Below are 57,470 nucleotides of genomic sequence, written 5' to 3'. Positions count from 1 at the left end.
TAGAGCCTGATAGACAGGCGGAAAGCAGGGCCATGCAACAGGCCCAGCAGCAACCTGCTCAGCCTCAGGCTGAGCAGGTTGGGCATGCACAAAATTAAGAGTCCTGCGCGTCTTTAGCATCTTGTTCAACATTACGTTTGTGGATGCGCTTAAGTTGCTCATCGGTCAGGTTCAGCGGTTTTGCAGTGTCGCGCAACATCAGCAGACCGCCAACAATCGAACCCAAAACTACGATAATCAACAACCAGATATACCAAGGCATGCTCGGCTCCCAAGCAGGGTGTGAACCCTTAGCTTACTCTGGGATTTGCAGGCTGTCATTGTGCGTAACAGTCTGATGCTTAGGCGGTAGTAGAGCGGTTGCCTGGCCAAAGGTGATGCTCAGATTTTCAGCAGGTTACTGTCATCCTTCAAGGTCACGCCGGAAAGCTGCAGGCGCAGGGACTCACGGGCCAGGTAGTTGAGTTTTATGGCCGCCTGAACATAGCTCAACCCTTCCGGGCGGATATTGGATACGCAATTGCGTTGGCTATCCATGGTGTCGAGCTTGGGTTGGTAGGTTAAGTACAGTCCTAAGCTGTCGGGAGCGCTTAAACCCGGTCGCTCGCCAATCATCAGTATCACCATCCGCGCGCGTAGCGCCACCGCGATGCCGTCACCAATCGCCACGCGACCCTGTTCAGCAATCACCACCGGGGTGTTGGCCCAGTCCGTCTCGAATTGCTCGCGAAACGCCTGCAATACGGGCAGGGCGTGGCGTTGTGCAGCGATTGATGACAAACCATCCGCAATCACGATCACCAGTTCCGGTGCGGCCAATTCGTGTTCCAGATAAACCCGGCTGTCGTTGTGCAGATGGCGGCCGTAGTCCGGGCGCAGCAGGTAGGTTTGTCGGTCTTCAGCATTGCTATGGACGTGCAGGGTGCGAAAGCCTTGGACCTTCAACTGATGCTTGAGGTCGTTAATATCCAGCGGTCGATGCACTGCGTCCCTGGCTTGGGCATGAGCCATACCGAACTTCAGCACTTCACGGGTTGGCAGACTTGAGCCGACCCGGCCTAGCGCGATACGAGCGCTGGTGTGGGCACGCAACTCGTCCCAAGGATTATGCTGGATCAGATCATCAGTCATGGGTCAGCTCCTCAGGCTACGCCAGAGATATGTTGCAGTTGTTGCAGCAGGTGATGGCCACGCCCGACGTCGCGCAGCTTGCCACTGGTGTCGGTGATCGCCATGCGAGCCAGCCATGCGTCAAACTCGGGTGCGCGCTTCAACCCCATTACGCTGCGTAGATACAGGGCGTCATGAAACGAGGTGCTCTGGTAGTTGAGCATGATGTCATCGGCCCCAGGGATGCCCATGATGAAGTTAATGCCCGCGGCGCCAAACAGTGTCAGCAGGGTGTCCATGTCATCCTGATCGGCCTCGGCGTGGTTGGTGTAGCACACATCACAACCCATCGGCAGACCGAGCAATTTGCCACAGAAGTGGTCCTCAAGCCCCGCCCGAATAATCTGTTTACCGTCGTACAGGTATTCTGGCCCGATAAAGCCGACAACCGTGTTGACCAGCAGAGGCTTGAACGCACGCGCGACTGCATAGGCGCGAGCCTCACAGGTTTGCTGATCGACTTGATGATGCCCCGCCGCCGATAAGGCGCTGCCCTGGCCTGTTTCGAAGTACATCAGGTTGTCGCCAACCGTGCCTCGTTTAAGCGACAGTGCGGCGTCATGGGCTTCAGCAAGGATCGACAGGTTAACGCCGAAACTGCTGTTGGTTTTCTCAGTACCGGCGACTGACTGAAACACGAGATCCACTGGCGCGCCGGCTTCAATCGCTTGAATCTGGGTGGTGACATGGGTCAGCACGCAACTCTGCATAGGGATTTCAAAGTGCTGGCGGATTTCATCCATCATTTGCCACAGGCGCATTAATGTCGACAGTGAGTCACTCGCCGGGTTGATGCCAACGGTGGCATCACCTGATCCGTACAACAGGCCATCAAGCATGCTGGCGGCGATGCCACGAACATCATCAGTCGGGTGATTGGGCTGCAAACGAACCGATAGATGGCCGGGCAGGCCGATGGTGTTGCGGAACGCGGTAACCACGCGGCATTTCTTCGCCACCAGAATCAGATCCTGATTGCGCATCAGTTTACTGACGGCGGCAGCCATCTCAGGCGTAATGCCTGAGGCCACTGCCGCCAATACACTGCTGTCTGTGCTGTCGAGCAGCAGCCAGTCGCGCAGATCGCCAACGGTCAGGTGACTAATAGATGCAAACGCCTTTGGATTATGGCTATCGATGATCAGCCGGGTGACTTCATCGTGCTCATAGGGAATCAGCGCTTCATTGAGAAACTGTTTGAGCGGCACGTCGGCCAAAGCGATTTTCGCGGCCATGCGTTCTTCATAGGTGGCAGCGGCCACGCCCGCCAGATAGTCACCGGAGCGCGCCGGGCTGGCTTTGGCGAGCAAGTTTTTGAGGTCGTCAAAGCGGTAGTGCAGGGCACCCACTGAAGTTTGGTAAGGCACTTAGTGCACTCCACGGTTGTGCAATCATCCAAATTGCGCGAGTACAGCATACGCGCTGCTGTCAATGGCGTCTGCCAGCGCCAGCAACAAGCACGGCGTTGTGTAGAGCTTGCTATTGCAGCCTGCATGCCAGCGCATGCGCGGGTGTCCCGGCCCGTCAAATGAGCCTTGCGCGACATTGATGGCAGGCATGACTGAGCCATGCTGGTGCGCGGAGCTCGCTGATGCACGGTTCTGACCGCCTGATGACAGAAGCATTGCAGTCTGCGCAGCTGAGACCGGTGTCACATGATGGCAACTTGATGCTGCTTAAATGGCAAGCCTCTTTCCCAAGGAGTTGCCAGATGCCCACCGCCAGCGCGTTAACGCAGTTGCTCAGAGCTGTTGAGCCACTCGCGCCGGATATGAGTATTGCTGATGTTGCTGACAGGCTATTAACGCCCGAGCATAAAGCCTTTCTATCGCTGCCGATTGTTGATGCCGCTGGCAAACCCGTGGGGCTGGTTAGCCGCACGACTCTGCAGGATATCTTTATGCAGCGCTTCGGCCGTGATTTGCGCGGCCGTCATCCCGTTGCTGAGGTGATGAATCCGCAACCTTTGGTGGTCAGCATTGCTACCAGCCTGGAAGAGGCGTCCAGGCAGATCACCGGGCAACTGCAATATCCGATTACCGAAGATTTCGTATTAGTGGATGAGGCTGGCAATTATCAGGGCTTGGGTACTGTGCTTGATTTGCTCAAAGCCATGGAGTCACGCATCGCCCAACGCAACACTGTGCTGCACAAGGCGCTTTATGATCTTAAAGAGTCGCAGGCGCAGCTGATTCAGTCGGAGAAAATGGCCTCGCTCGGGCAAATGGTGGCGGGGGTCGCCCACGAACTCAATACCCCGCTGGGCTATGTCAAAAACAATGTTCAGTTGATGCATGAACTGGCCGCGCCGCTGTTTGAGTTAGCGCAGTCGCAAGCCGATCTGGCGGACTGCATGGCCAATCCAACTACTACTGAGGAGCAGCTCGCGACCGCGTTCTGCACCGCTGCCAGTGCGCGCGAGGCGGCGGCGCCTGAGTTGCTCAGCGCCGATATGCAGCAATTGTTCGCCGATACTCTGTATGGCCTTGAGCAAATCGCCGAGTTGGTTGTCGGGCTCAAGGATTTTGCCCGGCTCGACCGGGCGATGAGTGAAGAGGTCGATATCAATGACTGCATTCGCAGCGCTTTGCTGATTGCCCGTAATAACACCAAGGACAAAGCCGAGATCAGCTTGCAGCTCGGTGAGTTGCCACTCATTCCCTGCGCGCCCTCACAAATCAATCAGGTGCTGCTCAATCTGCTCAATAACGCGGTGCAGGCGATTGAAGGGTTTGGCCAGGTGGTGATCAAGAGCTGGGCAGATGAGGGCGCGGTGTTTATTTCGTTGCAGGATAACGGCAAGGGCATGGAACCGCAGGTGATAGCACGGATATTCGACCCCTTCTTTACCACCAAGCCTGTGGGTCAAGGCACCGGTTTGGGGTTGTCTATCTGCTTCAAGATTGTTCAGGACCATGGCGGCTTGATCCGCGTGGCTTCAGAGCCTGGGCGCGGCACGCGCTTTTTGATTCGCTTGCCGCGCCCCCTGGCGGCTCAACTTCAACGGAGCGCCTGATTATGAGTAATTTGCCACGCATCATGTTTGTCGACGACGAAGAGCGCATTTTGCGCAGCCTTGCGGTGCAGTTCCGGCGTCAGTACGAAGTATTGACCGAGAGTGACCCCCATCGTGCGCTGCAACGGTTAGAGACTGAGCCGGTTCATATTTTGGTCAGCGATCAACGTATGCCGCAGATGACAGGCGCCGAGTTGCTGGCCCAGGCCCGAGACCTCGCGCCCAATACCCTGCGTATCTTGCTGACCGGTTATTCGGATCTGGATGCAGCAGTTGATGCGCTGAATAACGGTGGCATTTTCCGCTATCTGACCAAGCCCTGGGACCAGCAGGAAATGGCGTTTACTCTGCGCCAAGCAGCTGAAATCGCCATGCGCAAATCGCTTGTTAGCCAACCGGCTGAATTGTCGACCATTAGCGCCTTGAGTGCCCCGTTGAATGTCTTGCTACTGGATAATGACACTGAAACCTTGGCCGTGGTTGATGGTTTCTGTCAGCAAGGAGCGCATCGTCTGCTACGCGTGCGCAACATTGCCGAAGCAATGCACCTGCTTAATAACGAGGCAGTTGATCTGTTGGTGAGTGATTTGAAACTGGCGGGAGATGACACTGCGCCTTTGCTGAAAAGCCTGGCGCAAGCGCATCCGCGCTTATTAAGCATCGTCGTGACACCCTTTTGCGACACTCAGGCGTTGCTCAAATTGATTAATGAGGCGCAAATATTTCGCTATTTGCCCAAGCCAATACGCCGGGGGCTGTTTGAAAAAGGCTTGGGCGCCGCTGTGGAACAAGCAATTATTTGGCGAGCTGAGCCTGAGCAAGTGGTGATGCGTCTGGCGCAGGTGCCGAGCAACGAGCCTGAGCGCGAGCGCGTCGGCAGCTTGTTTGGCATGTTGGGACGCTTGCGTGAGCGGCTTAGTGCTTAGTCAAGTGATGGCTAGGTACGACAACGCGAGGCTTTTTGCCTGATGCATCCAGCCTCCCAAACATTCACGGTTCGATAACCCGCCAGGCATCGCTTTGCCAGATGGCGGATGACAACAGAGCATCCGCCATCTGGCTTGCCTAGCGGCGAACCTGCTTCAGGGTTTCGGCAATCAGAAATGCCAATTCCAATGACTGATCAGCATTCATCCGCGGGTCGCAATGGGTGTGGTAACGATCAGACAAACCGTCTTCTGTAATAGGGCGGGAGCCACCGATGCACTCGGTGACATTCTGCCCGGTCATCTCGATGTGAATGCCACCTGCATAGGTGCCTTCGGCCTGATGCACAGCAAAGAACTGCTTAACTTCGGCCAGAATCTGGGCAAAATCGCGCGTCTTGTAGCCGCTTGAGGCTTTGATGGTGTTGCCATGCATCGGGTCTGAACTCCAGAGCACGTTACGGCCTTCGCGCTGCACGGTTTGAATCAGGCGCGGCAGACCCGCTTCAACTTTGTCAGCGCCCATGCGCACGATCAAATTGAGGCGACCCGGATCATTCTCAGGGTTGAGGATGTCGATCAAGCGAATCAGGTCTTCGCTGTCCATGCTTGGGCCGACTTTAACGCCGATTGGGTTCTCCACACCGCGCAGGAACTCAACGTGCGCGCCGTCGAGTTGGCGGGTGCGATCGCCAATCCAGAGCATATGAGCGGAGCAATCGTAAAAGCGCCCAGTGAGGCTGTCCTTGCGTACGAAGGCTTGCTCGTAACCCAGTAACAGGGCTTCGTGGGCGGTGAAAAAACTGGTCTCACGCACTTGTGCTGAAGTATCCATGCCGCAGGCGCGCATAAAGGCCAGGGTTTCATCAATACGGTCGGCAAGGGCGCTGTATTTTTCAGCCAGATCCGAGTTGGCAATAAAGTCGAGGTTCCATTGATGCACTTGATGCAGGTCGGCAAATCCACCTTGGGCAAAAGCCCGCAACAAATTCAGCGATGCAGTCGACTGATGGTAAGCCTGCAGCAGGCGCTCCGGATCCGGCACGCGGCTAATCGTATCAAAGCCAATGCCGTTGACGATGTCGCCACGGTAAGCGGGCAGGGTAGTGCCGTCGATGGTTTCATCATTGGCTGAGCGTGGCTTGGCGAACTGGCCAGCCATGCGTCCGACCTTAACCACCGGGCAACCGGCCGCGAAGGTCATGACAATCGCCATTTGCAACAACACCTTGAAGGTGTCACGAATCTTACCGGCGCTGAACTCTGCAAAACTCTCGGCGCAATCGCCGCCTTGCAGCAAAAAAGCACGACCTTGAGTCACTTCCGCAAACTGACGACGCAACTCTCGGGCTTCGCCTGCAAATACCAGCGGCGGATAACCGGCCAGAGTTTGCTCGACCTTAGCCAAGTGGGCTGCGTCTGGGTATTGTGGCTGTTGCTGGATTGAACGGGTTCTCCAGCTATCGGGACTCCAGGGTTGTGACATCGCGGTTCTCAATTCCATAGGTTAGGCAGAGCTCCATGGTAACCGATTGGCTTTGCGCTTGATAAATATTGCTGTGATAGACCGCCTATATCGATGGCTAACCTCTGTTAACTGAACAACCCGGGCGAGTTGCTGTTTAGGCCCAGAACACTTGGAAAGCACTTTGTAGCAATCAGAAATCAATTGCTGCGCCAGCCTGGCCGCAAGCGCTTGCTCAATAATCCAAGGCTATGCTCGAATGCAGTCCACTTAACGCTTTGGCTGGTTTGCGCCTTGCGCAGATTTTCCTGGCTCAGTCACTTTGCTTGCATGGATCAGGGTCAATGCCTGGCTGCACCTTTACCCGCAGAATGCTTCGCGCGCTAAGCCTGACCTTTTTAATGGTCTGGCTTTGGCAGACGAGCGCCTTGCTGACAGGGATCGAAGCGCCGCCAAGTGTCACCGCTGCCGGAGCGATTAAAGGACAGTCGGCCACCTCCTGCATGCTCTGTACAGCCGATAATCAATCGTCCTCAACTGCTGATCATGCACACGAGCCCCCTTCTTTGGTCACGGCAACTCTGGCACCTGCATTTCTGCGCAGCCCATTGCCAGTGAGCAATGCATTGGATCTTGAGCCATTGCGCTTTATTGAGCCCATTGAGCGCCCCCCAGAACCTTGTTGCTGATCTGATCAATAGCCGCACTGCGGCTCCATATATCTGCAATTAGGACTCAACCTATGCAACTGCTTTCTCTTTACTGGGCGAGTGCGCTGTATGCGCATCTGCGTTCTGTACTTGCGTCTTGTTTGTTAACCCTTGCCTGTCGGGGGCGATCATGAGCTCGGGTAAACCTATGGCAAGAACACTCAGTTCTTGGTACCTGCTGCTGTGCGCTTGGGCATTGGCGCTGATAGCAACCCTGAGCGCGTTGTTCATCGGCGAAGTGATGGGGCAGGCACCGTGCAATCTGTGCTGGTTTCAGCGGGTCTTTATGTTTCCGCTGGTGCTCATTCTGGGCGTTGCCTGCTATCAGTCGGATACCGGCGTATGGCGCTACGCATTGCCCGTTGCAAGTGTCGGCTGGGCAATCTCGCTCTACCACAGCCTGCTCTACCTGGGCGTCTTTGGCGAAAACATTCAACCCTGCGGGGCGGGTGGCTCTTGCAGTGGTAGCAATATGACTATTTTGGGTGGCGTCGCCCTGCCTGTGCTGTCGCTGATTGCGTTCAGCCTGATCGGCACACTGCTTTTTATTCTTTCCCGGAGAACAACTCAATGAACCGAAAAATTAGCGTGCTGGTGATTGCCGGCCTACTGGTGACCGCATTTGTTGCCTTCGCCGTCTTGTTTAAGTCGGCACAGACACCTGAACAGGTCGTGACCGCGCAACCTGCTGCCAGTCCACTGGTGCGCTTTCATTCTCCCGTGATAGGCACAGCCAATGCGCCGGTAACCATTGTCGAGTTTTTCGACCCCTCCTGTGAGGCCTGTCGGGCGTTCTTTCCATTGGTCAAGAAAATATTGGCGGACAACCCGAACGACGTGCGCTTGGTGCTGCGTTACGTGTTGTTTCATGAAGGCTCGGAGACTGCAGCGCGAATCCTTGAAACGGCGCGCAAGCAGGGTATTTATCCGCAAGTGTTAGAGGCGGTAATGGCCGCACAACCTCAGTGGCACGATGATCCACAAGTGCTGATGGCGTGGGCGGCGGCAGAGCAGGCGGGTTTGGATGTCAGCAAAGCCAAAGCCGAGATGATGAGTGCTGATATCACCTCGACCCTGGAAAAAGATGCCGCCGATGCAAAAGCCGTAGGCATCAGGCAAACGCCAACCTTTTTCGTAAACGGTAAATCGCTGCCGAGCTTTGGCTCGCAGCAACTGACTAACCTGGTTGACACTGAGGTGGCGCAGGTTAAATAGGCTTCGCGTATGCAGCTAAGCAGTGGCCGGACATTAATGCTTGGCCACTGGTTGTTGCCAGGCGTTATGCCACAACGGGTTTTAAGCCAATCAACTCTGAACTCGGCTGACGGACCCGCACATCTTTACCCTCAAGAAACTGGCCAAAGCCTTGCTGCTTACCCAGCTCTTCAGGGAACTCCAGACCACGCTGGTAGGCGACGCGGCCATTAATAAGGCAGTATTCAACCGCCTGATCATTGCGCTTGACCACCCGCTGCAAGCCCAGCACCTCCATGGGAGCTTCACAAATGGCGTCAAGCTCGTCGGTCAAGCCTTCGGGGTTGACGATCACCACGTCAGCGCGATCTCCCACGCGAATATACCCGGCGTCGATACCGACAAAATCAGCCAGCTCGCCAGTCACCCGATGCACCGCGCGGCCCGTATCCATAAAGGCTTTGCCGGCCAGCTCGGCATCGCGCACATATTTGAGCAGGCGAAGCGGGAAGTTGTATTGGGCGATAGAACGCAAGTGCGCACCGGAGTCAGCGAAACCAGGCTGAGTCCACTGGCAAGCGAGTAGTTTATGCATAACCTCGGGGCGATGGTTGCCGTAGCAGGTCTGCCACTTGAGTTGGTCGCGGTATTGGCTGGCAATGTCGAAGTAGGCATCGACCGCATCGATACCGAGTTCGCGACCCAGTTGCTCGAAGTTCTTGCCGATCATCGCGGCATCGGGGCAGTCGGTAACCCAGCAGTCTGAGAAGTCGCGGTGCCACAAGCCTATGCTGAAAATGGCTTTGACATGTTTCTTGAATAACGCACGAAACGCGGGATCGTTGACCTTGGCGTAGATCTCATCCGGCTCCTTGAGGTTGCGCAGTATCTCCCCGGCGCCGAACTCCTCAAAGGCGTTCACGTTGAGTCCTTCCAGACTCAAGAGGAAGGGGGCAGGCAGGGTTTGCCAACGGAAATTGCCGCGCAGCACTTTATTGGCCAACCAGCCAGAAAAGCGGGTGAAACGGTGCAGCATGGGCTGTGACTTGAGGTCCAGCGCGGTGAGCATGGTGCTTTTCAGTGGGCGACGAAACCAGCCATGGGCTTGCCACAAAAAGGCGAACACATTGATCTTGGTCACGGCATCCGGTGCGCCTTGCATCACCGCGTTGCGCCGCCGCAGAATGGCGAACAAGCGCGAAAACTCATGCCAGTTGGCAAAGGTTGATGGCAGTGGGCTCGACCACGCCCGGTCACCGTCCATCTTGTCGAGGCGGGTGGTCATAACCGACAGGCCGAGGCAACCTGCATCCAGTGCTTCTTCAAGCAGCTGCTCCATACGCTGCAGTTCAGCCTCCGTCGGCTTGAGCTTGCTTGTCGCACGCTCAAGCCCCATCACCGCCACGCGCAACTCGGAATGACCGAGAAAGGAGCACAGGTTCGGACCCAGTGCCTGCTGGTTGTAAAAATCGCGGTAACCGGCAGCGTCACGCCAGGTTTTCTTCTGCTGCAGAATCGGCAGCACATAGTCACGCGGCACAGCCTCAACGCGGGTGAACAGGTCGGAGCAGTCTTCGGCATCGGCCAGCACCATGCTGATGGAGCAGGAGCCGACCGTCACAGTTGTCACGCCATGGCGCACCGATTCCTTCAGCGCCGGGGCGGCGATGACTTCAGCATCGTAGTGCGAGTGAATTTCGATAAAACCCGGGGTCACCCATTTTCCCGAGGCGTCGATGACCTGATCGCAGCCGCTTTCGTCTAACGGGCTGAGGCTGATGGCATCGATACGATTGTCTCGAATACCCACGTGGCGAGGTTGCCCGGGTTGATTGCTGCCGTCGAAATACAGGCCGTTTTTTATAATTATGTCGTAGTTCATCAGAGGCTCCAGGCGCTTAGCGCGGGATCAGCAGCAAACAACCGGTTATCAGTAACAGGCTGTAAATGGCAATGCGGAAGTACTGCTCGTTGAAGTGGCGGTGCAGGCGCTCGCCAAGCCAGACGCCGACCACCAGAAGTGGCGCGTAAAACAGGACTTGGGGTAGTGTCGGATAGATTCTGCCGTCGACAATGAAGGCCAGAGTCAACAACGCGTTGAGGCTGAACCAGACGCACACCAATGTGGCGCGGAAGCGGCTCTTATCCAAGGTGTTGCCTGCCAATGCATGAACCAGCAATGGCCCGCCGGAGGCAAACAGGCCATGACAGATACCCGCTGCCACAGTGATCAGCCGGTTTTGCCAGAGCGGACGAGCGCTGCTGATAGCGGCCGTGCGCAGGCGCCACAACTCGCGCCCGGCAAATAGCAGAATCAGGATGCCGAGTCCGCGCTTGGCCAGTTGTGCGTCAATGATCGGTAGCACGGCATAGCCAATCACGGTGCCGACAGCCATGCCGGGAAGGATCATGCCGAACAGTAACTGACGATCAACCAGTTTGCGGTATTTCCAACTGAGGTAGCCGGTCATGCAGATATTGAGCGGCACCAGAATGGGCAGCAGCAGTTCAATTGGCAGCAGTAAGGCGCCCAGCGACAAGGCAATGACAATACTGCCAAAGCCGGTAATTGCTTCAAGCGTGTAGGCAAGCAATATGAATACCCCGAGGGCAATCCAAGCCAGTTCCATAAGTGTTCTCTGTTTTGAAAAGGGAGCGGAGCGCTGTTGTTAAGCCATTTCGCCGGCGAAGCGCTGGCTCATTTTTTTGTAGTAAAAGCCCGGTGCAACGCGCCAGAGCACGCTGGCAAGCCAACTGCCGCGATCCGGAAACAGGCGTTCGCGGCGTTGCTCCAGGGCTTGAAATATTTGCTCGGCCATCCAGTCTGCGCCCTGGATCTGGCCGATGGTTGAGCGTGCATGCCCTGCGGGATTGCCATCAGCTCCCAGGGCGTTACGGTCAATAGGGGTATCGAGAAAGCTCGGATAGACCATCAGCATGCCGATGCCGTCTTTCGCGATTTCTGCGCGTAGCACTTCAAAGCTTTGGCTCAATGCACTCTTCGCTGCGCAGTAGCCGGCCCGGCCTAGCACTGGCATCCAGCCTGCCATGGAGCCAATTGCCGCGACCTGTCCCGCACTTTCGCGCAGAAGTGGCAAGGCGCTCAGCGTCAGCTCAAGGGGTGCGTGATAGTCGACCGCCATGACCTTGCGGAACACCGCAGGTTGCGTATTGATGGTAGGCGAGCGGTGGGTAATGCCTGCATTGTTGATCAACAGATCGAGGCGGCCGAATTTAGCTCTGCAAGCTTGCAGCAGTTGCCTGTGGGTCTCGGGGTCAGTGATATCACCGGCAATGCCCAGCAGATTTTCACCGCCCAGTTGCTTAACACGCTGTGCCAGGCCTGTGGCGTCGATATCGGTTAGCAACAATGCATGACCACGACCATGACTGGCGCGAGCAAGCTCCCAGCCGAGGCCGCTGGCGGCCCCAGTGATAAGAACGACTTTCATGACTGTTTTTCTCCGACTGGCGTCAGTTTATTCAGTGCCGTGGTGTCAGCCGTGAGTGGTCTGCGTGACCAGAAATAAGCCAGGCTCAGCCCTGTGACCAAATGCCAGCAGCCCCAGAACGCAGCAATCAGCAACATGCCGCTGGCTTGGGGGAAGAAGGTGAAAATGATGACCAGACCCAAGGCCGAATTTTGTATCCCGACCTCCAGGGTGATCGCACGGCGATCAGCCGCAGGCAAACCACTCAAGCGGGCGCTGATGTAGCCGGTGCCAAGGGCCAAGGCGTTATGGGCAACCACCAGCCAGAAGAACAGATGAAAGTTGGTCAGGAACTGCTCGAAGTTCTTGCTAAAAGCGATGCCCACAAAGGCCAGCATGACCAACAGCGCAAATATACGCAGGGGCTTTTCGACGCGTTTTGACAGGCTGGGAAAGTGCTTGCCAGCCCACATGCCAAGCACCAGCGGCAGCCCCAAAACCAGCAGCACCATCAGCAGTAAGCTCAGTGGGTCGATCGAAATCTCGGTCAGCAGTGGGCGGGTGTAGGGGTTAAGCCAGGCGTAGAGGGCGAAGTTAAGCGGGGTGAGTACACTGGCGGCGACGCTGGAAACCGCTGTCATACTTACTGAGACAGCGACATTGCCGCGCGCCATCCACGTCATGACATTGGAGAAACTCCCGCCCGGGCAGGCGGCAACAAGCGCCATGCCCATCGCCAGCATCGGTTGTATCTTCAGCGCCCAGCAGGCGAGGCAGGTGAGAGCTGGCAGCAGGATAAACTGCGCAACCAAGCCGATGGCTGGCGCTTTGGGTTCCCGGGCGATGCGTTTGAAGTCATCGGCTTTAAGGTCCAGAGAGACGCCGAACATCATGACCGACAAGATAATGTTGATCAGGATCAAACTTGAGGGGTCGAATTCAATCGCTACGCTTTCCACAAGACGTCCTTAGAGTGCACTGTTGGTCATAAGCGAATCCGGCTGGCTTGCCCGTTCACTGCGCAGGTCATTGCTGTGTTTGGCAATGCTTTGACGGTATGTGTCTTTATGCACGTAGTAGGCCATGCGCTCTAATTCAAGGTAGTGGTACCCGCCATCGAGCCGCGTGCGGGCACGTTCGCGCTTGATTGCCTGAAATGCTTTGGCAGCAGCGCTACCGAGTTGCAATTGATGGATATAAAGCGCGACCAGTTCCGCCTGTTCATCACGGCCTTGCCAGCCGAGGCCGGAGGCTTCAACCATGCCCATCATAAACAGGTCATCGTATTCAGGATGGAAGACATTCAAATACAGCTGCGGCGCGCCGACGTTGGCGGGCCAGTTAAGGTGTTCGCGCGCAATGAAGGGGTAGTCAAGCTTGTAGCCGGTGCCTTGCACAATCAAATCGTACTCAGCCGTCTCACCGTCGGTGAAAGTCACCTGTTGGCCATCAATGGCGGCGATATCACGGCGTGCCTTGATGTCGCCATGGCCGAGATAATGCAGGACCAGCGAGTTCATCACCGGGTGCGACTCATACAGCTTGTAGTCGGGGTCTGGCAGGCCGTAATTGGAGGGCTTGCCAATTAATGCGCGGACCATCAGGCCATCGAGAAACTGCTTGATGGGCCGTGGTAGCTTGATTGCGCCGCCAAAGGTATCGGTTGGTCGACCCAGAATAAACTTGGGCAGAAAGTAGTAACCACGCCGCACTGAAAGGTCGACAGAGGCTGCGTGATGCACCGCATCGACAGCAATATCACAAGCTGAGTTACCACAGCCAACAATCAGCACCCGCTTACCGTTAAATGCGGCAGGGCTTGAGTAATTGCTGGAGTGCATCAATTCGCCGCTGAACTCCCCCGGCATTTTGGGCACATTCGGTGTGTGCAGGGTGCCGTTGGCGATCAGTACGCCATCGAACTGCCAGGTGCGTTGCTCGCCGTTGTGTTCGCTGATCAGTTTCCAACCTTTGTCCAAGCGTTGGATTTCGATCACACGGGTGTTGAACTGATAATGCGGGCGCAACTCGAAGTGCTCCGCGTAGTCACGGAAATAGCGGCGCATCTCGCTGTGGTGAGGGTAGGGCGCCACATCATCGCGCATCGGGAAGTCGGTGAATTGCGTGGTGCCTTTTGATGAGATCAGGTGAGCCGACTGGTACATGGTGCTATGCGGGTTGTCTATGTCCCACAAGCCGCCTACATCGCTATTAAGTTCGAAGCCAATAAAGTCGATGCCGTATTTTTTCAGCTGGCGTGCGCTGCACAAACCCATAGGACCTGCGCCGATGATGCCGTACATACTTAACCTCTGGCGTTCTTATTGTTGTAAAGCCTGTGGGTGTTAATTATTGCGTGACCGCAGGGGGCTTATTCAATGACAATCGGCGCCTTTCCCTGACGATTCCTGGTCAGGGATGTCACGGTAGAGAGCGGGTGATGCCTGGATTACCTCCTGAAGATGAGCTGCAAGGCGAACGCTTGCTGGCTGAAGTCCACGATGCGTTCGGCGTGATTCGAGTGGTCGAGATCGGCGAATACCGCTTCCTCGAGTTTGGCGATGCGATCGAGCAGAGCTGTGTGTTTAGTGGCGATCCCAGCTGGCTCGAATATGACTACACGCGGGCAATGTTTTTGGGTGCGCTGGCCCATGATGCTCCCGAAACGGCGCTGTTTCTCGGTTTGGGTGCGGGCAATCTGACTCAGGCATGCTTGAAGTTTTTGCCGCTTGATGACGTTGAAACCATCGAGCTTCGGCCAGATGTACCGCGCCTGGCCATGGAGTTTCTGGGTCTTGATGATGATCCGCGATTGACTGTGCGGATTGGCGACGCCATGGACCTGTTGCCCAGTGCAGAAACTGCAGACTTGATCTTCGTTGACCTCTATACCGATCACGGTCCGGGTGTAGCGCATCTGGCGTGGCGTTTTCTTGAGGATTGCCAGCGTAAACTCAATCCGGGTGGCTGGTTGATCATAAACCAATGGGCCGCCAATGATGGCAAGCCACTGGGCGCGGCATTACTGCGTGGGTTGTTTAGCCGTCACTATTGGGAGTGCCCGGTAAAAGAGGGCAATGTCATGTTGCTGGTTCCGGCGGACCTTGAGCAACCGTTGGATATGCCGGGTATGCAGGCACGCGCTGAGGCGCTAGCGCCGGCGCTGGGGTACTCGCTGCAGCCACTGATCAATGCGCTACGGCCTGCAAGCTGAGGCACTGCAGGGCTAAGGGCGCGTCAATCTGACGGAGTTACGGCCACCATGGCGTTGCAAATTCTCGACTGTTTGCGGCGGCCAACGGTGGCTGATAAAGGCGTGCACTATTCTACAAGAGCGGTCCGGGCCTTTGCTTTAACGGCCTTTAAAGTCGCCGGGGCGGCGTTCGAGCATGGCTTTAACGCCTTCCTTGGCATCTTCGGTTTTCATTAAGCGCAACAGATTCGGGTGCAGGTCGGCGGCCGCCGCCGCTTCGCCTTCGCGCACGGCTTTGCGGGCCGAGGCCAATGTTGCGCGAACGCCCAAGGGGGCTTGGGCGGCGATGCGTCCTGCCAGCCACAGGGCTTGGGGCATCAATTCTTCGCTGGCGACTACTTCCTGAACAAGGCTCAAGCGGCAGGCCTCGTGTGCATCAAACTCATCGCCAGTCAGCAACCAGCGCATGGCATTGCCCCAGCCGGTGACATGGGGCATGCGCAAGGTCGCGCCGCCAAATGGAAAGATGCCGCGTTGTACTTCCATCTGCGCAAAGCGGGTATTGCTGGCACAGAGGTTGATGTCCGAGGCCAGCATCAGTTCGATGCCAATGGTGTAGCAGTAGCCTTTTGCAGCAACTATGACCGGTTTGCTCACCCGGGGCCCGCCAAATACACCCCAGGGATCACAGCCTCCTGCTGGAACTTGCCAGCCGGCAGCGAAATGCGGACCAATGTTGGCCAGATCAAGGCCGGCAGTGAAGTGGTCGCCATGGGCAAATACCAAGGCAACACGCGTATCGTCGTCTCGTTCAAACTCCCCGTACGCCATGCACATGTCGTTGAGCATCTCGAGGTCGAAGGCGTTACGTTTAGCCGCCCGATCAAGGCCAATCAACATGATGTGGCCACGCTTTTCGCGACTGACCTTGCCCGCGTTGCTTTCGCTCATCGTATGAAAACCTTCTATAAATAGCGGTTACTGGGGTATAGCTGGCAAGTACGGGCTTGTCCAAGCCCAGAGGCGGCGCCCTAATCAGGACTCAAGAATGTGACCGTTTGGCAGTGTTTGAGTTTAATTAACGGAAAACCGTCACATTTGTCAGCTTTTCCGGTATAGTGCGCGCCGGTCAATTCATGGCCGCGTTCAGGTTGTGCAACTCGCTGGGGGATTTACTCCGGCAGCCGGTCCGTATAACGGGCTATCCTTAACGATCCAATCATCATTACGTTTTCGCAAATCCCCGCCGACACGGCTGCCAGGGTGACTTTAGAGTCTTACACGGCATGCGCAGCTTTGGAGCATGGGTCTTTGCGGATGCACTTAGAGGCAGACCCATGACCCAGGAAATCGGCGGCTTCGCCGCGCTCGGACTTACCCAAAATATTCTCGCAGCCCTGACTTCAGTTGGCTACGAAGAACCATCTCCGATCCAGCAGCAAGCCATTCCAGTAATTCTCGCCGGCCACGACATGATCGGCCAGGCACAAACCGGTACCGGTAAAACTGCAGCTTTCGCGCTGCCGTTATTGAGCCGCATCGACTCGAACAAACGTGAGCCACAAGCGCTGATCCTCGCGCCAACCCGTGAGCTGGCGTTGCAGGTTGCTACCGCGTTTGAAACCTATGCCAAGCAAATGCCTGGCCTCAACGTGGTTGCCGTTTACGGTGGCGCGCCAATGGGTCCTCAGCTTAAAGCTATCCGTCAGGGTGCTCAGGTTATCGTGGCTACGCCGGGTCGTCTGGTTGACCACCTGCGCCGCGACGAAAAAGTACTTTCGACCATCCAGCATCTGGTACTCGACGAAGCTGATGAAATGCTCAAGCTGGGCTTCATGGATGATCTGGAAGTCATCTTCCAGGCCATGCCGGAAAGCCGTCAGACTGTGTTGTTCTCGGCCACCTTGCCGCATTCGATCCGCGCCATTGCTGAAAAGCACCTGAAGACCCCGCAGCACATCAAAATTGCTGCCAAGACTCAGACCGTTGCTCGTATCGAACAGGCTCACCTGTTGATTCACGCCGACCAGAAAGTCAACGCAGTGCTGCGTTTGCTTGAAGTTGAAGAGTTTGATGCGCTGATCGCATTCGTGCGTACCAAGCAAGCCACTCTGGACTTGGCCAGTGCCCTTGAAGCCAAAGGCTATAAAGCTGCTGCCTTGAACGGTGACATCGCCCAGAACCAGCGTGAGCGTGTAATCGAGTCACTCAAGGATGGCCGTCTGGACATCGTTGTCGCCACTGACGTTGCCGCCCGTGGTCTTGACGTACCGCGTATCACTCACGTGTTCAACGTTGACATGCCGTACGATCCAGAATCCTACGTGCACCGTATCGGTCGTACTGGCCGTGCCGGTCGTGAAGGTCGCGCACTGTTGCTGGTAACGCCGCGCGAGCGCCGTATGCTGCAAGTGATCGAGCGCGTAACCGGGCAGAAAGTTGGCGAAGCCAAGCTGCCAAACGCTCAGCAAGTACTGGATGCACGCATCAAGAAGCTGACTACAAGCCTGGCGCCTCTGGTTGCTGATGCTGAAGCAAGCCATGGCGAACTGCTGGATCGTCTGACTGCAGACATCGGTTGCAGTCCGCGTGCGTTGGCAGCAGCGCTGCTGCGCAAAGCAACCAACGGCCAGGCACTGACCCTTGCCGATGTTGAAAAAGAGCAGCCGTTGGTGCCAAGCAGTGGTCCACGTGACCGCAGTGACCGTGGTGATCGCCCTGATCGTGGCGAGCGTCCAGCTCGCAGTGATCGTGAGCGTCGTGCGCCGATGCCGTTGGGCGAAGGCCGTGCACGTTGCCGTACCGCGCTGGGTGCGCGTGACGGTATCGCTGCGAAAAACTTGCTGGGCGCAATCCTCAATGAGGGTGGCTTGGCACGTGAAGCAATCGGTCGTATCCAGATCCGTGAAAGCTTCAGCTTGGTTGAATTGCCAGAAGAAGGTCTTGACCGTCTGCTCGGCAAGCTCAAAGACACCCGTGTCGGTGGCAAGCCGCTCAAGCTGCGTCGTTATCGCGAGGATTAATCCTCGGTCATGAAAAAACCCGCCGAGTGCGGGTTTTTTTATGCCTGAAACTATTCCCTGAGCGATGGCCGTTCAGCACAACGGCTCAAGGCGGTATCAGGCGTTGCTGACTTGCTCAGAGGCACTGCCTGCGTATTCTTTGATCTCGCAGCCTTTGAGTACCAAGCGGGTGATGGTGTCTATGGCCGCATCGTAATCGGCATCATCCAGTTTGGCTTTGCCGGTCACGGTAGAGATTTGCCAATCAAAGTCTGCATAGGTCTGCGTCGCCGCCCAAATGCTGAAGAGCAGATGGTTAGGATCAACTTTGGCCATCAGGCCTTGATCAATCCAGCGCTGAATGCAGGAGATATTGTGCTTGGCCTGGGCGTTCAGCTGATCAGTTTGATCGCTGCTCAAGTGCGGCGCGCCATGCATGATCTCGCTGGCGAATACCTTAGACGCAAAGGCAAAGTCGCGGGAGATACGGATCTTGGAGCGAATGTAGCCGGTCAGGACTTCCGCCGGTTGGCCAGGCTGGTTAAAGGGTGCAGAGGCCGCCATCAACGGCTCGATAATGCTCTCGAGCACCTCGCGATAGAGATTCTCTTTGGATTTGAAGTAGTAATAAACGTTCGGCTTGGGCAGGCCTGCTTTGGCGGCAATGTCGCTGGTTTTGCTCGCTGCAAAGCCTTTTTCGGCGAATTCTTCACTGGCTGCTCGCAGAATCAGCTCTTTGTTGCGCTCGCGGATACTGGTCATAAGCCTCTAGGCGTCCATGTTGCGCCCGGCTTCGGGCGGCGGTCGGGCATGTTAGCACCGGCCCAATAGCGGGCTCAAGTTGGTGTCTGTGAAATGCGTTCTGACTTTAGAGTCAGGTATTTGTGTACAATACCGGCATTATCTGCTTGTATCGTCATCTCAGATTCATATTGAACGTGTCCAGCTTTCAGGGCTTTTGGAGACTTGCTGTGCAAAATGCCCAACTGGTCGACCCCTTTGGTCGGCGTATCACCTATTTGCGATTGTCCGTCACCGACCGCTGCGATTTTCGCTGCACCTATTGCATGAGCGAAGACATGGTCTTCGCCCCGCGTTCGCAAATTCTCAGCCTTGAAGAGCTTTATGCAGTGGCCGATGCCTTTATTGGCTTGGGCGTTAAGCGCATACGCATCACCGGCGGCGAACCCTTGGTGCGCAAGAACCTGGTCGGCCTGCTTGAGCGTCTAGGGCAGCGCGAAGAACTTGAGGATTTGGCGATTACCACCAATGGTTCGCAGCTAGTCGAACTCGCGCCCCAGCTTCGCGCAGCCGGGGTTAATCGGCTTAATGTCAGCCTTGATTCGCTTAGGCGTGAGCGCTTCGCTGAGTTCACCCGACGCGACCGGCTGGAGCAAGTGCTCGCCGGCATTGATGCGGCGCGAGCCCTGGGTTTCAGCAAGATTAAGCTCAACAGCGTGATTCAGGCTGGGCGCAATGATGATGAAGTGGTTGACCTGGTTGAGTTCGCGGTAGGTCGCGGTCTGGACATCAGCTTTATTGAAGAGATGCCGTTGGGCAGCATCACCAGCCATCAGCGACAACTAACCTTTTGTTCCAGTGATGAGGTGCGTGAGCGGTTGTCCAAGCGCTTTAAGCTGACTCGCAGCGCCAAGGTCACCGGTGGCCCATCGCGTTATTGGCAGGTTGAAGGCACACAGACGCAGGTCGGCTTTATTTCTCCGCACAGCCATAATTTTTGCAGCGCCTGTAACCGGGTGAGGGTGACGGCTGAAGGCAAGTTGGTGCTGTGCCTGGGCAATGAGAGCGCGCTCGACCTGAAAGCCCTGATGCGCGAGAACCCTGGCAACACCGAGCTTTTGCGCGGCACCTTGGTTGATGCGCTCAAGCTCAAGCCTGAGCGCCATTATTTTGCAACAGATGAGCAAGTCCAGGTTGTCAGGTTTATGAGTATGACCGGCGGCTGAGTCATTCTGGTGTGCCGTGTTCTGCCGCTGTATTGCGTCGCAATTTAATAACAATAATCTGGAGGGTTGCTGTGAAGCGCCGTCACGTCTGCTGTTTGTCGATCATTCTAATGTCTGCCCCTGTTGCCGCCGAAAGCTATGTGGTGGGAGTAGAAGCCTTGTCTTTTGCCCCGCACTACAGTGTTGATAAGCAGGGTCACTACCAAGGTTTTGCCCGTGAGTTGCTCGACCTATTCGCCGCCGATAGTGGCGTTGAACTGGTTTACCGGCCATTGCCGGTTAATCAACTGTTGCCGGCTTTGCTCGAGGGGCGGGTGGATTTCAAATACCCGGACAGTGACCTTTGGGCGCAAGAGCAAAAAGCTGGTACCGGCATAAGTTACAGCAAACCGGTGGTTGATTATGTAGATGGGGTATTGGTCGCACCTTCGCGAGTCGGGCAGCCAGTTTCGAGTTTGAAGCGGCTATCAATAGTCGAAGGCTGGACGCCCTGGGCTTATGAGCAGCAGGTCGAGAATCAGCAGGTCAAGCTCAGTTACAGCCCTGACCTGCGCAAGATGATTCAGCAAGCGTTGAAGAAAGACACTGACGGTGCGTATTTCAATATCGTGGTCGCTACACACTATCTCGATAACATTCGTGCGCGCCCCGGCGCCTTGGTGTTTGATCCGAAGTTGCCGCACACCCGCGGTAGTTTTCACTTATCAACGATCAAACACCCTGAGTTGATTCAGCGTTTTGATCGTTTTCTGCTTGAGCACAGCGCTGAAGTGAGCGCCTTGAAAAACAAATACCAGGTCGAGGCCAATCTCGATTCAGAGTTTATGGGCATGGAGCAGTGGAAGGTCGACTTCCTCAAGCGGCAAAAAGCCAAGGCCGCAGCCGGCGATTGATGCGCTGAGTTTTGGCCTGTGCAACCCTTGTTGCGACAGGCCTGTATGGCTATTGACGAAAGCGGGCGCAGACAGGCCAGTGGCGCATCAGCAGATAATAGCTCAACCCGGCTGGGATCAGGCTGGCGTACCAGGACACTGAAGAAAAACTCAGCGCGACTGCCGCCCCGAGGAGGGATGCAATGATCGCGGCGAAGTTTACCCCGCGATAAGGGCCTTGCTCGTCATAGAGCTTGGAGATGTCGAGCGTACGCCGACGCACAATAAAATAATCAACCACCAGCACGGCAAAAATGGGTCCGAGGAATGCTGAATAGGTTTGCACGAATATCTGCAGGCCGGCGGATGACTCGTCTTTCACCAGTTCCCATGGGAAGGTACAGAACGCCAACAAACCGACCAAGATGGTGGCCGTGCGAAAGCGCAGCTTGAATACATCCATCAGGATATAGGTCGGTGGCACCACGTTATTCAGCACGTTGGTAGTCACTTGGGCAAAGGCAATAAACAGTAGGGTAGCGACCAGTAGCGGCGTGTTGTCGACGGCGCTGGAAAACACCTGCACCGGGTCCGATACGCCAGTTGCGCCCGATACCATGAGGCCGATCAGGCCCATAAACAGCGTGCATGGCAGAATCGACATGGCGTAGATCACCGTCAGCAAACCGGGACCCGAGCCTTGCTTGAGTTCGCGCGAATAATCGCTGACGTTGAGCATCATGGTGCTGTAGATACCAAGAAACAGCATGGTCGCGCCCCAGAATGGCAGGCCCCAGGTCCCTTCGATATTGACCAAGTTAGTGGTGATTTCGGCGCCGTAGCGGTTTATCACGCTGTAAAACATGTAGATCAGCGAAAGCAGAATAAAACCGCTACCCACGTTTTCCAGCCACTTGATGCCTTGGAAACCGTACATCGACAAGCCGATCTGCAAGAACTGGAAGAGCACAAAGAACAGCACCAGATTGTCGAAGCCGAACAAGGTGCTAGACACCGCATTCAACGCGCCTGCGCCGATCCAACTTTGAAACCCGTACCAGACAATCGCGGGCACTGCCCGGACCAGGCCGGGAAAACGTGTGCCGCTAAAGCCGAAAGCGCTGCGGGCCTGCACCATAAACGGGATGCCGTACTTGTAACCGGCGGCGCCATTGAGGGCCAAGGCGATGCCAATAACCAGACAACCAATGGCAATTGCCACACAGGTTTGCAATAGATTAAGGGTGCCGACAATACTCGAACCCATGGCAAATGTGCCGATCGATACACAACCCCCAAACCAGGCAAGAAGGTAGGAGACCCTGCCCATGATTCGATGCTGTTGTGGCGCGAGTGATTCTTCACCGGCGGCCTTGGTTGCTGTTTGTTGCCCCTGAAGCGAGGCCTGTGCAGCAGTGTTTAGACTGTCCATTGTCATTCCTTATTGTTAGAGGTACAGCTTTGAGGCATCGTTATTTCTGTTGAGCGCTGAAGTGGCTAAATTGGCCGGTGAATGCTTTTGCTCGAGGAAAGTCGAGATCACCGAACTTGCTGGTACACAAACGCAGGCTAACCAATGTTTCGGCGAGCTTGACGGCAGCGGTTACTCCTTCAACCACAGGTAGGCCAACTGCATCGCTGATCTTTTCGGTTAGGTCGGCCATACCGCCACAGCCAAGAACAATGCTGCCAATGTTGTCTTCTTTTTTCGCGCGCAAACATTCGTCGATGATTAGCTCGAGGGCACGACAACCATCATCTTCAAGGTCCAGTACTGGAATTTCTGCGGCCCGAACCCGGCGGCAATGATGGGAAAAACCGTAAGACTGTAAAAGATGTTCGGCGATAATGCCGGTGCGGCCCAGCGTGGTAACTACCGAGAATCGAGTGCTGATCATTGTCGCCAAATGAAATGCCGCTTCGGCGATACCAATGACCGGCGCTCTGGTCAGTTCCCTCGCGGCGAGTAAGCCTGGATCACCAAAGCAGGCAATGATGTAGGCATCCGTGGCTTCACGTTCACCGACCATGACTTGTTCAATAACGCCGACAGCGCTGACGGCTTCGTCAAAATGACTTTCAATAGAAACAGGTCCGCTCGCTGGGTTGCAAGCAATGATCTGGGTTCCTGGCGCTGCGATGAGCGTCGCAGCTTCACCGATTTTTTCAGTCATGCTGGCGGTGGTGTTCGGGTTTATAACGCGGATTTTCATATTGGCCAGATCCTTGGTAGTAGGTCATGTTAAGCGCGGGAGACGCTCATAAGCACTCGGTCAAGGCTGAGCGCCTATGGTTTATTTTTCACGCGCAAGCGCGAACGCGTGCGCCGTGGTGGCGCATGAGCACGTAGTGGAAGAGGGCGCCGAGTAATGCGCCGAATATCCACGAGTAACCGTTGAAAATACCCAGACTAGGCACCCAAACCGTGGCGATAGAGAAGATTGAGGCAACGGCGAAAGCGGCCATGGCCTTGCGGTTCCAGCCGCCGTCGTAGTAATAGCTCGCGCCTTCATCCGCGCTGAACAAGTCTTGCAGATTGAGATTTTGCTTACGGATCAGGTAATAGTCGGCAACGATGATCCCGTAAAGCGGGGCGAGTACTGCACCCAGGGTGTCAACGAAGCCGGCAATGCCCACTTGGCTGATAAACGAAACCCACAGCGCACCAATAAAAAAGGCGATGCCCGCGGTAATAAAGCCGCCGGTCCGCGCACTTATGCGATCAGGTGCGAGGTTGGCGATGTCGTAAGCGGGTGGAATAAAGTTGGCAACTAGATTGATGCCGACTGTGGCAGCAAAAAAGGTAATCGCCGCAATGATGGTCAGTGCCAGGTTGTCGACGCGGGCAATAATGTCGGTCGGGTTGGTCAGGGTTTCACCGAATACCACGACGGTGCCGGCGGTTATCACCAGGGCAATCATCGAGAAAATAGCCAAACTCACTGGCAAACCCAGGAAGTTGCCCTGAGTCATTTGCTTTTGGGTTTTGACAAAGCGGGCGAAATCGCCGTAGTTAATAACCACTGCAGCAAAGTACGCCACCATGGTGCCGACTACCGCTGCGAATGCGGCAACAGGGCCGGCCTTGTACTCGCCAGTGCCCTGGAAGATGGTGCTTAATTCGCTGAGCAGTGACGGGCCTGCCTTGTACCAGATCATGATCATCAAGGCGATCATCACCGCATAGACCAATGGACCGGCCCAGTTGAGAAACCGGGTGATCCAGGCGATCCCGCGTAGAAACAGACCCACCTGAAAAATGCATACAATCACATAGGATATCCAGCCGATTGTAGTCATGCCTAAGAATGTAGCGCCCGAACCGACTCCAAAAATCGAGTTGAGCATCAGGGCGACAGCCGTTGAGGCGAAATAGGTTTGTACCCCATACCAGAAAATTGCCACGATCCCACGCACTATTGCCGGGAAGTTTGCACCACGAACGCCCATGCTCGCGCGCGCCATGACCGGGAATGGAATGCCATATCTAACGCTGGGCTTACCGGTTAACTGAACCAGGAACATCACGATAAAGCCAGCAAGGACAATGCCTGACAGCACTGCCCAGCCACTCAAGCCGTAGGAAATGAATAGCGTCGCGGCCAGGGTGTAGCCAAATAAGCTCTGAATATCATTGGACCAGACGTTGAATATCTCAAAGCTGCCCCAGGTGCGCTTGTCATGAGCTAGCGGTGCCAAGTCTTCGTTGTAGAGCGAGGGTTCGATGTGTTTTATTTTTAGATCTTCATCGGGCATTGGAACATCCTTAATTCTCGGGTCGCCGGTGCGGCGTTATCGGGCGATTGTATGCATTTATTGTTCCGTTTTTTCTGGCTGTAACCGGGATTTCTCAAGCAGTTGTACACAAAAATAATATTCATGCGCAACAATGATTTTATTTTTTCCACAAAAAAAAGGTCATTGTGCGTATACACAATGACCTTTGAATGCTGCAGGCGTTACATCAATCCGTCTTCCTGGACGCTATGCGTCAATCAATGGAACGGGAAGATGTAATTCAGCCACGAGGACATGCGCAGCAGAATCTTGCGCATCACCGAGAGGTGGTGAAAATGCTCGGTGTACACCGCTGCCTGAGCATAGGCGCCCCCAGGCATGACATCGCGGTATTGATCGTATTTCGGGTCGGTGATCTCAATGATCACTGGAACTCTGCCGGGTGGCGGCGAGTTTGTATAACTGACCATATCACCACTGGGCCTGACCTGACCTTCGCCAATCACCTTGAGTATTGAGCTCACCTTGCCCGCAAACACTTGGCCGGGAATGCCATCAAATGCAATCTCAGCTTCGTCTCCCACCTTCAAGCGTAGTTGGCTGTTTTGGCGCATCCAGGCGGTGTAATAGTGTTGTTCTTGTGGAATGAAAATCATCGAGGGCGCGATGGGGAAGCGGGCGGCGCGGACACCTGGACGCAGCGATACCTGAGTGACGAAACCATCCGCGGGAGCACGAACTGTGGTGTGGTCCAGGTTGTACTGGGCGCCAACTATCTGAGCATTGAGGTCGGCAACATTGGCGCTAGCCAAGTCAAGGTTGCGACGGTTTCCCACATTACGCTTTACCAACTCAGCCGCTCGGTTTTGGTCTGCTTTGGCAGAAACCAACTGTGCTTTAAGCGAATTGAGCTTGGCTTCGAAAGGCACTGAATCAATACGAAACAGCACATCGCCTTTTTTAAGCGGTTGATTGGTCTTGACCGGCACTTCGGCAACGATCCCGCCCACCGCAGCATTGATCGGTGTGGATATAAAGTAGGACCGGGTAGCTTCTGAATAGGGGTGGTTGTAGTTCATGGCAAAAACCAGCGTGCCCACCAGCACTATCCCGCCGAGCACGGCTGTTGGCACAGTCCATTTATTCAGCGGGATTTTAAAAAGTTTGAATATAGCAACGCAGAAAGCGGCATAAGTCAGGACCATTAAGGTTTCCATTATGGGCGCTCCTCACTTGGCAATGTGCTGTGTTGTTCAGCGGTTGCAGCTGTTTGGCTTTCCAGAACGGCCAAACGCTTTTGCAAGTCTGCGACTTGGCTTTCCAAGTCGACGACGTGGCTCTTCGGTGACCCGCCATCGCGAAGACCCCAGCCGCGGTCTTCGCGATAAAGCATGGCCCAAATCCACAGCAGCGGCCAAAGCGCATGCAAGGTGAACAGGCTTACCCAGCCGGTAGCGTGAATGGCATCTTGATGGGGGTGGTTACGGCGCACCGCGATTTCGTAAGGAATGTCATGCAGTGCAATTATTCCGTAGAACAATACAACCACGACAAAAATCACCAAGCCTAAGGCAACATAATCAAGCATCTTTCTTCCCTGTGCTGTAATCGAATTTCGCTGAGGGCAATAAGCCCTCGGCCTGTCTTTCAATATGGGCTGGTGTGAGTAGTACGCACGTACCCATACGTGATGACGAGGCAAGTGTAATCGGTTTAAGCAAGGTGGCACTAGCAAAGGGCAAGGATAAAAAAAGGCAATTACGGCTTAGCGCAATTGCCTTTTTGTCGAACAGGGAAGCCTTAGAAGTAGTACTTCACCAGCGCCTGGACGGCGGTTTGGTCAAAGCCATCACCCGAACCATCGATTGGCTTAACACCATATTTGTTGTGCCACATATTCAACTCGGTACCGATGTACAGCTTGCTCTCTTGGTTAAACAGCGCTTTACCTGCGTCCCATTTGACCTGAATCGATGAACCCACTGAAGTCTGGGTTCCAGCCTCATCCGACGGTGCGCGCCAGTCGACGTAGCCGTCTACCAAGAAGCTTTGATCGCCGATTGCAAATGGATATGCCCCCGCAACCGTCAACTGGGTGGTGTAGCCGTTGCTATTGCTGTCGGCAAAGAACACTTGGTTGTTGATTTTGACCTGATACAGGTTCGTCTGGAAAAAGGCAAAGCCGGGTACATCCCAGTCAAAACCCAAACCGTACAGGTAGTTTTCGGTGCCTGGACCGCCTTCACCTTTTTCATAAGTAAAGGCTGCCTTGACATCTTTCAGCGGGCCTGCCGAGAGGTCTTGCCCGGTTAACCAACTCAGGCTGACGCGCGGAGAGAACTCCATGTAGTAAAAGGTGTTGTGTTCCTTTTGCTCAAAGGTGTTGTTGCTGAAGCTACCGCGTGCCTGCGTATTGTCCGCGTTGATGTAGTCGAGAAAGTAAAACACATCGCCCCAGACCCAGCCGCTGGCATGTTCAAAGGTGAATGTACTCTGCGAGCGTTGCTCTTCCGCGTTGAAATTCATGCGCTGGAAGTTGCTGCCGTAGAGGTAGCTGAGGCTATTGCTTTGCCACAGCAACATATCGTCAGCGAGTGCGCTTTGACCAGCGAGTAAACCGGCTGTGAGAGCGAGGCCATGGGGCAGGTGCTTCAGGTTCATCGGGGCTTCCTTATTGTTTTTGGAGTGAATGAAGTGTTGTTTACCTGCACTGTGCCGCTGGCCCATAGCAGGCTGCGTGGAGCCTTTTAATTGGTATAGGGCTGCTTTAAAACGCCAAATGGGTAGTCAGCGTGCTGGTATGGCACGACCGGGCTGGACGAAGTTGCGCAGGGGGCGCCGGTGTCATCAGGTGGGGTCGTGTACATTTTTTGCCTGCCAATTGTTTTTATAGGGACACGGGCCTGGGACGCTCAATGGCGTTCCTGTGACCCATAAAAACTGTCTGCCCGGTCAAGATATTTGAACTATAGCAATATGTTTACAGGCTTAAAAACAATTTATTTAAATATTGTGCACAAAAAATGAATTACTAGTCACGACCACAGCTGTTCATCTTTACGCGCTTGAGAGGAGGGCTCTAATACGGGGTGGCAGGCAAGGTGAGCTGGGCAGATTGCCCAGCTCGAACTTCAGGTTAGTGCGGTGCAACTTGACGATTTATCAGTGTACGCTCTGCGCCGCCGAGCACATTGAACAGGATATTGAGCAAGACAGCGCTGATCGTGGCCATGGCTATTCCACTGTGGGTGATCGGGTCCATCCACTGGGGTAACTGCGAGAACACATCTGGGCGAACCACCGGCGCCAGACCCATGCCGATGCTTACCGCGACCAGCAATTGATTGCGTCGGTCAGCGATATTGGCTTCTTGCAGGATGTTGATGCCGGTCGCTGCCACCATGCCGAACATTGCAATGCCTGCGCCGCCCAACACTGCCGGAGGTATTGAGGCCACTAGATAGGCTGCCTTGGGCAGTAGACTCAGGGTAATCAACAGTCCACCGGCGCAGGCCGTGACGAATCGGCTGCGCACCCCTGTCATCTGGACCAGGCCAATATTCTGGGCAAATGAAGAGTGAGTGAAGGTGTTAAAAAAACCGGCCACGAATGAAGCCCCGGCATCGCAAAGCAGGCCACGACGCAGTTTGGCAGGGGTTATTTCGAGCTCGGTGATTTTCCCCAGGGCGATAAACATCCCGGTTGATTCAACAAAGATGATCACCACCACCAGGCACATCGACAGAATCGGCGTGAGGTGAAACTCGGGCATCCCTAAGTGCATGGGTTTGACCATTTGTAGCCAGGGTGTTTGTGCCAGGCCGCTGAGGTCAACCATGCCCAAACAGGCTGAAATTGCGTAGCCAAGAAGCATGCCGACCAGCACCGAAACATTGACCCAGAAACCGCGCATAAATCGGTTGATCAGCAGAATTGAAACCAGCACCAGGGCAGAGATTGCCAAATAACTTAGGTCGCCAAATTGACTGGCTGAGCTGCCACCGCCTGCCCAGTTAATCGCCGCCGGGAACAGTGACAGGCCGATAGAGGTGATCACGGTGCCAGTCACCAGCGGCGGAAAGAAGTGCACAATGCGTGACATAAACGGCGCGATCAGCATGCCGAAGAAGCCAGCGGCAATGGTTGCACCAAAAATTCCAGTTAAGCCAATTCCTGGGGTGCCCGCCATTGCGACCATACTGCCTACGGCTGCAAAGCTTGCGCCCATCATGATCGGCATACGAATGCCCATGGGGCCGATGCCAAGTGACTGCACTAGCGTGGCTGCACCTGCTACCAGTAAGTCGGCATTGATTAGAAATGCCACTTCTTCCTTCGACAAACCCACTGCCTCACCGATGATTAGCGGCACGGCAATTGCGCCGCCGTACATCAGTAGCACGTGCTGAAAGCTCACCAGCAGCATCTGCATCCATGGCAGGCGTTGATCGACTGCTGAAACGGCAGTCGAATTGTTCTTCAACAAGGTCATGCAAATACCTCAAGCGCTTTTATTTTTGTAAGTCGCGGGGTCGCTAATTCGCCCTAGGCCGGGCCCATTAACACAAGCAAGTCAGCTTTATTGCAGATACAAAAATGCCGCAGCGGGTTAGCGCTGCGGCATGGGGTCAATCAGTTAATTTGCGCGCCTTTGGCGATCCAATTCCCGATCAGGTCACGTTCGGCTTGGGTCATCTGGGTGATATTGCCCAATGGCATCGTCTGGGTCGCAACGGCTTGTGCCTGAATGCGTGGCGCAAGCTGTTGGATTTGTTGCGCAGTATCGAACATCACACCTGCCGGCGCCGCACTGAACATCGGGCTGCTGGGTTTCGCGGAGTGGCAGACTGAACAGCGTTCTTGAATAACGCTATGCACTTGCTCAAATCCACCGGCGCCTGCAGCCGCTGACGCCTGGGTGCTGTCTTGGGCTGGCTCGGTTGCAGCTTGCTCAGGCATGTTGCGGGCATTTTTGTCCGCGCCTGGGCCTGGGCTGGCAGTGCCTGGCAGTGGTGCATATTTGATTGCAGCGGGCTTTCCGGCAACAGTGCTGGTTGGCTGAGAAGCCGGGCCCGTTACATAGGCCAGACAGATCATTGCCAATGCGCCAGCTGGCAGTGCCCAAGCGAACTTGTTGCTGTTATGGCGCGTGTTGAAGTAGTGACGAATCAACACTGCTGCAATGGCAATACCGGCCAGAATCAGCCAGTTGTAACTGCTGCCGTAAGTGCTTGGGAAGTGGTTGCTGATCATGATGAACAGCACCGGCAAGGTGAAATAGTTGTTGTGACGTGAACGCAGCAGGCCTTTGGCTGGCAATGAAGGATCGGGCGTGTTGCCTTCCTCGATTGCCTTAACCAGTGCGCGTTGTGCCGGCATGATAGTGCGGAATACGTTGCCGACCATGATGGTTCCGATGATCGCGCCAACGTGGATGTATGCACCGCGACCACTGAACACCTGGCTCAGGCCAAATGCAGCGCCAACCAGCAGCACAAACAGCACCAAGCCGAGCAGTGCAGGTTGCTTGCCGAGTGCTGAGTCGCAGAGGATATCGTAGATAAACCAGCCAGCAACCAGCGAGCCGATGCCAATAGCAATGGCTGTAGCAGGGGTTAGATCACTGCCAGGCGCAATCAGATACAGCGATGGATTGAGGTAGTAAACCACCATCAACAAGGTAACGCCCGACATCCAGGTCCAGTAAGCTTCCCACTTGAACCAATGCAGGTTGTCCGGCATTTTTGGCGGGGCCAGCTTGTATTTTTCCAGGTGGTAGATACCGCCACCGTGAATGGCCCATAAGTCGCCTGCGAGGCCATCCTTTGGGTTAACCCGGTTGAGGTTGTTTTCCAGCCAGACGAAATAGAACGACGCGCCAATCCAGGCGATACCCACGATCATGTGAACCCAGCGCACGCTCAGGTTTAGCCATTCAATCAAATGTGCTTCCACAGTCTTTACCTCTATTCCTAGTGCCCTGAATCAGGTCCCCTAGGCTTCTCTTATTGGTGGGGGTTAAGGAGCAGTTGCGCTTCCTCAGTAAAAAAATACTCATCACAGTTGTTACCAGAACCACTGCGATCAACCACCAGGAAGTCATCCCGCTTTTCGATCGTAAGCACCGGATGGTGCCAAACGCCGCGATGGTAATTGATGCCCTGCTTTCCGTTACTGCGGAAAGCGCGGACAAGCTCTGATTCAGGTACATCGCCAACTGGCGCGACCACGATCAGAAAGGGGTTGCCGAGCAGCGGTATAAACGCTTGGCTGCCCTGCGGATGGCGCTCCAACATGCAAACGGTCAACGGCATTTCAAGCGCCTCGGCACTGAAAATACTAATGATCGCCTTATCGTCTGGCTGAGCGGTTTCGACTGTGGCCAGTTTATGATAGCGGCGAGTTGAACCGTTATTGATCATGAAATACTCACTGCCTTCAGTCTCGATGACATCGCCAAATGGGGCGAATGCTTCTTTGCTCAAGGGCTCGATGATCAGTTTACGCATGACGGTCATTCTCTTGTCTGGGAGCTGCTGCAGACTGGGTGCAGCAGCGCCTCAATAATTATATGTGTGAAGCGGGCAGGGCGTTCAGACCCTGCCGGTCAAGCAAGGGGTTTACTTGGTTACTTTGCCAAACAGGCGCAGACGGCTGATACCACCATCTGGGAATACGTTGACCCTCACGTGAGTCAGAGTGCCCAGTGCTTTGATTTGCTCTTTGAATTCGTGTTCAGCGTGCATTTCCAGCTTTTGGCTTGGCAACAGATCGCGCCAGAACAAGCTTTGGGTTTCGATCTGGCTGTCAGTACCGCCCTTGACGAAGGCGCCCTGAATCGAGCAGCTGTCCGGGTAGTTGCCCTTGAAGTGCAGGGTGTCAACGACGATGCGTTCGATTTCACCTGGTGCGCCCAGCGCAACGATGACCCAGTCGTTACCTGGCGTGCGGCGGCGTGCGGTTTCCCAGCCGTCGCCCATGTTGATACCGCGGCCTGGGTTGAGAATGTTGCTCATGCGGCCGAAGTGCTCATCCGAGCAAGCCAGTGCGCGCCCGCCATTCAAGGCAGCAGCCAGATCCACTTCTTCGTTGTCGCCCACGCTGTTCCAGTCGCGGAATGGGATGCCGTGTACGCGCAGGCGGGCAACACCGCCATCTGGGTAGATGTTGAAGCGCAGGTGGGTAAACGCCTGTGTATTACTGACTTCGTGGTAATGATGGCTATTGCCTTGCAGCTCGACGGCGCCGAGCACTTCTGTCCACTCGGTGGTGTCAGTTGGGTCGCCTTCAGCCACGTAACAGGCTTCAAGTGAAGCAGATGGTGGGAAGTTACCGGTGAAGAAGCTGGTGTCGATATCAACACCTTTGATAGAGCCCGGAACGCCCAAGCGAATCACTGCACTGTCATAGCCTTCAAAGCGCTTGCGACGTGATTCCCAGCCGTCCATCCACTTGCCGTTGTCATCGAAAACGCCCTCCTTCCACACGGCCGGAGTCGGCTGGAACAGGCGGTTCACATCGGCGAACCAATCATCGGTTACCGAAATGGCCTTGGTTCCCAGACGGGCGTCGGCGAGGTTGACGTATTTTTCGAATGGTGCGGCGTAAGCTTTCATGGATGTCTGCCTTGTATGATGGCGTAGGAGAATAATCACGTTGCTGATTGCAGAGTTCTCCGGTCGGAGCTACAGCTGCTGCAAGCGGAACAGCGCGATCTTGTTGATTTCAGCCAGAGCGCGGTCAAATTCTTGTTCCGGGGAGTTGTTCAATCGCTCCTCGAACGCGGCCAGGATCTGGTGACGGTTACTGCCTTTTACCGCCATGATAAAGATGAAACCGAACTTGGCTTTATAGGCATCGTTCAGCTCGGTAAAGCGGGCAAACTCTTCGGCGGTACAATCTTGAATGCCCGCGCCCGCCTGCTCCGACGTGGAGGAGGCGGTCAGCTCGCCCTGAACGGCGGCTTTACCCGCCAAGTCTGGGTGAGCGTTGATCAATGCCAACTGTTGTTCGCGGCTGGCGCTGAGCAAAATGTCAGCCATGCGTTGGTGCAAGCCATCGACGGTATTGAGGCTATCATCCATGCCACGATCAAAAGCTTGCTCAGCCACCCAGGGTGAATGCTCGTAAATATCAGCAAAGGTGCTGACAAATTCATCGCGGCTGAGTTGTGTTGGCGTCAAGGTTTGGAAGCGGCTCATACAGCGTGTTCCTGTTTGTAAGGGTGAGTGGCATGCCAGTGACGGGCAATATCAACCCGACGGGCAATCCAGACTTTGTCGTGGCTCTTGACGTATTCGATGAAGCGCGCCAGTGCCGCCAACCGTGCTGGACGACCCAACAAGCGGCAATGCATACCAATTGAGAGCATTTTTGGTGCGCCTTCTACGCCTTCTGCATAGAGCACATCGAATGCATCTTTAAGGTATTCGAAGAAATCGTCGCCCTTGTTGAAGCCCTGCGCTTGGGTGAAGCGCATGTCATTGGTGTCTAAAGTGTATGGAATCACCAGGTGCGGGTGTTGCTCGGTGCTGGCTGGATCCCAGTACGGCAGGTCATCGTCGTAGGTATCTGAGTCATAGAGAAAATTACCTTCTTGCATGACGATGCGGCGGGTATTTGGACCTGTACGCCCGGTATACCAGCCATATGGACGCTCGCCGGTAATCTCGGTCAGGATGCGGATGGCTTCGAGCATGTGCTCGCGTTCCTGGGCCTCATCCATATATTGATAGTCAATCCAGCGGTAGCCGTGGCTGCAGATCTCGTGGCCTGCAGTAACCATCGCCTTGATCACGTCAGGGTGGCGCTCGGCGGCCATGGCCACAGCAAAGACAGTCAGGGGAATATCGTGCTTCTGGAACAGTTTGAGCAGACGCCATACACCCACACGGCTGCCATACTCATAGAGCGACTCCATGCTCATATTACGCTCGCCTTGCAACGGCTGAGCTGAAACCATCTCAGACAGAAACGCTTCAGATTCCTTGTCGCCATGCAGAATGTTGCGCTCGCCACCTTCCTCATAGTTGAGGACAAAGGACAAAGCGATGCGAGCATCATTCGGCCACTGCGGGTGCGGTGGGTTGTTGGCGTAACCGATCAGGTCGCGTGGGTATTCAGCGCTCACTGCAGTCTTCCTTCTAAATGTGTTGCGGTCGTTACATCCAATTTCCAGGGATGTGGCCGGGTTGTGCAATTGTATACAAAGTGTACCGCATTTTGTAAATCTAAAATTTCACTATTTTCCCTTTCGTTTCAAAAGCAAGAAACTTGCCTACTTGGTCAAGTCGTGTCGTTGAAAGGTGCTTTAATTGGGCGATAAGGAATTTTTGGCCAAAGGACTGTACTGAGTGTGAGGTCGGTCTAAAGCCGGGTTTATTGTGTACAATTTTCTATAAAAGTGTCGCAAATAAATTTGTTCATGCTATTCTCCGCTCATCTCAAGGCGCTGTTGCCTTGGCTTGCACCCTATAAACATCAGAGAGGAGGTGTGGTTTTTACCTGTTAATCAACAGTGTAGAAACCCTAGCCAAATGGGAAGACTGACCACTCACGTACTCGATGCTGCACATGGCTGCCCCGGTAGCGACCTGAAAATTGAGTTGTTCCGCGTTGAGGGGGCTCAGTTAGAGCTACTGACAACCGTGCAAACCAATAGTGATGGCCGCTGTGATGCACCTGTCTTGCAGGGCGACGATTACCGCACCGGGGTTTATCAGCTGCATTTCCATGCCGGTGATTATTACCGTGCGCGCGGTGTCAAGCTGGCCGATCAGGCGTTTCTTGATGTCGTTGTTCTACGTTTTGGAGTCGATGCTGAGCAAGAGCACTACCACGTACCTCTGCTAATTTCGCCTTACAGCTACTCGACGTATCGAGGGAGCTAAAGCAACGATCACGATTTACCCGAATGCTTGTCACCCTCAGACTCAATAGAAGAGTCCTTGCCCGTACCACACTGCGGGCTTTTTTTTGCCTGCGATTTATCCAGTCATTTGGCTATGTTGAGCCTGATCAATGGGATTTTAAGGCGGATGCTTTATACTGCACGCCACTTTTGTAAAGGTATTGGTCCAATGCGCCATTGATGCCGCCGTCTTCCTGACGGCCAACTTCCAGCCCAGCTACACCGGTAGCAGGGGAGTTATGGCATCCAAAATGGAGGCGCGTATGACCCATACGTATCTCACGCTTGATAGCGTTTCCTGTGTCCTGCCCGATGGTCGGACCCTTTTCAGCAATCTCAATGCACAATTTGACCAGCGAAAGACTGCCTTGGTTGGGCGTAACGGCGTGGGCAAAAGCCTGCTCGGAAAGATCGCTGCTGGCCGTTTGGCACCGAGTTCGGGTAGCCGACTATGTACGGGCACGGTGTACTACATTGGGCAACAAATATCCCTCTCCGCTAGCGTCTGTGTTGCCGATTTAGCTGGGGTTAAGTCTGTTATTGACGCCCTGCAGCGCATTGAGGCGGGTGGTGTTGAACCGCTTGATTTCGACAAGGTGGGTGAGCGTTGGGATATTCGTCATCGGTTGCAACTAGCCCTTGCTCAGCACGGACTGGGCCACCTTGAGATAGACCGGCCTGCTGCCACTTTGAGTGGCGGTGAAGCGATGCGCGTGTGCCTGATTGGCGCTTACCTCGCGCAAGCAGAGTTTTTAATTCTCGATGAGCCAAGCAATCACCTTGATTACTCTGGACGCCAGGCACTTATCGACCAGTTAAGTGCATGGCCGGGCGGGTTGCTGGTGATCAGCCATGACCGGGCGCTACTGACCACTATGGACAGATTGGTTGAATTATCCTCATTGGGGCTGCGCAGTTATGGCGGTGATCTGTCCTTTTACCTGCAGTGCAAGGCGCTGGAACGTGAGCAGGCCGAGGCTCAGCTTGTCCAGGCCAAGCATCAGAGAAACCGACAAGAGCTGCAAATGCTGGCGCTGCAAACTCGCTTGGAGCGTCAGCGTGCCCGCGCCAACAAGCAAGCGGGCAATGCCAATCAAGCGAAAATACTGCTGGGCCGCGACAAGCAGCGCAGTGAAGACACTGGTGGCAAACAGGTCAAGCAGCAGGCCTCGCACCGTCAGCAATTATCACAGCGAGTTAGACAGGCGGCTCAGCAGGTTGAGGATTCTGCGGCGGTCTGCATGCAGGTGCCGGTTCCGAGTAACATTCATGGCAAACGATTGATTGAGCTGGATTCACTGGAACTGCCATGCGTCGCCCCCGCTGCGCGCTATCTGAGCTTGATTATAAATAGCCAGCAGCGTGTAGCGATTACCGGACCAAATGGTAGTGGCAAGTCGACCTTGCTCAGAGTCTTGGCAGGTCTTCAGCAGCCACTGGCAGGGCAGTACCAAATTCAGGGTGCTTTTGCATATCTGGATCAACAGCTTCTCTGCATCGATCCTGCGAAGTCGGCAATCGAGCACTTGCAAGCGGCCAATCGGCAGTTGAAGGAAGGTGAGTTGCGAACTCATTTGGCCCAATTGGGGCTTGATGCTGCAACGGTGGTGCAGCCATGCCAGCTACTCAGTGGCGGGGAAAGGCTGAAAGTCGCCTTGGCCTGCTCGCTGTATGGGCAAAAGCCGCCGCAATTATTGATGTTGGATGAGCCCAGTAACCACCTTGATTTCCCCTCGATGCAGGCGCTTGAGCAAGCCCTGCGGGCATATCGTGGTGCTTTGTTGGTGGTCTCGCACGATGAGGTTTTTCTGCAGCAACTAGGGCTGACCCATCGTCTGGCAGTCAGTGCTTGCGGCTGGGCGCTCGACTCGTGGCAGGGCGTTCTTCCTCGGGGTTGAGCCCAGACCGTTACTGAGAAAGCCGGACAGTGATTCTTCTATCATTGTCCGGTTGTCTAGGGCTCAGCGACTCAATAATGACGCAGTACCGGCTGCACCAAATAGCCCAGCGCTGATGCGATTGAACCAGACCTGCCCCTTGCCTGAGCGCAAGTAACGGGAGGCTCCCTGAGCGCTCAGGCCGTAGAACAGTTTGCAGGCGAGATCGAGGACTGCCCATGTGGCAATCATAATCAGCAACTGTTGGGGCAATGAGTGATCGCTGGAGAGAAACTGCGGCAAAAAGGCGGCAAAGAACAAAATGTCTTTCGGGTTGCTCGCGCCCAAACCAAAAGCTTTCCAGAACATGCTATTGAAGCTTGGGTTTACCGGCTGCTCATCGGCGGCGACAGGTTTCGCGGCTTGACGCGAGGCTTGCCAGCTCTGCCAGGCAAGGTAGAAGAGGTACAGGGCGCCGATTAGTTTGAGCGCGGAGAATAGCTTTTCCGAGGCCAGCAAGAGAGCACCCAGCCCTAGCGCGGAGGCGCTAAGCAGGCAGATAGAGGCAGACACGCCGCCAATAAATGCCGGGATTGAACGGCGCAAGCCATAGTTCAAGCTATTGCTGACCATCAGCAGTGACAGCGGTCCGGGAATCAGGATCACGATCAAGGCGGCGCTGCTAAACAATAACCAGGTTTCCATACTCATGTTGCTAACTCCAGATGTCGAAAAACCCCGGCGCAACAGCGTCGGGGTCTAGAGCGTTCCTCACGCGTCGCCTGACAGTAGTCAGCCGGCGCGGGCAAGCACTAAAAGCCGCTTAGAGGAAGGCAAATTTAGCGATGAAGATAATGCACAGAACATACAGCGATACCGACACTTTGTCGCGTTGGCCGGTTAACAGCTTGAGGGTCGCATAGGTCAGAAAACCCAGAGCAATACCGTTGGCGATTGAGAAGGTCAGCGGCATCATGACCACGGTCACAATGGCTGGAATGGTGTCAGTCAGGTCGTCCCAATCGATGTGGGCCATGCCGCTCATCATCAGCATGGCAACATAGATCAGTGCACCAGCCGTGGCGTAAGCCGGGATCATCCCTGCCAGCGGGGCGAAGAACATTGCCCCGAGAAACAAGACACCAACTGCAACGGCTGTCAGACCAGTACGGCCACCTGCGGCTACGCCAGAAGCACTTTCAACGTAGCTGGTAACTGGTGGGCAGCCGACCATTGCGCCGATCACGCTTGAGGTACTGTCTGCCTTGAGGGCGCGGGAAAGGTTTTGAATCTGACCGTCTTCATCCACCAGTTTGGCGCGGTGAGCAACACCCATTAGCGTGCCTGCGGTGTCGAACATGTTAACGAACAGGAAGGCCAGAATAACGCTGACCATCGAGATGTTGAACGCGCCCTTGATGTCCATCGCCAGGAAGGTTGGTCCCAAGCTCGGTGGCATTGAAACAACGCCATTGAACTCAACCAAGCCCATGCCCCAGCCTATTGCAGTGACTGCGAACATGCTGATCAGGATGGCGCCAAATACATTGCGATGGCTAAGTACGGCGATCATCAGGAAGCATATGGCAGCAAGCAGAGCAGTGGGTTCACCGAATGAGCCCATGGTCAGCAATGTGGCGGGGCTGTCGACAACAATGCCGGCGGTCTTCAGTCCAATCAACCCGAGGAATAAGCCGACTCCAGCGCCCATGGCAAACCGCAGACTCATGGGAATACTGTTGAGCAGCCATTCACGGATTCGTGAAAGACTCATGATCATAAACAGCACGCCGGAAATAAATACCGCGCCTAAAGCTGTTTCCCAGCTGTAGCCCATCTCGCCGACAACGGTGTAGGTGAAGAACGCATTGAGGCCCATGCCGGGTGCCAAGCCGACCGGCCAGTTGGCGTACAGGCCCATTAAGAAACAACCGAGCGCCGCGCCAATACAGGTCGCAACGAAGGCGGCGCCATGATCGACGCCCGCATTAGCCATAATGTTAGGGTTAACGAAAATGATGTAGGCCATGGTGACAAAGGTTGTCAGGCCTGCAAGCAATTCGGTTCGGACTGTGGTGCGGTGCTCGGTCAGCTTGAAAAAGCGGTCCAGTAGACCGCTTTTACCAAGCCCAGCGCTAGGCTGAGCAATTTGTTCTGATTTAACGCTTTCCACGCGGGTACTCCTCATCTCTCTTGTTGTGTACCACCCAGAGCTGGCGCAGTGCGCACGTTAACTCTCTGAGGCAGGTGGCAGGTTGAGTGTGCTTGCTGGCTAAGTTGTTGACCGAGCGGTCAGGAAGTCACACCCCGCGATTATGCTGTTGTATACAAAAAATGCAAATACTGTTTTTAATTGCTGAGCTGGCTATCAATAGCAATGCCTTAGTTATGGGCCGCGTAAGGCGCAGGGATCAATAAGAAAAATGCAAAAAAAACATATGGATAGCTGATTTATCAGTGCCTGGCGAAAACGCCAGTCGTCCGGTAAATTTGCGGTCTATTTTTTGTGGTTGAGGACTGTTTATTTGACTGTCGGGTCAGCAATTGGCAGTGATGAGCGGCTGTTCACCGCCGGCCACCGCTGGAGAGATATTTGTGCACGTTAAGATTAATCTTTCAGGCGCATCGAAGACCGCATTCGACGCATGCAAAATAGGCAAAGTTCAAGGCGATTGTGTACAATAGATGCGGAATTTTTGCGTTTTTTGCACATGCGACTTGCCAGATACGCGGTATTGCGTAATAACGCTAACTAACAGTGATGAGTGTGGGTCTAGCGCCAAGTAGTCGTCTTGCGCAGCCTCTGTTTTAAATTGCTGAATCTCTCTTGACGCGAGCGCGAATGAACGAACAATTACAGCCCCTAAAAAAGCAGGCCCGTGCACTTAAAAACGGTCGCACTGGAACGCAGGACGATGTCGTTTATGCCCATATCTTTGATGCCATCCTCGAGCAGCGCCTTGCGCCTGGCACCAAGCTAAGTGAAGAGGCATTGGGTGAGATTTTCGGCGTAAGCCGGACCATCATCCGTCGTGCTTTATCGCGTTTGGCCCACGAAGGTGTTGTGTTGCTACGGCCTAATCGTGGCGCTGTCGTCGCCAGTCCAAGTGTTGAAGAAGCTCGGCAGATTTTTTATGCGCGGCGCATGGTAGAGCGGGCTATTACAGAGTTGGCGGTGCAGTACGCTACGCTGGATCAGCTTAATGAATTGCGTCAGATGGTTGAGGATGAGCAAACCAGCTTTTCCCGTGGGGATCGCGGCGCGGGCATTCGCCTGTCCGGGGAATTCCACCTGAAGCTGGCAGAAGCAGCTAAGAATGCGCCGCTGGTTAGTTTTCAGCGCAGCTTGGTCTCTCAGACCTCGCTAATCATCGCCCAGTATGAAAGTGGTAGTCGCTCGCATTGTTCTTACGATGAACACAATCAACTGATTGATGCGATACAAGCGCGCGATACCGAGCGGGCCGTTCATTTGATGATGCATCACATGGATCATATCGACAGCAAGCTCAACCTTGACGAAGAAAGTGCGTCTGATGATCTGCATGCGGTATTTTCCCACTTGCTGCACACCAAGAAAAAATCCGGTAAGGCCATCATTAACAGCTGATCCCCATAGATATATAGTCGGATGCAAATAAGCCCTGCAATCTTGAATTGCAGGGCTTATTTTTTGGCTCGAAACTTAGTGCAACAGCCGCGACTTAGTTATTGATCAGGCTGAGGAACTCGCTGCGCGTTGCGGCGTTTTTGCGGAACTCACCGAGCATGACCGAGGTGACCATTGATGAGTTCTGTTTCTCAACGCCACGCATCATCATGCACATATGCTGAGCCTCTATCACCACCGCAACACCAAGGGCGCCAGTGACTTGCTGAATAGCTTCGGCGATCTGTCGGCTGAGGTTTTCCTGAATCTGTAAACGGCGTGCATACATATCGACGATGCGCGCAATTTTTGACAGGCCCAAGACCTTGCCACTCGGGATATAGGCCACGTGGGCCTTGCCGATAAATGGCAACAGGTGGTGCTCGCAGAGCGAATAGAGCTCGATGTTCTTGACCAATACCATTTCACTGGCATCAGAGCTGAACAGTGCGCCATTGGTAACTTCTTCCAAGGTTTGCTGGTAGCCACGGCAGAGATACTGCATGGCTTTAGCCGCGCGTTTCGGCGTGTCGAGCAGGCCTTCGCGGGACACATCTTCGCCAAGCTGACCGAGAATCTGAGTGTAGTTCTGTTCCAGGGACATGGATCTTCCTGTTGGGACTGACAAATATGCACAGACGCGCAGGGTAGGGTGCAGATTGCCGGCTGGCAAGCGCGGCGTACGCCAAGCCGATACAGATTTGGCGTCACCTGCGCTAAAAACGGCCTAATTGGAGTCCGTACAGCAGATTAATCTTCGTCGCGGCCATCCATCATTGTGCGCTTGAGGACTACATAAACGGCGCCTGTGCCGCCATGCTTAGGCTGGCAAGAAGTGAAGCCGAGCACCTGAGGATGCTGGCGAAGCCAGGTATTGACGTGGCTTTTGATCATGGGCTTGCGACCGTCCATACGCACGGCTTTACCGTGGGTTACGCGCACACAGCGTACTTCAAGCTTGCAGGCTTCAGCGAGAAACTCCCATAAGATGTCCCGGGCTTTTTCAACGCTCATGCCGTGCAGGTCCAAGCTGCCATCGAATGCAATCTGGCCGAGCTTGAGTTTACGCATCTGGCTTTCTTGCATGCCATTGGCGGCCCAATAAAGCGGGTCTTCGGCCCCCACATCAATCACGAACTGGTCAGACAGGCCATCAACCTTGGTGGTGTTGGCGCGCACTGTTGCGTTCTGTCGCAATGTAGCCAGTTTTGATTTATCCAGCTTGGGCTTGCCGGTGTCGGCAGCGCGGTCCTGCTTAATCGGCTTTACGCCCTTAAGTTGAGCTTGGAATAAAGAAAAATCGTCGTCTTGCATTGTGGCCTCCACACTGGCCACTAGTGTAACCAAGACCGTTGTATTGCGGCTGCCTTCGTGTGCAATGAATGGGTAAAAATATGAGTGAGCGTTAGCCAGGAGTGGTTGTGCAACGCGTTATTTGCGCTTTTTCATAAGGTGGCGAGGCATGCTTAAATCGTTAGGGCGGCGTGCGCGACGGCGGCACATGCGCCACAGCGCAACGCCCAGCCACAGCAGCAACAGACCCACAACCAATAGCACAGCTGAACCGGTGGATGAGTCATTCAGGCTGCCCAGTGCAGACGGGCGACCGAGCAAGGCTGCAGCCCCAGCCGTGGCCAGAAGTAGACCTGCAGCCACACATAAGGCAGCGAATGCTGTAGCGAAACGCATTCGCCAGTTGCCCGGCTCACGCTGGCGTAAACGGCGGGGGTCGAAACCATCGGATTGCTTCATTCCGATTTCCTTTTGGGTATCGGCGTGTGACAGGCATAGGTCCTGGTGGTTCAGAACTTTAGCAGGATCATCCGTATCAACTCATCTGCTCTGGCAGGTTCGCTATTGGTTGAGCACTGCACTGGCGTCTGCAACCACAGCTGCAAAGTTGTCGGCGAGGGCAATCATCTCAACGCGGTGCATCTCGGCGCCGCTGATGACTTTGCCGTCGAGCGTTGGCAGGTCACGGGTGGCGCAGGCCGAATCAACCATGGTGCAGCGGTAACCGTAGTCTTTGGTCGCACGCACGGTGCTGCTGACACTGGAGTGAGTCATAAAGCCGCAAACAATCAAGTCCAGTCGCCCTAACGCTTGCAGCTGTTCATGCAATTCTGTGCCTGAGAAGGCGTTTGGCAGACGTTTTTCAATGACCGGTTCACCCGCTAATGGCGCAACTTCAGGGATATGCTCGCCACGTGGACCGCGGGGGTCGAGGACGCCGTCAGGAATGCCCAGATGCTTGACGTGTACGATGGGAGTGCCCATGGCGCGTGCCGCATCGAGCAACTTGGCGATTTCAGCCACTGCTTGTTCGACCTGGGGCAGTTTCAATACGCCGCTGCGATACTCTTCCTGAGTATCAATAACCAGTAGGGTCGCGGTCTTCAAGGTGGCAGGGGCATGGCTACGGCCAGTTAGCTGCAATAGCGTTTTGGGGTGCGACATTAAAAGGCTCCTTGTTGACTCTGACGGCAGCGTTCATTGTCTGCCTGTCTGGCGCCGCTGTGAACCCGTTACTGCATTAGCGGTTCAATGCAAGTGCAAAGTTCAGGCGTCTGCGTAGACTCAGATGCTGGAAATAGTGAGCAATGGATTGCTCGTAAAGGGTTTTGCTGCCCCTGGGATATTCAGGGTGCTGAATCTGTATGGGGGTGGATAATGGCAGTAAGCCAGCCTAAAAAGCCAGTGTTCAACCCACACAATTGCCTGAAATATCAGCTTCGAGGCGCGGGGCGATTCTTATACTGAATTTCAGCCAAGGTTGCACTATTTGGTGCATTCGCAGTGCCTCGGTAAGTGCTGTTAAACTGTCCGATCATCTATAAAGGAGAACATCTGTGACTGACGTTGCTACCGCCCGATCCACTCGTTTGCGGACAATTCGTGACTACATTCGTTGGGCTGTAACGCGTTTCCAGACCGAGGAGCTGTTTTTTGGGCACGGTGCCGATAACGCTTGGGATGAAGCGCGTCAGCTGGTACTTGGGGCTTTGCAGTTGCCCTATGAAATCGCTGACAGTTACTTGGATTGCCGCCTTGAAGATGATGAACACACGCACCTGCAGGTGTTGCTGGCTCGGCGTATTGATGAGCGTGTACCGACTGCTTATTTACTCGGTGAGGCGTGGTTCTGTGGATTGCCGTTCCTGGTAGATGAGCGCGTTCTGGTTCCACGCTCACCCATCGCCGAGTTGATCAACAGCCGCTTCCGCCCATGGCTCACCGGTGAGCCAACTCGAATTCTTGATCTGTGCACCGGTTCTGGTTGCATCGGTATTGCCTGCGCTTATGAGTTTCTCGAGGCTGAAGTGATACTTGGCGACCTGTCGTTCGAGGCGCTGGAAGTGGCCAACCAGAATATTGAACGTCACGGAATCGAGGATCGGGTCTTTACGGTCCAAGGCGATGGTTTCACCGGATTGCCAGGCCAGCGCTTTGACCTGATTGTCTCCAACCCACCCTATGTTGATGCTGAAGATTTTGCTGATATGCCGGATGAGTATCAGCATGAGCCCGAGCTAGGGTTGGCCTGCGGTGAAGACGGCTTGGACCTGGTGCGGCGCATGTTGGCGGAGGCGGCAGATCACCTCAACGAGAAAGGGGTGCTGATTGTTGAGGTCGGAAACAGCCAGGTGCATGTTGAAGCGCTGTACCCGGAAGTTGATTTCACGTGGCTTGAGTTTCAGCAGGGCGGACATGGCGTGTTTCTGTTGCCAGCGACGCTGTGCCGCGAACATCAAGCGCTGTTCCGTTCACGCCTGAACCCCTGAGAATAAAGGCAATTCGGCCTGCCCGGTTAGGGGCAGGCTAGTGGGTCGCGATCCAAATCAACAGACCTGCCTGAAACACGCAAAAGGTGACAAGACAGGCGATGGTAAAGCGCAAACTGCCGTCTTCACGTTTGTATTGTGCGGCCCGTTCTTCTAATTTGCGCAGCCTGGCTTCTTGTTCATTGAGTGCTTGGTCGGCGCGCTGAAGCATGGCGGCGGCTTCAAGTGTTTCCACTATCTGCACTTTATCGCTATGCCAGTCGCTGTGCAGGATACTGACGCGCGCAGCGCTGTAGCTCGCTTTTAACTGCAGTGGATCTTGGTAGTCGATGGTGAACCCTTGAGTTTGCAAGAAGTGATCCCGTCGGGCGCGTGCGTCATCGGTGGGCGCATCTCTGACGTGCAAAGCGCCGCCTTCAACCAGATAGTGCGCGCAATGTTGCTGAGCCCATGCAACGCCTTGGGCGACCAGAAAGCGCCCCAAGCCACGGTTAACGGGTTCAAGATGCAAGCCTTTGTCCGGTCCGAAGCGCAGTTCACGCGCACGGTGATCAATCCATATCTCTAAGGTGTTGATCTGTTTGCGCACGGCTTGATCAGGCAAATGTATGGTCAGGCGCAGCATGCTCAGCTGTGGGCTGTGACGTTCGACTCGACCCAGTTGCACAAAACGTAGCGGTCGAGCACCTGTGTGCCGGTCAATAGGCAGTGCTGCGAGTCTTAGCAGGCGAAAGTGTTCCGCACCCAGCTCAGCCCACGGATGTACCTTTGCTTCGCTGGCTTGCGGCTCTGCTGGGGCCCCATCTGTCATGGGGTCAGGGTTTGCGGTGGTCATGAATGGCGATCCTGTGCGCTGAAGTGCTCTTAACGTTGCGCTTGCTCAGGAGTTATCGACCGTTTTGCAGAGTTCTGGAGCCGTTTAGGTACGATTGTTCTGAATAAATTGACTTATTTTGTCGGTCAGCATGCGCGACAACGGCAATTTGGGGTTGTTGTAGGACGCAAGCTGCGCTTTCAGGTCAAGGGGAACGATGCGCATCGCATGATTCATGCCCTCGATTAGCGCCAATTGTGCATTGGGATTGGCCTCTTTCAGCATCAGCGCATCTGCCACATCGACTTGAATATCGTGGTTTCCCTGAAGAATCAGTGCAGGCATCTGTAGTTGAGCAAAGGCCTTGGCAGGGTCCTGACGGAACAGGCTAATCAGGTAGGGTTGAACGCTCGGTCGGAACAACCCCTGCATGTCCGCAGGTACGTTGGCGATGGTGTGACCCGCTTTCAGCGCATCGAGAATGTGCATGCTCACCGCCAACTGCTGGGGCGCCAGTCGGCGTTCACTGAGTTGCTCACGCAACACCTGATCAATTGGACGCGCACTGCCGGCAATTGAAATCAGTGCATCGGCCTTGGCGTCAGGCGCGGCCAGCGTCGCAATTAATGCCCCTTCACTGTGGCCAATCAATATCAGCTGATTGAAGCGTTGGTCGGCCTTTAGTTGTTGGCTCCAGCCCACAGCATCCGCCACGTAACGCTCAACACTGAGGTTGCGCTCATCGGGTGTTGCTGGCTGACTTTTGGCAACGCCGCGTTTGTCGTAGCGCAGGCTGGCAATACCATGTTTGGCCAGCACATAGGCCAGCTTGCGCAATCCGTCATTGTTCCCGCCACCAGGGTTGTTGCCGTCACGATCAGTGGGGCCGGAGCCTGCAATAAGCAGGGCAACTGGAATGGGTTTGCTGCTTTGCGGGGCAACCAGGGTGCCAAATAATTCGCCCTGATCGGTTTGCAAGGTGACCGGGCGCTGGGAGATAGGTGTCGGTGCTGCGTGGGCAAGGCCCGCTAATAGTGGAAGCATCAAGAGAACGACTCGCAGCATGTTATGGGCACTGTTCATAAAGGGTTGAAACAAAGGCATCTGCCTAAGTCAGTTTTTGCCAAAGACGGCCGATGAAGGCGACTTGGCATCATCGAGCTATTCGACGTGTATTGTGCAATAAGGTTCGAGGGTGAAGTGTCGCACCTCCACAGGTATACTTGCGCGCTACATAAATGTCCTGCTCGCCATGATTGGCAGTGAGTGCTTGAGAGTATCTCCAGCGCTGAACTGATCTTACCCATGGTCTGGCTCAAGGTTAATATCGCGGAGCGTTTTGCACATGTCCGGCAATACCTACGGCAAGCTGTTCACCGTCACTAGCGCTGGTGAAAGTCACGGCCCAGCACTAGTCGCCATTGTTGATGGCTGCCCTTCAGGGCTTGAATTGTCGCTTGAAGACATGCAGCGCGACCTCGACCGGCGCAAGCCTGGCACCAGCCGTCACACCACTCAGCGTCAGGAAGACGATATCGTCGAAATCCTCTCGGGCGTGTTTGAGGGCAAAACCACAGGCTGTAGCATTGGCTTGTTGATTCGCAATACGGATCAGAAGTCCAAAGACTACTCCGCGATCAAAGATGTATTCCGCCCGGCCCATGCTGACTACACCTATCATCATAAGTATGGCCTGCGCGATTATCGTGGCGGTGGTCGTAGCTCTGCACGTGAAACGGCGATGCGCGTGGCAGCGGGTGCCATTGCCAAGAAGTTTCTGGCGACTCAGGGCATTGTGATTCGCGGTTACATGAGTCAGCTTGGACCCATCCAGATCCCATTCAAGACCTGGGAGAGTGTCGAGCAAAATGCATTCTTCTGCCCGGACCCGGACAAAGTGCCTGAGCTTGAAGCCTTCATGGACCAGCTACGCCGTGATCAAGACTCCGTAGGCGCAAAAATCACGGTTGTCGCGCAGGGCGTTATGCCGGGCTTGGGCGAGCCGATTTTTGACCGCCTGGACGCTGAACTCGCCCATGCACTGATGAGCATCAACGCGGTTAAAGGCGTTGAAATCGGCGCTGGATTTGACTGCGTGGCACAGCGCGGTACCGAGCACAGGGACGAACTGACGCCTGAGGGCTTTCTCAGTAACAATGCTGGCGGTATTCTCGGCGGCATTTCTTCTGGCCAGCCCATTGTTGCCCACTTGGCGCTCAAACCGACGTCAAGCATTACAACCCCCGGGCGCTCGATTGATATCAATGGCAATGCCGTGGATATGATCACCAAGGGGCGTCATGACCCTTGTGTCGGGATTCGGGCAACACCGATCGCTGAAGCAATGATGGCCTTGGTCCTCATGGATCACCTGCTGCGTCACCGTGGTCAAAACGCAGATGTGCAGGTCGCAACCCCAATTTTGCCGCAGCTGTGAGCTGCTTTGTCGGTGAGGCTGAGTTGAGGAGGTCAGGAACTCAGCGCTCAACTCAGCCAAGCGGGCCAGTATGCGTTTTGGTTAAGCGTTAGATGACGGCTGCATTGCCGTATTGGCGATTGTCCGGCTTTTACTTCTTCTATTTCTCGCTACTCGGCGGTACGGCGCCGTTTTTGGCCTTGTACTTTGACCACCTTGGCTTTGCCCCCGCGCGAATAGGTGAGCTGATCGCAATTCCTATGTTGATGCGCTGTATTGCGCCCAATATATGGGGCTGGCTGGGCGACCACTCGGGGCGACGTCTGGCGATTGTTCGCTTTGGAGCAGTGGCGACACTGTTTTGCTTTAGCGGCATTTTGCTCGACAAAAGCTATGTGTGGTTGGCTTTGATAATGGCCTTGCATGCATTTTTCTGGCATGCCGTATTGCCGCAATTCGAGGTCATCACCCTAGCGCACTTACGCGAGCAAACGGCACGCTACAGTCAGATCCGCTTGTGGGGCAGCATCGGCTTTATCGTTGCGGTGGTCGGCCTTGGTCAGCTGTTTGAGTGGGTCAGTCTCGATGCATACCCCTGGGCATTGATCCTGATCATGAGCGGCATCGTCATGAGCAGTTTCTGGGTGCCCAATGCGCAGCCGCAAAACCGTCCGCACAGCCTTGCCGAGGGGGGCTTTGTCGCGCAGTTGCGTCGCCCCGGAATTATTGCGTTTTATCTCTGTGTTTGTCTGATGCAGTTAAGTAACGGCCCGTATTACACATTTCTCAGTCTGCACTTGGAGAATCAGGGTTATACCCGCGCAACGATCGGTGTGCTCTGGGCACTTGGGGTACTGGCTGAAATCATCCTGTTTATGTTTATGACTAAACTGCTGGTGCGCTTTTCTCTGCGTAAAGTATTGCTGGCCAGTTTTCTGATCACCGCTGTACGCTGGTTGCTATTAGGTAATTTTGCCGACCACTTGTGGTTGCTGCTGATCGCTCAGTTGATGCACGCGGCGACGTTTGGCAGTTTTCATGCGGCGGCTATACATTTTGTGCAGCGCAGTTTTGCCGATCGCCAGCAAGGTCAAGGCCAGTCACTTTATGCGGCGACCGCCGGGGTGGGTGGCGCGATCGGCGCACTTTACGCCGGCTACAGCTGGAATACCTTAGGTGCGGCGTGGACCTTTTCCCTCGCCAGCTTGGCAGTACTTGCTGGCGCCATCATTATTGCCACTCGTTTGCAGGAGGACAGGCCGTGACCCCTGATCAGCAATTAGACACCACGCAACCCGAGCACCATTACCTCAACCGTGAGCATCTGACCCAGCAAATTATCGATGCCGGACGCTTCCTCTACGGCAAGGGCTGGTCACCTGCGACGAGCAGTAATTATTCGGCGCGTCTGTCCGAAGAAACGGCGTTGCTGACGGTGTCTGGCCGGCACAAAGGCGAGCTGGGTTTTAATGACGTGCTGGCGACAGATCTTGAAGGGAACAGCCTTGAAGAAGGTAAGAAGCCCTCTGCCGAAACGCTGCTGCATACCCAGCTGTATAAATGGCGTACGGAAATTGGCGCAGTCCTGCACACCCATTCAGTGGGTGCCACAGTACTGACCCGTCTGGCCGAGGGCGACACACTGCAGTTTGAAGACTACGAACTGCAGAAAGCCTTCACTGGTGTCGCAACGCACGAGTCAGTGGTGACTGTACCCATTTTTGATAATGATCAGGATATGGAGCGCTTGGCCAGCAAGGTTCAGCCTTGGCTTGACGCGCATCCGGACTGTGCCGGCTACCTGATTCGTGGCCATGGTTTGTATACCTGGGGCGCGCAAATGAGTGATGCACTGCGTCAGGTTGAAGCATTCGAGTTTTTGTTTGAGTGCGAATTACGGATTCGCGCATTGCAAAAAAATTAGTCCACCACAGGGCCGCCGCAGGTATGCCCCGAAGACGTATTAGGAACACAGACTATGAGTATGCTCAGTGTTTATCACGAGTCGACCCCTGAATTGCCAAACAAAGTTTTGACCCATCTTGAGGACATTGCCAGCACGCTCGCCAGCGTCGGCGTGCGTTTTGAACGGTGGCAGGCAAGCGCGCCGATTGCGGCCGGGGCAAGTTCCGAGGATGTGTTAGCCGCCTACCGTAGCCAGATCGATCAACTGATGAGCGAGCGCGGTTACGTCACGGTCGATGTCATAAGCCTGAGCGCCGATCATCCACAAAAGGCTGAGTTGCGTGCCAAGTTTCTCGATGAGCACCGTCACGGCGAAGACGAGGTTCGATTTTTTGTGGCTGGGCGTGGTTTGTTTACCTTGCACATCGACGATTGCGTTTACGCCGTGCTCTGTGAAAAGAACGACCTGATTTCAGTGCCCGCCGGCACTCGCCACTGGTTTGATATGGGGGAGAACCCGCACTTTGTGGCGATCCGCCTGTTCAATAACCCTGAGGGCTGGGTGGCGCAATTTACCGGTGACAAAATCGCCGGTAACTTCCCGGGATTGGACGACTAAAACACTGGCAGCGCTGTATACATGCGCTGAAAAAGCATGGGTTATTTCAGCCAACGGCCACCTTCAGCGTTGGCCGTTGGTGTACTTGGAGACAGCATGGCGATCAAAGCAATTCTCACCGATATCGAAGGCACTACCAGCGCCGTTAGTTTTGTCTTCGACGTGTTGTTCCCGTTCGCCGCTGAGCATTTGCCAGGCTATGTATCGCAGCATGCGGCAGAACCTGCCGTTGCTGAGCAACTCCAGGCTGTGCGGGTTGAGGCGGGAGAGGGGGATGCCGATACCCTTCGCGTGATTGAGATTCTGCTTGAGTGGATCGTTGCCGATCGCAAGGCCACACCTTTAAAAGCCTTGCAAGGCATGGTCTGGGCGCAAGGTTACGCCAGTGGTCAGCTTAAGGGCCATGTGTACCCAGACGCGGTTGAAGCATTGCGCCGTTGGCATGAGGCGGGCTATGCCTTGTATGTCTATTCGTCGGGCTCGATTCAAGCTCAGAAGCTGATTTTTGGCTGCTCTGAGGCCGGGGATTTGTGCCCATTGTTCAGCGGCTACTTTGATACCACATCCGGCCTCAAGCGTGAGGTGAACTCCTACCAGAACATCACCCGGGCGATTGGGCTGCCCGCAGATGAAATCGTGTTTCTCTCTGATATCGTCGAAGAGCTCGACGCCGCCCAGCAAGCCGGTATGCAGACAATCGGTGTGGCGCGCGAGGGTGGTGAGTTGCGCGGTCATGACACCGTTGCCAGTTTTGCCGTGATTGATCTCACGCGCTTTTAATGCCCGGTCGAGTCTAGTTGGCGGGCAGCGCGTCTACTAGGGTTTAACCTAGTCCCCAGTAGTGTCGAATTGTCGGTGCGGGCACTTATTAGGTGGTGATCGCTCATGCCCGTAATCAATCGTCTATGCTTATAAGGAGTGGTGGAGTTCTGTGCTGCGCGGGAACAGCAGATGATAGGCAAGTGAGCAGAATCCACTGTGGTGCAGAACGTCTGGTTTATGGCGCAACCTGCAAAAAAACAGCCTTGAATTAACGACGCAAGTAATAACAACAATAATTGCGAGCAGCTGAGCTGCCGTTGCTTGAGAGGACGCGATTATGCCTCGTTACCTGCTGATTCTGCTTATTCCGTTACTGATATTCGGTATTAGCTATTTGTCCAATAAACCGTCGAGCACCCCGTTGGCGAGCCACACGGCTGTGCAAACCATGCCCTTGGCTGGAATTGGCGATATCTTCACTCGCTAAACCTTGAGCTGCTATCAGATGCGTCAGTTCAAGGTGCGATTTTGCGCAGTGGCTTTTTTCAGTGGCCTTAAAATCCGCTTTCGCGCAGTAATACGGCAAACAGATGGGTGACACCCTCCACCAGTAGGCTGCGCTTGGCGCCCTCTACCTGAATATCACCTAAGGTTTCATGCATACCGATTGGCGCTTTGTCCAACTGTATAAGCACATGAAACAGTGACTCAGTAGGCGCTAGGTCATTGCTGTCCTGCTTGGTGGTCAGTGGCCCACCAAAACGCGAGGCCAGCATTGGATTCGCCAATTGATTGCTGCGGGTGCTACCAATCGCGATGACCTTGCCCAGTACTGGGGTTGGCTGGCCTTTGGCATAGAAGCGCACCGGGTCACCAATTCTCAGGCGATGCACATCATTCTGTTGTACATAACCATCTGCCTGCCAGCGATCGGTCGCGATTAGCACCCCGATGGGTTCTTTATTGCTGATCCACTGGCCAGCCTTCCAATCCGGGTTGATATCAAGCCACTCGCCATCGAAAGGCGCCTTCAATATCAGGCGGTCGATCTCCGATTGTGCTGAGCGCGCTTGCTCGAACTCTACCCAGAGCCGTTGACGGGTTGCGGTTTGCAGGCGTAAACCTGAGTTGTCAGCTTGCAGCCCAGTGAGCTGCGATTCAATGTTGCGCATGCTGGTTTCACTTTGGCGCAGCTTTGAGGCGATATCTGGCTGATCCAGCACGGCCAGTTTCTCGCCGGCACTGACCTTACCTTCCGGATGGATTCGCTGGATATGAGCCGGATAGGGCGAAAAAACCTGTACCTGCTGCTCCGCCCGGGCGACACCGTGAATATGAATTTGCGAGCGCCAAGGCAAGGCCAGTAGCAGGACAATCGCTGCAAGGATTGAAACGAACAGATAGCGGCGCCCTTTACGGACTTCGCTGCGGTTTTGCCACCAGTGTTTTAACTCTCGCCAGATCGGCATAAAAATGAACCATGAAAGTTCGACGATAAAAAGGAAGATGCCCAGCAGCTTGAAAAACAGCAAATAGACAGCCACTGCAATGCCCAGGAACAGGGCTAGACGGTACAGCCAGGTCACGAACGCGAAAGCAATTAGCCCGCGACGTTTACCCCTGCTGAACGGTTCGGGCCAAGGCTCATCCAGACCCAATATATAACGCCGCAAGAAGATCCTCGCCTGCGCTGACGAGCGCTCATGCAGGTTGGGAAAATCGAGTATGTCGGAGAGGATAAAGTAGCCATCAAAGCGCATAAACGGACTGGCATTCAACGCCAGTGACAAAATCCAGCCGGTGGTCGCCAGATAGAGCAAGCCATTGCGCAGCGGCCCAGGATCACACAGTGCCCAGCCCAGGGTCGCGAGTCCTGCCAGTGACAATTCGGTGATAATCCCCGCACTGGCAATGGCCAGGCGTTGCCGAGACTTGCCCAGCCGCCAACTTTCCCCTGTGTCGGTATACAGCATTGGCCATAACACCACGAAGGCGACGCCCATATGCGCCACGCGTAAACCCAGTCGCGTTGCTACCAGAGCATGCCCCATTTCGTGGAGGCTTTTACCGACTATCAAGGCCATCGCGAAACCGAGCAAGCCCTCCATCGAGAACGACTCGACCACATCGTGGGTGAAGGTATCCCACTGGTGCATGACTAAAACAATGCCGGTCAGGCTCAGCAGTAGAATTACCAGCGCGGTTTTGCGATTAAACAACCAACCGAGCGCCTGGTTCAGCGTGCCCAAAAACCGTTGTGGGCGCAGGAGCGGAATGCGAAAGAACAGGTAGTGGTGCAGCCACCATTTCCAGCTTAAACCGGCGTTACCCTCACTGCGTTTGCTGAGCCGGTCAGTGGCCTGCATGTTCGGCCGCAGCAACTGGTTGTGTTCCAGAAACTGGCTGAACTCCAATACCTGATCGGCATCGGGCTGCAGTGCGGTTTCTTCGGTGATTTGCGCACTGATCTGCTTGGGTGTCTGCCCCCAGCGCAACAGGCACTCGAACTCCAACCAACCAATCTGGTAATAACGATTGATCACTGTATCTTCAATCACCCAACTGGGTTCGCCGCTGGCAGTGATTGCTGCTTCGCTCAGGCGCAGGTCTTCACGCAATGGGGCCAGAGGCAGTTCGCTTGGGTCCTCCATTACCAGCCAGTCCAGGCCCGTACTGAAGACAGGGGACGGCGCAACAAGTAGTAGCCGAGCATGACCCGCTCACCATACAGCTTGGCCGTACCGTGCAGACCAAGACGCGCATGTTTCGATTCGCCATCAACACTGGCCAGCAATCGATAAGCCACCACACCTTCGTCCGTCGGCTTGGCTTTATAACTGGTTTCCAGAACCTTGCCCTGCAATGGACTCAGCGGATACGCCGTCAGGTACAAGGTGACAGGCGCGCCGGGTTCTAGCGCAATGGCATCAGCAACGGGCAGTTGGATACGCATTGCCGGGGTTTTCGGGTTCGCCACTTGCAGGATTCGTTCGCCAGTCACTACGGGTTTGCCAAGCCAGTCGTTGGGATCGCTGAATACTGCGACGCCGGCTGTTGGTGAGCTGACTTGGGTGCGTTGCAGTTGCGCACGAACAGCATCAAGCTCTGCCCGGCGCTGCTGTGCGCGACCATTGAGCAGGGTCAATTCGCTTTTGCTTTGTATGTTGTCGAATGCCCGTTGGCTGGCAGCTAACAATTCGGCATCCGCTACTGCGACCTCTTTTGTCAGAACCTCGGCGCGATTTCGCAAGGTGGTTTCATCCAGGGTAAAGAGCAGGGTGCCAGCCTCAACCGATTGATTCGGCCGCACGAGCATTTGCGCTATAACCCCGTCGATCGGTGAACTCACCACCTGGGCCTGTGAAGAGACAATTTCGGCGGGCGCGAGTACAGTTTGCCTGACCGGGATTAACAGCAAGGCGCCAAGCACCAATCCGCAGATCAACAACTGGCGCTTGCTCGGACGCCAGCCCAGTAACCTGTGTTGTACGGTCAATGCCGCCCAGCAATAGGCCCATGTTTTCCATAAGCTTTCGAGCAGCGGTAGGAGTGGCTCTGGAGGGGGCTCATCAAGCAGGAAAAAAACGAGACCCAAGCGTTGCCCGTTCGACCCCATTAGCGGCACACAAAATATGCCATTTGGCCACCACTCGGCCCAGCCCTGCGCAATGTCTTCAGGCGGTTTGAGTGAGTCACGTGCTAGCCACTGCGCGTTGTTGTCCGGCAGTTGCTCGCTCAACCATCGGCTGGCGCGGGCCAACCAGATCAAGTAGGGCGAGTCTTCAGTGGGTTTAGCCAAGCCGGAAACGCAGAGTAGCTCAAGCGTGTCGCTCCGCTGAGCCATTACCAACGCCTGCCGGTATTTCAGCAGCGGGTAAAGGTCATTGGCCATAGAGAACGTCAGCGCATTCAATGTTTCAGCTTGCAGCGCGCGATCTCGCAGGGCATTAAGGCTTAGCAATAATTGAGGGTGGAGTAGTCGATCACTCATCTGCGGCTGGGAAACGGGCAATTCCACTCATTCCTGCAATCAAATCTGGGTGCTCAGCATCAAGCCGGGCCTCGAGCTCAACCGTCTGCGCAACGGCGTCTACACGCGCATTGATCGCAGTGACATGGGCAGAGTAAGTTTTACCTGTTTCGTAAATGCTAACGTCCAACGGCATGCCATCGCGCAGGGTAGGCAAGCGCGTGGAGGGTACATTCAGCCGAACCTTCAGCGCACCGTCGCTGACCAAATCCAGCAGCGGTGTCCCGGCGGTGACTGTTTGATAACCTTTGACGTGAACCTTGGCGACGCGCCCATTGAAGGGTGCCTTTACGATGCAATAACCACTTTGGGTTTGTGCCATAAGGCGTGCGCCATCGGCTTTTTGAACCTCAGTCGAAGCAATGGCGACTTCTAAATCGCCCACCGCATCAAGTTTGCGCAAGCTTTGTTTGGCGGAGAGGTTTTGTTTGGCCATGGTCAATTCAGCCGCAGCGACTTTCGCTCGCGCCTGTGCTTCCTGGCAATTGAGTTGCGCCAGTACCTCATCTTTTTTGACCTGCTTGCCGAGCGAGACCTTAAGTTCGCCGAGCGTGCCATTCATTTGGCTGGACAGCGTGGTTTCAAGATCCGCTGCGAGCAATACACGTATGGCCGATGGGTCAGTTAATCCTTGTGCGGTAACAGGTGTTTCAGCGGCGACCGACGTTGCCATAATTCCTGCCAGCAGCGCTGAGATCATGACGGGTTTATGACTGCGTTGATGCATTGGTGCTTCCTTGTGTCAACGGAACTAGTTTTTGTTGTTCCTGTTGATCCATTTTCTTCTTGATTTCCTCTGCGAGGGTCTTCACGTCGTAGCTTTTGACCACATCCGGCATGATGTCCAAGCCGACTGAGTTGTAGAGGCGACCCCAAGCGGCCTGCGTATTTGAGTAAGCGGCTTCACGTTGGTAGCGTGAGAGCAGATAACGGCCTTCCGCGCGGATCACTTCAAGCTCCGAGCCGACAGCGGTGCTTTTTGCGGCTTGGGCGTAGCTGAGCAAGCTCTGGTCAACGCGCAGGCTTTCATTGGCAAACTCAAGTTGCTCATGGGAGAGCTGATAGCGAAGGGCGCCGACACGCACCTGGGTCAGGATAGCCATGGACAAGGCAAGGCGACGGGTGTCATCGGTTTTGGTCTGTGACTCTTCTGCATTATTAAGAGCAGGTAGTTGCAGCATACGAATCAAGTTGACCGACACCTGTAAGCCAGTCTCAGACCAGCTGTTGTTATACAGGTACTTGTTGGAGTCGTACTGATAGCTCCAATTAACACTGACGTTGGGCCATAGTTGCGCCTTGGCGATCTTCAGGTCATTGGCGTTGACCCGCTTGCGGTACCACTCCTCCATGATTTCCGGGCGGTTTTCCAAGGCTTCCTGCTCAAGATTGGCAATGTCGGCTTTGAGCTCGGGCATGTTCGGTTCTGGCTCGTCCGCGAGAACCATTTTTGAGCCTGGCGGTAGCGACATCAGCGCCGAAAGTTCGGAGCGGGCGAATTCCAAGTCCTGACGGCGCACGCTCAGCAAGTCGATAGAGTCGATAAGTGCGCGTTGGTAGGCGAGTGCGTCCTGGCGTGGCAGCAAGCCACGGTCTTCAGCAGAGCGAGCCGATGTAAGCGCATTATTGGTCCGCGCCAAGAGGCCATCGACCTCAGGCATCAAGCGCTGAGCGGCGAGGGCGCGCCAATAAGCATTACGTACATCTTGAAGGACGTTCTGCGCCACCTTACGCCGGCGCTCTTCGGCCATCATTATTTGGTCGGTCTTCTGTTGGGTGCGGTAGTAGGCAACACCAAAGTCCAGCAGGCTCCAGCTCAGTCCAAGGCTATCGATATCGCGATATCGTTCTTCAGAGGTCGATGCGCGCAAACTCTGTTGGCGGTCTTCAATACCGATAGAGGTGCCGCCTGAGTCATTATTGCGTCCTGCATAACCGGCCGATGCGACTAGTCGCGGCAACATCTCATGGCTGGATACGTCGCGCAGATCAGCTGCTAATGCGCTTTCCATTAGTTTGAGTCGATAGTCGAGGTTGTATTTCAACGCACGCGCAACTGCTTCATAAAAACTAATAGGGTGAGTCACGGGTTCCTGGTCGGCGTACATCCGCGCCTGATCTTCTAGAATCCGCTGTTGTTGTTCCTCGACTGTATAGGGCCGAGGTTCCATGGCATTACACGCAGTTAGCAGCGTGGCTGCGATGGCAAGGCTGAGTGTTTTGGCTGGACGATTAAGCATTGCAATCCTTGCTCGGTCAGAGGAATTAGAAGTAAGTAAAGCAGTGATTGGCGATAACGTAGCTCTATAATCGCAATCTAACGTTGGACTCGTACTGTGCCAGAGCAGCGACTCCTCTTAAGCTGCTGCGTAGGCACTGTGCGCTTTTGACTCTGCGCTACAAACCTTAGGGTTGTTGTTATGTCATTCAGCTTTGTGTAGCTGTTTTATGCCCTCAATACGCACCTATATATAGAAGCGTTGCTGGACTTGTCCCTGCCGACCAGCATTTCGCTAGGCGGTCTTGATGCAGTGCCCATGCTAAAGGCGTCCGCTATTGATACTAGTAGAAAGTTAGGGGGTTGTTCAATATAGGTTTTCACAGGGATTTTGATCTTTCTCAGTTTTTTTCGATTTAAACCCTTGACGGCAAATCTGAGGTGCCTATAATGCGCACCTCTTCCGGCGTAGACCTCTCGGAAAACCTCTTGCAAAACAAGAAGTTAGCTTAAAAAGAGGGGTTGCAAAGCAACGAAAGTTGTGTAGAATGCTCCGGGCTCTGAAGGGTGTTTTAAAGCCTTTTAGAGTGATCGCCACGGTGATTGAAAGCGGTAGAAAAAGAGGTGTTGACAGCGAGTTTGAACGCTGTAGAATGCGCCTCCCGCTAACGAGAAGCTGGTTTGATCGGATAGCGCAAGTGGTTGAGTAGAAACGGTTTTCTTCGGAAAAGAACTTCGAAAAATAGCTTGACAGTAAATGAGGCTGCTGTAGAATGCGCGCCTCGGTTGAGACGAAAGACTTAA

The 57,470-nt window shown here is 54.8% G+C and carries 53 protein-coding genes and 1 pseudogene (1 of these 54 running past the window's edge); 19 read left to right on the top strand and 35 right to left on the bottom strand.

The annotated features are described in order from the left end of the window. Nucleotides 1–98, top strand: the 3' end of a protein-coding gene (locus AACY09_RS00270) for a substrate-binding periplasmic protein (RefSeq protein WP_339485388.1). 751 nt of this gene lie to the left of the window's left edge; the window shows 98 of its 849 coding nt (coding positions 752–849); the start codon falls outside the window, past its left edge; its stop codon occupies nt 96–98. Here the strand turns inward: AACY09_RS00270 and AACY09_RS00265 are convergent. From AACY09_RS00265 to AACY09_RS00255, 3 genes are all read right to left on the bottom strand, one after another. Next, nucleotides 95–262, bottom strand: coding sequence for a DUF2897 family protein (locus AACY09_RS00265; RefSeq protein ID WP_339485387.1), 168 nt, complete (start codon nt 260–262; stop codon nt 95–97). The two genes, AACY09_RS00270 and AACY09_RS00265, sit on opposite strands and share 4 nt — an antisense overlap. Before the next feature lie 119 nt (nt 263–381). Then, complete coding sequence (gene eutC / locus AACY09_RS00260; protein ID WP_339485386.1) at nt 382–1,131, bottom strand: ethanolamine ammonia-lyase subunit EutC; 750 nt, start codon at nt 1,129–1,131, stop codon at nt 382–384. An 11-nt stretch (nt 1,132–1,142) separates the two neighbouring features. Continuing rightward, complete coding sequence (locus AACY09_RS00255) at nt 1,143–2,537, bottom strand: ethanolamine ammonia-lyase subunit EutB (protein WP_339485385.1); 1,395 nt, start codon at nt 2,535–2,537, stop codon at nt 1,143–1,145. A 344-nt stretch (nt 2,538–2,881) separates the two neighbouring features. Between AACY09_RS00255 and AACY09_RS00250 the strand changes: the two genes are divergently transcribed. Together AACY09_RS00250 and AACY09_RS00245 are read left to right on the top strand one after the other, a co-directional pair. Beyond that, on the top strand, nt 2,882–4,186 hold the full coding sequence (locus AACY09_RS00250) for an ATP-binding protein (protein WP_339485383.1): 1,305 nt from the start codon (nt 2,882–2,884) through the stop codon (nt 4,184–4,186). 2 nt (nt 4,187–4,188) lie between these two features. Further along, on the top strand, nt 4,189–5,112 hold the full coding sequence (locus AACY09_RS00245) for a response regulator (RefSeq protein WP_339485381.1): 924 nt from the start codon (nt 4,189–4,191) through the stop codon (nt 5,110–5,112). 139 nt (nt 5,113–5,251) lie between these two features. On the opposite strand, the gene AACY09_RS00240 is transcribed toward AACY09_RS00245, so the two are convergent. After that, nucleotides 5,252–6,598: a class II 3-deoxy-7-phosphoheptulonate synthase gene (locus tag AACY09_RS00240; RefSeq protein ID WP_339487037.1), complete on the bottom strand. Its 1,347-nt coding sequence runs from the start codon at nt 6,596–6,598 to the stop codon at nt 5,252–5,254. Nucleotides 6,599–7,435: 837 nt separating this feature from the next. Between AACY09_RS00240 and AACY09_RS00235 the strand changes: the two genes are divergently transcribed. After that, nucleotides 7,436–7,861, top strand: coding sequence for a disulfide bond formation protein B (locus tag AACY09_RS00235; protein ID WP_339485379.1), 426 nt, complete (start codon nt 7,436–7,438; stop codon nt 7,859–7,861). After that, nucleotides 7,858–8,502, top strand: coding sequence for a DsbA family protein (locus tag AACY09_RS00230; RefSeq protein ID WP_339485378.1), 645 nt, complete (start codon nt 7,858–7,860; stop codon nt 8,500–8,502). Before AACY09_RS00235 ends, AACY09_RS00230 begins: the two co-directional genes overlap by 4 nt. A gap of 64 nt (nt 8,503–8,566) precedes the next feature. On the opposite strand, the gene AACY09_RS00225 is transcribed toward AACY09_RS00230, so the two are convergent. From AACY09_RS00225 to AACY09_RS00205, 5 genes are read right to left on the bottom strand one after another with little or no spacing between them, the layout of a single operon-like run. Next, entirely contained in the window at nt 8,567–10,363 is a 1,797-nt protein-coding gene (locus AACY09_RS00225; RefSeq protein ID WP_339485377.1) for an N-acyl-D-amino-acid deacylase family protein, read from the bottom strand. 16 nt (nt 10,364–10,379) lie between these two features. Beyond that, nucleotides 10,380–11,111, bottom strand: coding sequence for a sulfite exporter TauE/SafE family protein (locus tag AACY09_RS00220; protein WP_339485376.1), 732 nt, complete (start codon nt 11,109–11,111; stop codon nt 10,380–10,382). 39 nt (nt 11,112–11,150) lie between these two features. Further along, the gene (locus AACY09_RS00215; RefSeq protein ID WP_339485375.1) at nt 11,151–11,933 is read right to left on the bottom strand and encodes an SDR family NAD(P)-dependent oxidoreductase; all 783 of its coding nucleotides are present in this window, start codon (nt 11,931–11,933) and stop codon (nt 11,151–11,153) included. Then, the gene (locus AACY09_RS00210; RefSeq protein WP_339485374.1) at nt 11,930–12,871 is read right to left on the bottom strand and encodes a bile acid:sodium symporter family protein; all 942 of its coding nucleotides are present in this window, start codon (nt 12,869–12,871) and stop codon (nt 11,930–11,932) included. Before AACY09_RS00210 ends, AACY09_RS00215 begins: the two co-directional genes overlap by 4 nt. 9 nt (nt 12,872–12,880) lie before the next feature. Beyond that, complete coding sequence (locus AACY09_RS00205) at nt 12,881–14,215, bottom strand: flavin-containing monooxygenase (RefSeq protein ID WP_339485373.1); 1,335 nt, start codon at nt 14,213–14,215, stop codon at nt 12,881–12,883. Nucleotides 14,216–14,352: 137 nt separating this feature from the next. Between AACY09_RS00205 and AACY09_RS00200 the strand changes: the two genes are divergently transcribed. After that, nucleotides 14,353–15,126, top strand: a complete 774-nt coding sequence (locus AACY09_RS00200; RefSeq protein ID WP_339485372.1) for a spermidine synthase — start codon at nt 14,353–14,355, stop codon at nt 15,124–15,126. Nucleotides 15,127–15,264: 138 nt separating this feature from the next. On the opposite strand, the gene AACY09_RS00195 is transcribed toward AACY09_RS00200, so the two are convergent. Beyond that, nucleotides 15,265–16,056 carry a crotonase/enoyl-CoA hydratase family protein gene (locus AACY09_RS00195; protein ID WP_339485371.1) on the bottom strand — a complete coding sequence of 264 codons (792 nt, stop codon included), beginning with the start codon at nt 16,054–16,056 and terminating at the stop codon, nt 15,265–15,267. Nucleotides 16,057–16,408: 352 nt separating this feature from the next. On the opposite strand from AACY09_RS00195, the pseudogene AACY09_RS00190 reads away from it, so the two are divergent. Beyond that, nucleotides 16,409–18,128 (top strand): annotated as a pseudogene (locus AACY09_RS00190) (DEAD/DEAH box helicase). 96 nt (nt 18,129–18,224) lie between these two features. On the opposite strand, the gene AACY09_RS00185 reads toward AACY09_RS00190, so the two are convergent. Then, nucleotides 18,225–18,869 carry a TetR/AcrR family transcriptional regulator gene (locus tag AACY09_RS00185; protein ID WP_339485370.1) on the bottom strand — a complete coding sequence of 215 codons (645 nt, stop codon included), beginning with the start codon at nt 18,867–18,869 and terminating at the stop codon, nt 18,225–18,227. Nucleotides 18,870–19,078: 209 nt separating this feature from the next. Between AACY09_RS00185 and moaA the strand changes: the two genes are divergently transcribed. Both moaA and AACY09_RS00175 read left to right on the top strand, forming a co-directional pair. Continuing rightward, a complete protein-coding gene (gene moaA / locus AACY09_RS00180; protein WP_339485369.1) occupies nt 19,079–20,074 on the top strand; it encodes a GTP 3',8-cyclase MoaA in 996 nt (331 codons plus the stop codon). Nucleotides 20,075–20,184: 110 nt separating this feature from the next. Continuing rightward, nucleotides 20,185–20,967 (top strand): transporter substrate-binding domain-containing protein, encoded by a 783-nt coding sequence (locus AACY09_RS00175; RefSeq protein ID WP_445323748.1) that lies wholly within the window; start codon nt 20,185–20,187, stop codon nt 20,965–20,967. A 49-nt stretch (nt 20,968–21,016) separates the two neighbouring features. Here AACY09_RS00175 and AACY09_RS00170 read toward each other — a convergent pair whose 3' ends face one another. The 12 genes from AACY09_RS00170 to puuE all read right to left on the bottom strand — a co-directional run bounded on the left by AACY09_RS00170 (nt 21,017) and on the right by puuE (nt 33,814). Continuing rightward, nucleotides 21,017–22,378, bottom strand: coding sequence for an NCS1 family transporter (locus tag AACY09_RS00170; RefSeq protein WP_339485367.1), 1,362 nt, complete (start codon nt 22,376–22,378; stop codon nt 21,017–21,019). A gap of 40 nt (nt 22,379–22,418) precedes the next feature. Beyond that, complete coding sequence (locus tag AACY09_RS00165; RefSeq protein WP_339485366.1) at nt 22,419–23,159, bottom strand: aspartate/glutamate racemase family protein; 741 nt, start codon at nt 23,157–23,159, stop codon at nt 22,419–22,421. 88 nt (nt 23,160–23,247) lie between these two features. After that, nucleotides 23,248–24,702 (bottom strand): NCS1 family nucleobase:cation symporter-1, encoded by a 1,455-nt coding sequence (locus AACY09_RS00160; RefSeq protein WP_339485365.1) that lies wholly within the window; start codon nt 24,700–24,702, stop codon nt 23,248–23,250. A gap of 239 nt (nt 24,703–24,941) precedes the next feature. Further along, complete coding sequence (locus AACY09_RS00155; protein WP_339485364.1) at nt 24,942–25,901, bottom strand: HlyD family secretion protein; 960 nt, start codon at nt 25,899–25,901, stop codon at nt 24,942–24,944. Further along, nucleotides 25,901–26,272, bottom strand: coding sequence for a DUF3302 domain-containing protein (locus AACY09_RS00150; protein ID WP_339485363.1), 372 nt, complete (start codon nt 26,270–26,272; stop codon nt 25,901–25,903). Before AACY09_RS00150 ends, AACY09_RS00155 begins: the two co-directional genes overlap by 1 nt. A gap of 212 nt (nt 26,273–26,484) precedes the next feature. Beyond that, nucleotides 26,485–27,345 (bottom strand): outer membrane protein OmpK, encoded by an 861-nt coding sequence (locus tag AACY09_RS00145; RefSeq protein WP_339485362.1) that lies wholly within the window; start codon nt 27,343–27,345, stop codon nt 26,485–26,487. Nucleotides 27,346–27,820: 475 nt separating this feature from the next. After that, nucleotides 27,821–29,176, bottom strand: a complete 1,356-nt coding sequence (locus AACY09_RS00140) for a nucleobase:cation symporter-2 family protein (RefSeq protein WP_339485361.1) — start codon at nt 29,174–29,176, stop codon at nt 27,821–27,823. A 140-nt stretch (nt 29,177–29,316) separates the two neighbouring features. Next, nucleotides 29,317–30,639 carry a urate hydroxylase PuuD gene (locus tag AACY09_RS00135; RefSeq protein ID WP_339485360.1) on the bottom strand — a complete coding sequence of 441 codons (1,323 nt, stop codon included), beginning with the start codon at nt 30,637–30,639 and terminating at the stop codon, nt 29,317–29,319. Between the two features lie 50 nt (nt 30,640–30,689). Further along, nucleotides 30,690–31,193 (bottom strand): ureidoglycolate lyase, encoded by a 504-nt coding sequence (locus AACY09_RS00130; RefSeq protein ID WP_339485359.1) that lies wholly within the window; start codon nt 31,191–31,193, stop codon nt 30,690–30,692. 111 nt (nt 31,194–31,304) lie between these two features. Beyond that, nucleotides 31,305–32,300: an allantoicase gene (alc, locus tag AACY09_RS00125; protein ID WP_339485358.1), complete on the bottom strand. Its 996-nt coding sequence runs from the start codon at nt 32,298–32,300 to the stop codon at nt 31,305–31,307. Between the two features lie 69 nt (nt 32,301–32,369). Next, complete coding sequence (gene uraD, locus AACY09_RS00120) at nt 32,370–32,885, bottom strand: 2-oxo-4-hydroxy-4-carboxy-5-ureidoimidazoline decarboxylase (RefSeq protein ID WP_339485357.1); 516 nt, start codon at nt 32,883–32,885, stop codon at nt 32,370–32,372. Beyond that, a complete protein-coding gene (puuE, locus tag AACY09_RS00115; protein WP_339485356.1) occupies nt 32,882–33,814 on the bottom strand; it encodes an allantoinase PuuE in 933 nt (310 codons plus the stop codon). Before puuE ends, uraD begins: the two co-directional genes overlap by 4 nt. Nucleotides 33,815–34,220: 406 nt before the next feature. Here puuE and uraH point away from each other — a divergent pair, with 406 nt between their 5' ends. Together uraH and AACY09_RS00105 are read left to right on the top strand one after the other, a co-directional pair. Beyond that, entirely contained in the window at nt 34,221–34,574 is a 354-nt protein-coding gene (gene uraH / locus AACY09_RS00110; RefSeq protein WP_010488723.1) for a hydroxyisourate hydrolase, read from the top strand. Between the two features lie 283 nt (nt 34,575–34,857). Next, nucleotides 34,858–36,492: an ABC-F family ATP-binding cassette domain-containing protein gene (locus AACY09_RS00105; protein ID WP_339485355.1), complete on the top strand. Its 1,635-nt coding sequence runs from the start codon at nt 34,858–34,860 to the stop codon at nt 36,490–36,492. Between the two features lie 63 nt (nt 36,493–36,555). Here AACY09_RS00105 and AACY09_RS00100 read toward each other — a convergent pair whose 3' ends face one another. Both AACY09_RS00100 and AACY09_RS00095 read right to left on the bottom strand, forming a co-directional pair. After that, nucleotides 36,556–37,182, bottom strand: coding sequence for a LysE family translocator (locus AACY09_RS00100; protein WP_339485354.1), 627 nt, complete (start codon nt 37,180–37,182; stop codon nt 36,556–36,558). 112 nt (nt 37,183–37,294) lie between these two features. Next, the gene (locus AACY09_RS00095) at nt 37,295–38,644 is read right to left on the bottom strand and encodes an NCS2 family permease (protein WP_339485353.1); all 1,350 of its coding nucleotides are present in this window, start codon (nt 38,642–38,644) and stop codon (nt 37,295–37,297) included. Between the two features lie 669 nt (nt 38,645–39,313). Between AACY09_RS00095 and AACY09_RS00090 the strand changes: the two genes are divergently transcribed. Next, nucleotides 39,314–40,081: a GntR family transcriptional regulator gene (locus tag AACY09_RS00090; RefSeq protein ID WP_339485352.1), complete on the top strand. Its 768-nt coding sequence runs from the start codon at nt 39,314–39,316 to the stop codon at nt 40,079–40,081. Nucleotides 40,082–40,175: 94 nt separating this feature from the next. Here the strand turns inward: AACY09_RS00090 and folE are convergent, their stop codons facing one another. From folE to AACY09_RS00070, 4 genes are all read right to left on the bottom strand, one after another. Continuing rightward, nucleotides 40,176–40,724, bottom strand: a complete 549-nt coding sequence (folE, locus tag AACY09_RS00085) for a GTP cyclohydrolase I FolE (protein ID WP_010488718.1) — start codon at nt 40,722–40,724, stop codon at nt 40,176–40,178. A 146-nt stretch (nt 40,725–40,870) separates the two neighbouring features. Next, nucleotides 40,871–41,434, bottom strand: coding sequence for a Smr/MutS family protein (locus tag AACY09_RS00080; RefSeq protein ID WP_339485351.1), 564 nt, complete (start codon nt 41,432–41,434; stop codon nt 40,871–40,873). A 117-nt stretch (nt 41,435–41,551) separates the two neighbouring features. After that, entirely contained in the window at nt 41,552–41,872 is a 321-nt protein-coding gene (locus tag AACY09_RS00075; RefSeq protein WP_339485349.1) for a hypothetical protein, read from the bottom strand. A 102-nt stretch (nt 41,873–41,974) separates the two neighbouring features. Further along, a complete protein-coding gene (locus tag AACY09_RS00070; RefSeq protein ID WP_339485347.1) occupies nt 41,975–42,577 on the bottom strand; it encodes a cysteine hydrolase family protein in 603 nt (200 codons plus the stop codon). Between the two features lie 392 nt (nt 42,578–42,969). Between AACY09_RS00070 and prmB the strand changes: the two genes are divergently transcribed. Then, complete coding sequence (gene prmB, locus AACY09_RS00065) at nt 42,970–43,902, top strand: 50S ribosomal protein L3 N(5)-glutamine methyltransferase (RefSeq protein ID WP_339485346.1); 933 nt, start codon at nt 42,970–42,972, stop codon at nt 43,900–43,902. 37 nt (nt 43,903–43,939) lie between these two features. Here prmB and AACY09_RS00060 read toward each other — a convergent pair whose 3' ends face one another. Together AACY09_RS00060 and AACY09_RS00055 are read right to left on the bottom strand one after the other, a co-directional pair. Further along, entirely contained in the window at nt 43,940–44,737 is a 798-nt protein-coding gene (locus AACY09_RS00060; protein ID WP_445323747.1) for a hypothetical protein, read from the bottom strand. Between the two features lie 84 nt (nt 44,738–44,821). Then, nucleotides 44,822–45,820, bottom strand: a complete 999-nt coding sequence (locus AACY09_RS00055; RefSeq protein WP_339485345.1) for an alpha/beta hydrolase — start codon at nt 45,818–45,820, stop codon at nt 44,822–44,824. A 241-nt stretch (nt 45,821–46,061) separates the two neighbouring features. Here AACY09_RS00055 and aroC point away from each other — a divergent pair, with 241 nt between their 5' ends. The 6 genes from aroC (at nt 46,062) to AACY09_RS00025 (ending at nt 50,905) form a co-directional block, all read left to right on the top strand. After that, entirely contained in the window at nt 46,062–47,153 is a 1,092-nt protein-coding gene (aroC, locus tag AACY09_RS00050; RefSeq protein ID WP_339485344.1) for a chorismate synthase, read from the top strand. 92 nt (nt 47,154–47,245) lie between these two features. Then, entirely contained in the window at nt 47,246–48,397 is a 1,152-nt protein-coding gene (locus tag AACY09_RS00045; RefSeq protein ID WP_339485343.1) for an MFS transporter, read from the top strand. Beyond that, on the top strand, nt 48,394–49,056 hold the full coding sequence (locus AACY09_RS00040) for a methylthioribulose 1-phosphate dehydratase (RefSeq protein WP_339485342.1): 663 nt from the start codon (nt 48,394–48,396) through the stop codon (nt 49,054–49,056). The genes AACY09_RS00045 and AACY09_RS00040 overlap by 4 nt, the downstream gene beginning before the upstream one ends. 54 nt (nt 49,057–49,110) lie before the next feature. Further along, the gene (locus tag AACY09_RS00035; RefSeq protein ID WP_339485341.1) at nt 49,111–49,656 is read left to right on the top strand and encodes a 1,2-dihydroxy-3-keto-5-methylthiopentene dioxygenase; all 546 of its coding nucleotides are present in this window, start codon (nt 49,111–49,113) and stop codon (nt 49,654–49,656) included. A 96-nt stretch (nt 49,657–49,752) separates the two neighbouring features. After that, nucleotides 49,753–50,436, top strand: a complete 684-nt coding sequence (gene mtnC, locus AACY09_RS00030) for an acireductone synthase (RefSeq protein ID WP_339485340.1) — start codon at nt 49,753–49,755, stop codon at nt 50,434–50,436. Between the two features lie 319 nt (nt 50,437–50,755). Continuing rightward, complete coding sequence (locus AACY09_RS00025; protein ID WP_339485339.1) at nt 50,756–50,905, top strand: hypothetical protein; 150 nt, start codon at nt 50,756–50,758, stop codon at nt 50,903–50,905. A gap of 67 nt (nt 50,906–50,972) precedes the next feature. Here AACY09_RS00025 and AACY09_RS00020 read toward each other — a convergent pair whose 3' ends face one another. Genes AACY09_RS00020 through AACY09_RS00005 form a run of 4 tightly spaced genes read right to left on the bottom strand, consistent with a single transcriptional unit; the run spans nt 50,973 to nt 56,688 of the window. Further along, a complete protein-coding gene (locus AACY09_RS00020) occupies nt 50,973–53,069 on the bottom strand; it encodes an HlyD family efflux transporter periplasmic adaptor subunit (protein WP_339485338.1) in 2,097 nt (698 codons plus the stop codon). Next, entirely contained in the window at nt 53,069–54,409 is a 1,341-nt protein-coding gene (locus AACY09_RS00015) for an efflux RND transporter periplasmic adaptor subunit (protein ID WP_339487035.1), read from the bottom strand. The genes AACY09_RS00020 and AACY09_RS00015 overlap by 1 nt, the downstream gene beginning before the upstream one ends. Next, complete coding sequence (locus AACY09_RS00010) at nt 54,402–55,175, bottom strand: efflux RND transporter periplasmic adaptor subunit (protein ID WP_445323746.1); 774 nt, start codon at nt 55,173–55,175, stop codon at nt 54,402–54,404. The genes AACY09_RS00015 and AACY09_RS00010 overlap by 8 nt, the downstream gene beginning before the upstream one ends. Beyond that, entirely contained in the window at nt 55,156–56,688 is a 1,533-nt protein-coding gene (locus tag AACY09_RS00005) for a TolC family protein (RefSeq protein WP_339485337.1), read from the bottom strand. Before AACY09_RS00005 ends, AACY09_RS00010 begins: the two co-directional genes overlap by 20 nt. Nucleotides 56,689–57,470: the final 782 nt, after the last annotated feature.

This window comes from Pseudomonas sp. EL_65y_Pfl2_R95 (assembly GCF_963971045.1).
Classification (GTDB): domain Bacteria; phylum Pseudomonadota; class Gammaproteobacteria; order Pseudomonadales; family Pseudomonadaceae; genus Aquipseudomonas.
The sequence above is the reverse complement of the archived record's forward strand: the minus strand, read 5'-3'. Positions and strand labels throughout refer to the sequence as shown.

Bases quoted from the DNA above. Each gene is read 5' to 3' on its own strand.
- AACY09_RS00225 (WP_339485377.1), bottom strand. From the start codon at position 10,363: ATGAACTACGACATAATTATAAAAAACGGCCTGTATTTCGACGGCAGC.
- AACY09_RS00150 (WP_339485363.1), bottom strand. From the start codon at position 26,272: ATGCTTGATTATGTTGCCTTAGGCTTGGTGATTTTTGTCGTGGTTGTA.
- AACY09_RS00175 (WP_445323748.1), top strand. From the start codon at position 20,185: ATGTCTGCCCCTGTTGCCGCCGAAAGCTATGTGGTGGGAGTAGAAGCC.
- AACY09_RS00010 (WP_445323746.1), bottom strand. From the start codon at position 55,175: ATGCATCAACGCAGTCATAAACCCGTCATGATCTCAGCGCTGCTGGCA.
- AACY09_RS00075 (WP_339485349.1), bottom strand. From the start codon at position 41,872: ATGAAGCAATCCGATGGTTTCGACCCCCGCCGTTTACGCCAGCGTGAG.
- AACY09_RS00005 (WP_339485337.1), bottom strand. From the start codon at position 56,688: ATGCTTAATCGTCCAGCCAAAACACTCAGCCTTGCCATCGCAGCCACG.
- AACY09_RS00020 (WP_339485338.1), bottom strand. From the start codon at position 53,069: ATGGAGGACCCAAGCGAACTGCCTCTGGCCCCATTGCGTGAAGACCTG.
- AACY09_RS00195 (WP_339485371.1), bottom strand. From the start codon at position 16,056: ATGAGCGAAAGCAACGCGGGCAAGGTCAGTCGCGAAAAGCGTGGCCAC.
- AACY09_RS00015 (WP_339487035.1), bottom strand. From the start codon at position 54,409: ATGAGTGATCGACTACTCCACCCTCAATTATTGCTAAGCCTTAATGCC.
- AACY09_RS00235 (WP_339485379.1), top strand. From the start codon at position 7,436: ATGGCAAGAACACTCAGTTCTTGGTACCTGCTGCTGTGCGCTTGGGCA.
- alc (WP_339485358.1), bottom strand. From the start codon at position 32,300: ATGAAAGCTTACGCCGCACCATTCGAAAAATACGTCAACCTCGCCGAC.
- AACY09_RS00140 (WP_339485361.1), bottom strand. From the start codon at position 29,176: ATGACCTTGTTGAAGAACAATTCGACTGCCGTTTCAGCAGTCGATCAA.
- AACY09_RS00165 (WP_339485366.1), bottom strand. From the start codon at position 23,159: ATGAAAATCCGCGTTATAAACCCGAACACCACCGCCAGCATGACTGAA.
- folE (WP_010488718.1), bottom strand. From the start codon at position 40,724: ATGTCCCTGGAACAGAACTACACTCAGATTCTCGGTCAGCTTGGCGAA.
- AACY09_RS00055 (WP_339485345.1), bottom strand. From the start codon at position 45,820: ATGCCTTTGTTTCAACCCTTTATGAACAGTGCCCATAACATGCTGCGA.
- AACY09_RS00060 (WP_445323747.1), bottom strand. From the start codon at position 44,737: ATGACCACCGCAAACCCTGACCCCATGACAGATGGGGCCCCAGCAGAG.
- AACY09_RS00245 (WP_339485381.1), top strand. From the start codon at position 4,189: ATGAGTAATTTGCCACGCATCATGTTTGTCGACGACGAAGAGCGCATT.
- AACY09_RS00200 (WP_339485372.1), top strand. From the start codon at position 14,353: ATGCCTGGATTACCTCCTGAAGATGAGCTGCAAGGCGAACGCTTGCTG.
- AACY09_RS00250 (WP_339485383.1), top strand. From the start codon at position 2,882: ATGCCCACCGCCAGCGCGTTAACGCAGTTGCTCAGAGCTGTTGAGCCA.
- AACY09_RS00265 (WP_339485387.1), bottom strand. From the start codon at position 262: ATGCCTTGGTATATCTGGTTGTTGATTATCGTAGTTTTGGGTTCGATT.
- uraD (WP_339485357.1), bottom strand. From the start codon at position 32,885: ATGAGCCGCTTCCAAACCTTGACGCCAACACAACTCAGCCGCGATGAA.
- AACY09_RS00145 (WP_339485362.1), bottom strand. From the start codon at position 27,345: ATGAACCTGAAGCACCTGCCCCATGGCCTCGCTCTCACAGCCGGTTTA.
- AACY09_RS00215 (WP_339485375.1), bottom strand. From the start codon at position 11,933: ATGAAAGTCGTTCTTATCACTGGGGCCGCCAGCGGCCTCGGCTGGGAG.
- AACY09_RS00170 (WP_339485367.1), bottom strand. From the start codon at position 22,378: ATGGACAGTCTAAACACTGCTGCACAGGCCTCGCTTCAGGGGCAACAA.
- AACY09_RS00220 (WP_339485376.1), bottom strand. From the start codon at position 11,111: ATGGAACTGGCTTGGATTGCCCTCGGGGTATTCATATTGCTTGCCTAC.
- AACY09_RS00080 (WP_339485351.1), bottom strand. From the start codon at position 41,434: ATGCAAGACGACGATTTTTCTTTATTCCAAGCTCAACTTAAGGGCGTA.
- AACY09_RS00230 (WP_339485378.1), top strand. From the start codon at position 7,858: ATGAACCGAAAAATTAGCGTGCTGGTGATTGCCGGCCTACTGGTGACC.
- uraH (WP_010488723.1), top strand. From the start codon at position 34,221: ATGGGAAGACTGACCACTCACGTACTCGATGCTGCACATGGCTGCCCC.
- mtnC (WP_339485340.1), top strand. From the start codon at position 49,753: ATGGCGATCAAAGCAATTCTCACCGATATCGAAGGCACTACCAGCGCC.
- AACY09_RS00240 (WP_339487037.1), bottom strand. From the start codon at position 6,598: ATGTCACAACCCTGGAGTCCCGATAGCTGGAGAACCCGTTCAATCCAG.
- AACY09_RS00025 (WP_339485339.1), top strand. From the start codon at position 50,756: ATGCCTCGTTACCTGCTGATTCTGCTTATTCCGTTACTGATATTCGGT.
- AACY09_RS00070 (WP_339485347.1), bottom strand. From the start codon at position 42,577: ATGTCGCACCCCAAAACGCTATTGCAGCTAACTGGCCGTAGCCATGCC.
- AACY09_RS00035 (WP_339485341.1), top strand. From the start codon at position 49,111: ATGAGTATGCTCAGTGTTTATCACGAGTCGACCCCTGAATTGCCAAAC.
- aroC (WP_339485344.1), top strand. From the start codon at position 46,062: ATGTCCGGCAATACCTACGGCAAGCTGTTCACCGTCACTAGCGCTGGT.
- AACY09_RS00155 (WP_339485364.1), bottom strand. From the start codon at position 25,901: ATGGAAACCTTAATGGTCCTGACTTATGCCGCTTTCTGCGTTGCTATA.
- AACY09_RS00100 (WP_339485354.1), bottom strand. From the start codon at position 37,182: ATGAGTATGGAAACCTGGTTATTGTTTAGCAGCGCCGCCTTGATCGTG.
- AACY09_RS00160 (WP_339485365.1), bottom strand. From the start codon at position 24,702: ATGCCCGATGAAGATCTAAAAATAAAACACATCGAACCCTCGCTCTAC.
- AACY09_RS00185 (WP_339485370.1), bottom strand. From the start codon at position 18,869: ATGACCAGTATCCGCGAGCGCAACAAAGAGCTGATTCTGCGAGCAGCC.
- AACY09_RS00045 (WP_339485343.1), top strand. From the start codon at position 47,246: ATGACGGCTGCATTGCCGTATTGGCGATTGTCCGGCTTTTACTTCTTC.
- eutC (WP_339485386.1), bottom strand. From the start codon at position 1,131: ATGACTGATGATCTGATCCAGCATAATCCTTGGGACGAGTTGCGTGCC.
- AACY09_RS00205 (WP_339485373.1), bottom strand. From the start codon at position 14,215: ATGTACGGCATCATCGGCGCAGGTCCTATGGGTTTGTGCAGCGCACGC.
- AACY09_RS00130 (WP_339485359.1), bottom strand. From the start codon at position 31,193: ATGCGTAAACTGATCATCGAGCCCTTGAGCAAAGAAGCATTCGCCCCA.
- AACY09_RS00090 (WP_339485352.1), top strand. From the start codon at position 39,314: ATGAACGAACAATTACAGCCCCTAAAAAAGCAGGCCCGTGCACTTAAA.
- AACY09_RS00105 (WP_339485355.1), top strand. From the start codon at position 34,858: ATGACCCATACGTATCTCACGCTTGATAGCGTTTCCTGTGTCCTGCCC.